Source organism: Streptomyces sp. NPDC023838, assembly GCF_040639555.1.
Classification (GTDB): Bacteria; Actinomycetota; Actinomycetes; order Streptomycetales; family Streptomycetaceae; genus Streptomyces.
On sequence record NZ_JBFAAD010000021.1, the window covers coordinates 1 to 57,671 of the forward strand.

A 57,671-nucleotide genomic window follows, 5' to 3' on the forward strand; every position below is an offset into this window, starting at 1 on the left:
AACCGCCGACGTTCCCGCGCGCCGTCGATCCGCTCGAACACCCCGAAGCGCACGAAGCAGCTGCCGATGTGCAGCACATCGTGTGTCAGTTCCCCGCGCCCCTAACTACCCAGGGGCGCGGGGAACTGCGCGCTCAGCCCACCACCGGCCCGCACACAAAGACCGGGCCAAACCGTCAGCGGCCGTTGAACGCGTCCTTCAAACGGGAAAACAACCCCTGCTGCCCCGGCTGACTGTGCCCACCCGGGGGACAACCCCCGGCCCCCCGGCCGAGCCGTCCGTCAGCGGCCGTTGAACGCGTCCTTCAGACGGGAGAACAACCCCTGCTGCCCCGGCTGGAACTGGCCCAGGGGGCGTTCCTCGCCGCGCAGCTTGGCCAGCTGGCGGAGCAGGTCCTCCTGCTGCGGGTCCAGCTTGGTCGGGGTGGTGACCTCGACGTGGACGATCAGGTCGCCCCGGCCGCCGCCGCGCAGATGCGTCACACCGCGCCCGTGCAGCGGGATGGACTGGCCCGACTGCGTGCCCGGGCGGATGTCCACCTCCTCCATGCCGTCCAGCGTCTGCAGCGGCACCTTGGTGCCGAGCGAGGCCGCCGTCATGGGGAGGGTCACCGTGCAGTGCAGATCGTCGCCACGGCGCTGGAAGACATCGTGGTTGAGCTCGTGGATCTCCACGTACAGATCACCGGCGGGGCCGCCGCCGGGGCCGACCTCGCCCTCGCCCGCGAGCTGGATCCGGGTGCCGTTGTCGACACCGGCCGGGATCTTCACCGTGAGCGTGCGGCGCGAGCGGATGCGGCCGTCGCCGGCGCACTCCGGGCACGGGGTGGGCACGACGGTCCCGAAGCCCTGGCACTGAGGGCAGGGGCGGGAGGTCATGACCTGGCCGAGGAAGGAGCGGGTCACCTGGGAGACCTCGCCACGGCCGCGGCACATGTCACACGTCTGCGCCGAGGTGCCGGGGGCGGCGCCCTCGCCGGAGCAGGTCGTACAGACGACCGCCGTGTCGACCTGGATCTCCTTGGTCGTACCGAAGGCCGCCTCGTTGAGGTCGATCTCCAGGCGGATCATGGCGTCCTGGCCCCGGCGGGTGCGCGAGCGCGGGCCGCGCTGCGCCGCGTTGCCGAAGAACGCGTCCATGATGTCCGAGAAGTTCCCGAAGCCGCCCGCGCCGAAGCCGCCCGCGCCACCGCCGCCGGAGGACGACAGGGGGTCGCCGCCGAGGTCGTAGACCTGCTTCTTCTGCGGGTCCGAGAGGACTTCGTAGGCGGCGTTGATCTCCTTGAAGCGCTCCTGCGTCTTCGGGTCCGGATTCACGTCCGGGTGGAGTTCACGCGCCAGGCGCCGGAACGCCTTCTTGATCTCGTCCTGCGATGCGTCGCGGCGTACGCCCAGTACGGCGTAGTAGTCCGTGGCCACTTACGACTCCGCCAGGATCTGTCCGACGTAACGTGCCACTGCGCGTACCGCTCCCATCGTTCCGGGGTAATCCATGCGGGTCGGTCCGACCACGCCGAGTTTTGCGACGGCTTCGCCGCCCGAACCGTAGCCGACCGAGACGACGGACGTGGAGTTCAGCCCTTCATGGGCGTTCTCATGCCCGATTCGTACGGTCATGCCCGATTCCTTGGCCTCGCCGAGCAGCTTGAGGAGCACCACTTGCTCCTCCAGCGCCTCCAGCACCGGCCTGATGGTCAGGGGGAAGTCGTGTCCGAAGCGGGTGAGATTGGCGGTGCCGCCGATCATCAGCCGCTCCTCGGTCTCCTCGACCAGGGTTTCGAGCAGGGTGGCGAGCACCGTCGAAACGGTTCCTCGGTCTTCCGGCTCGAAGGACTCCGGCAGGTCCTGCACCAGCTGCGGGACGTCCGCGAAGCGGCGCCCCACCACCCGGCTGTTGAGCCGGGCCCGCAGGTCCGCCAGCGAGGTCTCGCCGAACGGCGCCGGGCAGTCCACCAGGCGCTGCTCGACCCGCCCGGTGTCCGTGATGAGCACCAGCATCAGCCTGGCCGGGGCCAGCGACAGCAGCTCCACGTGCCGCACGGTGGACCGCGTCAGCGACGGGTACTGCACGACCGCGACCTGCCGCGTCAGCTGCGCGAGCAGCCGCACGGTGCGCGCCACGACGTCGTCGAGGTCGACGGCCCCGTCCAGGAAGTTCTGGATGGCCCGCCGCTCCGGCGACGACAGCGGCTTGACGCCCGCGAGCCGGTCGACGAACAGCCGGTAGCCCTTGTCCGTGGGAATGCGCCCGGCGCTGGTGTGGGGCTGGGCGATGAACCCTTCCTCCTCCAGCACCGCCATGTCGTTGCGCACGGTCGCCGGGGAGACACCCAGCGCGTGGCGCTCGGTCAGGGCCTTCGAGCCCACCGGCTCCTCGGTCCCGACGTAGTCCTGGACGATGGCGCGCAGGACCTCAAGTCTGCGTTCACTGAGCACCGCGCACACCTCCAGCTGTCGTCCCTAGGCGCTCTGCCTGGCACTCTGTGCGTTCGAGTGCCAGCAATCCCCCGGCCAGTGTACGGCCGACCGGTACACCCCTAGCAAGGGCGGCCGCCCGTGACGCTCGCCGCGCGGTGGAGCGGCGCGGTGCGGCGGCGCGGCCGGGCGCCGTCCCCGACCGCCCGGGATAGCGTCACGGCATGGACGTCAGATGGGAAGAGTTCGGCTGGGAGCGGCTCGGCGACGGCGTGGGCCGCCGCAGGCTCCCGGGGTGGGACGCCACGGCCGGCCTGGTCGCCGGCGAGGACGCCGTCCTGCTGTACGACACGGGCTCCACCCTGCGCGAGGGCGCCGAGCTGCGCGCCCAGGCGCAGGCGCTGCTGGGTCGCCGGGTGACGCACATCGCACTCAGCCATCCGCACTTCGACCACGTGCTCGGCACGGCCGCGTTCTCGGGGGCGGAGGTGTACGGGGCGGTGGGCATCGACCGGATCCTGGACGGCGACGCGCTGCGGACCGACGCCGTCACGCACGGGGTGCCGGCCGAGCAGGCCGCCGAGGCGGCGGACCTGCTGGTGCGCCCGCACCACTTCGTGACGGGCGAGTGGACGCTGGAGCTGGGCGGGCGGCAGGTGCTGCTGGCGAACGTGGGCCCCGGCCACACGGGCCACGACCTGGCGCTCCTGGTCCCGGCCACCTCGTCCTCCCCCGAGATCGTCTTCTGCGGCGACCTGGTCGAGGAGTCCGGCGAGCCGCAGGCGGGCCCGGACGCGGTCCGCACCCGCTGGCCCGCCGCGCTCGACCGGCTGCTCGATCTCGGCGGCGAGGACGCGGTGTACGTGCCGGGGCACGGGGCGGTGGTGGACGCGGCGTTCGTACGGGCGCAGCGGGCCCAACTCGCGGCGGAATTCGGCGTGTCGTAATGGCGTACACCCATATGGGCACATGGGCCGCCCGTATTCTCATCTGAATGCGCAGCTACAGCCCGGACCTGACCCCGCCCTGGAAGAAGGGGACCCCGGCCCCCGAGGTGCCCGCCGAGCTCGACCTGGTCGTCGAGGAGGTGACGACGGGGTTCTGCGGGGCGGTGCTCCGCTGTGAGGCGGGGACGGTGACGCTGGAGGACCGCTTCGGCAAACAGCGTGTGTTCCCGCTGGAGGCGCGGGGCTTCCTGCTGGAGGGGAAGGTGGTCACGCTGGTACGCCCGCCGGCGCCCACGCCTTCGCGCCCGGCGCGCACGGCCTCGGGCTCCGTGGCGGTGCCGGGGGCACGGGCGCGGGTCGCACGCGCGGGGCGCATCTACGTCGAGGGCCGCCACGACGCGGAGCTGGTGGAGAAGGTGTGGGGCGACGACCTGCGGATCGAGGGGGTCGTCGTCGAGTACCTCTCGGGCATCGACGACCTCCCCGCGATCGTCGCGGACTTCGCACCCGGCCCCGACGCGCGCCTGGGCGTCCTGGTCGACCACCTGGTGCCCGGCTCCAAGGAGTCCCGGATCGCGGCGGCGGTCACGGGCGAGCACGTGCTGGTGGCGGGGCATCCGTACATCGACGTGTGGGAGGCGGTGAAGCCGGCGTCGGTGGGGATTGCCGGGTGGCCGGTGGTGCGGCGGGGCGAGGACTGGAAGACGGGGGTGTGCCGGGCGCTCGGGTGGCCGCCCAACACGGGGGCGGCGTGGCAGCGGATCCTGTCCCGGGTCCGCTCCTACCGGGATCTGGAGCCGGAGCTGCTGGGCCGGGTGGAGGAGCTGATCGACTTCGTGACGGCCCCGGTCGCGGGCCCCACCCCGCCCCTTCCCTGAACCCCCCGGGGGCGGGGGTGGGCGAGGGGAAGGGGGTTTTCCCGGGGCTGCGCCCCCGGCCCCCCCAGCGGGGGCTTCGGCCCTTGCACCCCCAGCGGGGCTACGCCCCCGCACCCCGGATGCAGAACCCGCACCCGCTGCCCCGCTCAAGGAGACGGATCCCGTGACCCCAGGTGTCGCCGCGCGCGAGAGCTGCCGCGAGAGCTACTACGAGCGGACGGGCGCGTGCTCCTACAAGCCCACCGCCCACGCGGGCGGCGCCTGGAACGCCGACGAGCAGCACTTCGCCCCGCTCGCGGGGCTCGTCGTGCACGCCGTCGAGCGGCACCTCGCGGCGCGGCCGGGGCGTCTCGTCCTCGCGCGGATCAGCTACGACATCCTCGGCCGGATCGCGCTGGACGAGTGCGAGATCACCGTCGAGACCGTGCGGCCCGGCCGGACCATCGAGCTGCTCGAAGCGACCGTGACCATCGCCGGCCGCCCCGTCGTCCGCGCCCGCGCCTGGCTGCTGGCGTCGCTCGACACCTCGGCCGTCGCCGACAGCCCCCACGAGCGGCTCCCCGCCCCCGAGGAGCTCACCGCCTGGGCGATGGACGAACAGTGGAGCGGAGGGTACGTCTCGTCCCTCGACGTCCGCCGGGTGCCTCCGGCCCGCAAGGGGCGCACCGCGGCCTGGATGTCCTCGCCCCACGACCTGGTCGCGGGCGAGCCGAGCAGCGCCCTCGCCTCGTACATCGCGCGCGTGGACACCGCGAACGGCATCGCCGTCCAGCAGGACCCCACCGCGTGGATGTTCCCGAACCTCGACCTGACGATCCATCTGCACCGGCAGCCGGAAGGGCCGTGGACGGGGCTGGACACCACCGTCTCCTTCGGCCCGTCCGGACAGGGGCTCACCAGCACCGTCCTGCACGACCTGCGCGGACCCGTCGGCCACGCCGAACAGATCCTCACGGTCCGCCCGCTGGCCGGTGGCTGAAGCAGGAGGCCCGCGGCTCAGTCCACCAGGTCCCGGACGACCCCGTCCGCCAGCAGCCTGCCCCGCAGCGTCAGCACCGCCTGCCCCTCGTCGTACGGACCCGGCTCCAGCAGGCCGTCCGCCAGGGCGCGGCGGGACGCCGCCAGGCCCGCGGGGCGCAGCAGGGACAGGGCGCAGCCGTCGCGGAGGCGGAGCTCCAGGAGGATGCGTTCGACCCTGCGGTCCTCGGGAGCGAGCACCTCACGGCCCGCCCCCGGCGTGCGCCCGTCCGCCAGCGCCGCCGCGTACACCCCGGGGTGCTTCACGTTCCACCACCGCACGCCCCCGACGTGGCTGTGCGCCCCGGGCCCCGCGCCCCACCAGTCCGCGCCCCGCCAGTACAGCTCGTTGTGGAGGCAGCGGCCCGCCTCCGTGGTGGCCCAGTTGGACACCTCGTACCAGTGGAAGCCCGCCGCCGCCAGCACCGAGTCCGCGATCAGATAGCGGTCCGCGTGGACGTCGTCGTCCGTCATCGGGACCTCGCCCCGGCGGATCCGGCGCGCCAGCTGGGTGCCCTCCTCGACGATCAGTGCGTACGCGGAGATGTGGTCCGGGCCCGCCCCCACCGCCGCAGCCAGCGACTCCCGCCAGTCCTCGTCCGTCTCCCCGGGCGTCCCGTAGATCAAGTCCAGGTTGACGTGGTCGAAGCCCGCCGCCCGCGCCTCCGCGACACACGCCTCGGGCCTGCCCGGCGTGTGCGTGCGGTCCAGGATCTTCAGGACGTGCTGCTTGGCGCTCTGCATGCCGAAGGAGACCCGGTTGAAGCCCCCGGCGCGCAGCTCCTCCAGATAGGCCCGGTCCACCGACTCCGGGTTCGCCTCCGTCGTCACCTCGGCGTCGTCCGCCAGGCCGAATTCGTCGCGTACGGCGGCCAGCATGCGCACCAGGTCGGCCGCCGGGAGCAGCGTCGGGGTGCCGCCGCCGACGAAGACCGTACGGACCGGGCGGGGGTCGTCCCCGAGCACCTTCCGGGCGAGGCGGATCTCGTCGGTCAGCGTGGAGGCGTAGTTGTCGCGGGACGCCAGGACGCCGCCGGAGCCGCGCAGCTCGGTGGCGGTGTACGTGTTGAAGTCGCAGTACCCGCAGCGCGTGGCGCAGTAGGGAACGTGCAGGTAGAAGCCGAGCGGCCGCTCCCCCGCGCCCTCCAGGGCGGAACCGGGCAGCGCCCCGTCCTCGGGCATGGGCTCACCATCGGGCAGTACGGAAGGCATGACCCCATTGTCCGCCACCGGGGAGCGCCCCCTCACCGCACGCCCGCGCCGACGCCCCCGAGCCCCCCGCGACCCACGCCCCCCGGGTCCCGCCGACCCGCACGCCCACGCCGGCGTGCGAGCGCCCCGCGACCCGCCCCCCGGGGCCCCGCCGACCGCCCGAGGTCACCGCGCCTGGAGCACCAGCAGCGCCAGGTCGTCCTCCGGCGGCGTCGTCCCGAACGCGTACACCGCCCGTTTGACGCTCGCCGCGACGCCCGTCGCCGTCATCCCCACGCACCCCGCGAGCACCGCCGCGAGCCCGTCGCCGTCGTCGAACATATGCCGCCCGGAGCGGCGCTCGGTCACCCCGTCCGTGACGCACAGCAGGGTGTCCCCGGGCAACAGCCGGAAGCTCTCGCTCTCGTACGCCGCGCCCTCCACCACGCCGATCAGTACCTGCGGCACCGCCGCCGCCCGCACCGATCCATCGGGCCGCAGCAGCAGCGGCAGCGGGTGCCCGGCGCTGGCCAGGGTGCACAGGACGCCGCCGCCCTGCTCCTGCGGGACCGGCACCAGCTCGCCGTAGAGGAGGGAGAGGAAGCGTGCCTGCGGGCCCTCGGTCACCTCGCGGCCGCCCGCCGCCGCGACCATCCGGGCGGCCGCCTCCGCCGCCTCGACCCCGTCGTCGACGAGCAGCTTGTTGAGGCGGTCGAGCACGTCGTGCACCGCGTACCCCTCGCGGGCGAGCAGCCGCAGCCAGGGCCGGACCAGACCGGTGACGACCGCCGCCTCGGGGCCGCTGCCCTGGACGTCGCCGAGCGCGAAGCACCAGCGGCCGTCGGCGCCGGGGAACAGGTCGTAGAAGTCGCCGCCCGCCACCCCCTCGCCGCTGGGCTGGTAGACCAGCGCGCTGTCGACGCCGGGGATCTCCGCCACGCTCGCGGGCAGCAGTCCGCGCTGGAGCACCCGGCTGATGGTGACCTGGCGGGTGTACTGGCGGGCGGCGCCGATCGCCAGCGCCACCCTGCGTACGAAGTCCTCGACCAGACCGGTGACCTCGTCGGGGATGCGTGCCATCCCGGCCCGCCCCAGCATCAGCACGCCGACGGCCCGGCCGCCCGCCACCATCCGGTACGCGAGCGCCGCCCCGTCGCCGTCCCGCGGGCCCGGCCACGGCATCGGGACCGGGCCGCCGCGCGCCGACTCCGGCAGCCGGGGCGGCTCCTTCTCCAGGACCGCCCGCAGCTCCTCGATCCCGGACTCGCGGGCGTGCCACACCCGGGCGAGCCGGGGCTCTCCGGCCGGGCCGCCGGCCTCCGGGTCGAGCCAGATCGCGCACCAGTCGCAGAGCCGGGGCACCAGGAGCTGCCCGGCGAGCGCCGCGATCATGTCCTCGTCGAACTGGCCCGCCAGCAGGTCGGAGGCCTCCGCCAGGAAGGAGAGGGCGCCCCGGTTCACCCAGTCGCGGTCCTGCCCCAAGGGGGCGCCGCGCGGCGGGGTGGCCAGTATCCCGGCGGCGCGCAGGCCGCGCTGGAGCCGCTCGTCGGCGTCCGGGTCCCCCTCGACGCGGGAGGCGTCCTCCACGTCGAGGAGCAGCCGCGCCCACACCGTCTTCAGGCCGGTGCGGTAGGTGATCCCCCAGCACTCGGCGAGCGCGGCCACCAGGTGCAGGCCCCGCCCGTACTCCGGCGCGCCCGGCTCGCGCACCCCGCGCGGCTCGTTGCGTACGACCCGGGAGGGGTGGTGGTCGGAGACCTCGATCACCACCGCGGCCGGCTCGTCCCCGGCGGCCGGCTCCAGGCGGCAGACCAGCTCGACGGTGGTGCCGGCGTGCACCACGGCGTTGGTGACCAGCTCGTTGACGAGTGTCGCCGCGTCGTCGGCGGCCCGGTCGTCGAGCCGCGCGGCGCCGGGCGCCCCCTGCGCCGTCCAGTCGGCGAGCGCGGCCCGCACGAAGCGGCGGGCGGCGGACGGCGCGAGCGGGTTGCCGGGCAGACTGGTGCGGGCGGCGGACCCGGTCCCGCGCTCCGGCGCGTCCGGGGAAGGCGCCGGGCGGAGCGGGCGGTTCACGCTCTCCCGCTGCGTTGGAATGGACCCCACGGTGCGGCTCCCGATCGGTTCTCACATTGCGCACCTCATGACACCGACAGAGTGACAGACTGAGCGGGCCCATAAGCGCCGAGTCACTGAAGTGGGCCGAGATGAACAGAGACAGTGCCGTGCCGCCCGGGGACGGGGAGTGGATCCGCGCGCTGGAGTTGCGCCCGTTGCTGGCCGCGATGACCGCGCTGCGCGACGGCGACTTCGGCGTACGGCTGCAGGAGACCCACGAGGGCATGCCCGCCGAGCTGGCGGCGATCTTCAATCAAGTGGCCGTGCGCAACCAGCACTTCACGGACGAGCTGCTGCGGGTGCGCCGCGAGGTCGTGCGGCACGGACGCCTGGACGAGCGGCTCTCCGCGAGCCCAGGACAGGGCGCCTGGACGGCGGGGGTGGCGAGCGCGAACACGCTGATCGACGCCCTGGTCGTACCGGCGGCGAACGCGACGCGCGTGCTGGACGCGGTGGCGGGCGGCGATCTGACCCAGCGGGTCGATCTCCACGACGGGAACCGCCAGTTGCGCGGCGATCTGCGCCGGCTCGGCCGGGCCGTCAACAAGATGGTGGACCAGCTCTCCCTCTTCACCGGCGAGGTGACCCGGGTCGCCCGCGAGGTCGGCACCGAGGGGCGGCTGGGCGGTCGCGCCAAGGTGCAGCGGCTGAGCGGCAGTTGGCGGGACGTGACCGAGGCCGTCAACACCATGGCCTCCCGGCTGACCGCCCAGGTCCGCGACATCGCCGCGGTGACCACGGCGGTGGCCCGGGGCGATCTGACCCGTACGGTGACGGTCGAGGCGACCGGCGAGCTGCTCGAACTGAAGCTCACCGTGAACACGATGGTCGACCAGCTCTCCGCCTTCGCGGACGAGGTGACCCGGGTCGCCCGCGAGGTCGGCACCGAGGGCCGACTGGGCGGCCGTGCCCAGGTCCGGGGCGTCTCGGGGGTCTGGAAGGACCTCACCGACAACGTCAACTTCATGGCGTCGAACCTCACTTCGCAGGTCCGCAACATCGCCCAGGTGACGACGGCCGTCGCCAACGGCGACCTCTCGCAGAAGATCACCGTCGACGCCCAGGGCGAGATCCTGGAGCTCAAGTCGACCATCAACACCATGGTCGACCAGCTCTCCGCCTTCGCCGACGAGGTCACCCGGGTCGCCCGCGAGGTGGGAACCGAGGGGAATCTGGGCGGGCGGGCCCAGGTCCGGGGGGTCTCCGGGGTCTGGAAGGACCTCACCGAGAACGTCAACTTCATGGCCGACAACCTCACCTCCCAGGTCCGCAACATCGCGCTCGTCTCGACGGCGGTGGCCCAGGGCGACCTCGGCAAGAAGATCACGGTCGAGGCCAAGGGCGAGATCCTGGAGCTGAAGAGCACCATCAACACCATGGTCGACCAGCTCTCCGCCTTCGCCGACGAGGTCACCAGGGTCGCCCGCGAGGTCGGGACGGAAGGCAACCTCGGCGGCCAGGCGCAGGTGCGGGGCGTCTCCGGGGTCTGGAAGGACCTGACGGACAACGTCAACTTCATGGCGTCGAACCTCACTTCGCAGGTCCGCAACATCGCCCAGGTGACGACGGCCGTCGCGAACGGCGACCTCTCCAAGAAGATCACCGTCGACGCGCGCGGCGAGATCATGGAGCTCAAGGACACCGTCAACACGATGGTGGAGCAGCTGCGCGCCTTCGCGGACGAGGTGACCCGGGTCGCCCGCGAGGTCGGCACGGACGGGCGGCTCGGCGGCCGCGCCCAGGTCCTCGGCGTCTCCGGGGTCTGGAAGGACCTCACCGACAACGTCAACTACATGGCCGACAACCTGACTTCGCAGGTCCGCAACATCGCCCAGGTGGCGACGGCGGTGGCCCAGGGCGACCTCTCCAAGAAGATCGACGTGGACGCGCGCGGCGAGATCCTGGAGCTGAAGACCACCATCAACACCATGGTCGACACGCTCTCCTCGTTCTCCTCCGAGGTCACTCGGGTCGCCCGCGAGGTCGGCTCCGAGGGCCAGCTGGGCGGCCAGGCCCGGGTCGAGGGCGTGTACGGCACGTGGAAGCGCCTGACCACCAACGTCAACGAACTCGCCCTCAACCTCACCACCCAGGTCCGCGCGATCGCCGAGGTGGCCTCGGCGGTCGCCCAGGGCGACATGTCCCGCTCGATCACCGTGGAGACCCGGGGCGAGGTCTCCGAGCTGAAGGACAACATCAACCTGATGGTGTCCAACCTGCGCGAGACGACCCGCGCCAAGGACTGGCTGGAGTCCAATCTGGCCCGGCTCGCGGGCCTGATGCAGGGCCACCGCGATCTGATGGAGGTCGCGGACCTGATCCTGCGCGAGCTGACCCCGCTGGTGAACGCCCAGTACGGCGCGTTCTTCCTGGCCGACCCGGACAACGAGGGCACCCCGTCCCGTACGACGTCGACGACCAAGGGGCTCGCCTTCATCGCGGGATACGGCTCGGCGCAGGGCGCGACCGTCGACACCACCGGCATGCCGGGCCACGGGCTGGTGCGCCAGGCGGCCCTGGAGAAGAAGCGGATCCTGCTCGAAGAGGCGCCGCCGGACTACATCAAGATCAACTCGGGTCTGGGCGAGGCGTCCCCGGCCAGTGTCGTGATCATCCCGATCCTCTTCGAGGACAAGCTCCTCGGCGTGATCGAACTGGCCTCCTTCTCCCGCTTCTCCGACGTCCACCTGGCCTTCTTCGACCAGTTCGTGAACACCATCGGCGTCGCCATCAACACCATCATCGCCAACTCCCGTACGGAATCGCTGCTCAGCGAGTCCCAGCGACTCGCCATCCAGCTCCAGGAGCGCTCGGACGAACTCCAGCGCCAGCAGGCCGAGCTGCAGCGCTCCAACGCCGAGCTGGAGGAGAAGGCGGCGCTGCTCGCGACCAGCTCCCAGTACAAGTCGGAGTTCCTGGCGAACATGTCGCACGAGCTGCGCACCCCGCTCAACTCGCTGCTCATCCTGGCCCGGCTGCTCTCCGACAACCCGGACGACCGCCTCTCCGACCAGGAGGTCCAGTTCGCCGCCACGATCCACCGCTCCGGCTCCGACCTGCTCCAGCTGATCAACGACATTCTGGACCTGTCGAAGATCGAGGCCGGCCGGATGGACGTACGGCCCAAGAAGCTGCCGCTCATCAAGGTGCTCGACTACGTCCACGCCACCTTCCGCCCCATCACCCTCGACCGGGGCCTCGCCTTCGAGGTCGCGGTGGGCGAGGACGTGCCGCGCGAGATGTACTCGGACGAGCAGCGGCTCCAGCAGATCCTGCGCAACCTCCTCTCCAACGCGATCAAGTTCACCTCCTCCGGCCGCGTCGAGCTCCGCGTCAACCGGATCAAGGACCCGGACAACGGGGTGCTGGGCGGCACGGACGACCTGATCGCCTTCGCGGTCACCGACACGGGCATCGGCATCGCGCCGGAGAAACTCCCGGTGATCTTCGAGGCGTTCCAGCAGGCCGACGGCACGACCAACCGCAAGTACGGCGGCACCGGCCTCGGCCTCTCCATCAGCCGCGAGATCGCGGGCCTGCTCGGCGGCCGGATCATCGCCGAGAGCGAGCCGGGCAACGGCTCCACCTTCACCCTGTACGTGCCGGTGCGCTACCCCGGCCATGTGACGGGCGAGCCCGACCAGCCCCCGGAGCTCACCGTCGAGGCGGCCGGGCCGGTCGCCGCCGAGCACGTGCTGCTGCCCGACCAGGACGACGCCTGGCCGACCACCACCAGGCTGGAGCAGTGGAAGGAGGGCCGGGCGGGCCAGGTGCTGCCGGGGCGGCGGGTACTGATCGTCGACGACGACATCCGCAACGTCTTCGCGCTCACCCATGTGCTCGGCCGGGTCGGGATGCCCGTGCTGTACGCGGAGAACGGCCGCGAGGGCATCGAGACCCTGGAGCGCAACCCGGACGTCGAGCTGGTGCTGATGGACATCATGATGCCCGAGATGGACGGGTACGAGACGATCGAGGCCATCCGACGCAGCCCCCTGTGGACGGAGCTGCCCATCGTCGCCCTCACCGCGAAGGCGATGCCCGGCGACCGCGAGAAGTCGATCGCCCAGGGCGCCAACGAGTACGTGCCCAAGCCCGTCGACGTGGACCGGCTGCTCACCGTCGTCTGCGGCCTGCTCGACCCGGACGGCGAGGGCGGCGGGCTCCCGGAGAGCGTGCCTCCGGAGAGCGGGCCCCCGAAGAGCGTGCCTCCGGGGAGCGTCTCCGTACCGAAGCAGTCGAGCGGCCCCGGGGAGCCCGCCACGGCTCCGCCGACCACGTGAGGCGACACGATGAGGACAGCGGGATCACCCGGCTACCGGGAGAGCGAGCGGACGGACGAGCGGGCGAGCATCCTCCTGGTCGACGACATGGAGGACAACCTGGTCGCCCTGGAGGCCGTCCTCGGACCGCTCAACGAGCCCCTGGTACGGGCGCGTTCGGGCGAGGAGGCGATGAAGGCGCTGCTGCGACAGACGTTCGCGGTGGTGCTGCTCGACGTGGGCATGCCGGGCATGGACGGCTTCGAGACCGCGACCAACATCAAACGGCTCGACCAGACGAAGAACGTGCCGATCATCTTCCTGACCGGCACGGAGGGCGACAGCGGCTATGCGTTCCGGGGGTACGCCACGGGGGCGGCGGACTTCCTCACCAAGCCGTTCGACCCCTGGGTGCTGCGGGCCAAGGTCACGGTGTTCCTGGAGCTGCACCGCAAGAACCGCCAGCTGGAGCGGCTGCTCGCGCGCGAGCAGAAGCAGCTCGGCGAGATCGCCCGACGGCTGGCGGCGATCGAGAACGAGCTGGCGCGCGGGAACCCCGCCGGGGCGGGCGACCTGCGCGACCAGCTGACGTCCCTGGAGGAGATCATCCGGGAGATGAGACGGGGACGGGGCTGAGCACGCCCCGTACCGGCGCGCGGCAGCCCTCAGCCGCGCCCCGCATCCCGTACCGGCGCGCGGCCGATCTCGACCACGCCCCGCTTCCCGTACCCGCTACGCCTCCCGCGACCCCGAGTACATGTCCTCGATCAGCGCCTTGTACTCGCGCTCCACCACCGGGCGCTTCAGCTTGAGGCTCGGCGTCAGTTCGCCGTGCTCCACGTCGAGGTCACGCGGCAGCAGCCGGAACTGCTTGATGGTCTGCCAGCGCTGCAGGCCCTCGTTGAGGCGCTTCACATAGCCCTCGATGAGCGCCACCGTCTCCTGGTTGGCGACCACTTCGGCATACGACCCGGTGACCCCGTGGTCCTTCGCCCAGCCCAGGATCGCGGGCTCGTCGAGCGCGATCAGCGCGGTGCAGAAGTTCCGGTCGGCGCCGAGCACCAGGATGTTGGAGACGAACGGGCACACCGCCTTGAACTGGCCCTCGACCTCGGCCGGCGCGATGTACTTGCCGCCCGACGTCTTGATCAGGTCCTTCTTGCGGTCGGTGATCCGCAGATAGCCGTCGGGCGAGAGCTCGCCGATGTCGCCGGTGTGGAACCAGCCGTCCGACTCCAGCACCTCGGCGGTCTTCTCGGGCAGGTTGTGGTAGCCCTCCATGATGCCGGGGCCGCGCAGCAGGATCTCGCCGTCGTCGGCGATGCGCACCTCCAGGCCGGGCAGCGGCTTGCCGACCGTGCCCGTGCGGTAGGCCTCGCCCGGGTTCACGAAGGAGGCGGCGCTGGTCTCGGTGAGCCCGTACCCCTCCAGGATGTGGATCCCGGCGCCGGAGAAGAAGAAGCCGATCTCGGGCGCGAGCGCGGCCGAGCCCGAGACAGCGGCGCGCAGCCGCCCGCCGAACGCGTCACGGATCTTCGCGTACACCAGCGCGTCCGCGACCTTGTGCTTGGCGGCGAGGCCGAAGGGGGCGCTCGCCCGGCCGGTGCGCCGGAAGTTGTCCTGGGTGACCTTGGCGTACTCCCGGGCGACCTCGGCCGCCCACTGGAAGATCTTGTACTTGGCGCCGCCGGCCTCCCGCGCCTTGGCGGCGACCCCGTTGTAGACCTTCTCGAAGATGCGGGGCACGGAGGCCATGTAGGTCGGCTGGACCACCGGCAGATTCTCGATGATCTTGTCGACCCGGCCGTCGACGGCCGTGACGTGGCCGACCTCGATCTGCCCGGACGTCAGCACCTTGCCGAAGACGTGCGCGAGCGGCAGCCACAGGTACTGCACGTCGTCGCTGCTGATCAGCCCGGTCGCGGCGATGGCCTTGGCCATGTACGACCAGTTGTCCTGCGGCAGACGCACGCCCTTGGGGCGGCCGGTCGTCCCGGAGGTGTAGATCAGCGTGGCCAGCTGGGTGGAGGTGATCGCCGCGATCCGCTCCTTGACCGCGTCCGGGTTCTTCTCCAGATACGCGGCGCCGCGCGCCTCCAGCTCGGCGAGGGTGAGCACCCAGCCCTCGGGGTCGCTCTCCACGGGCTCGGCGCCCGCCGCGTCGAAGACCACCACGTGCTTGAGCTCCGGCAGCTCCGGGCGGCGCTCGCGCGCCTTGGCCAGCTGCGCCGCGTTCTCCGCGAAGAGCACCCGGCTCTGGGAGTCGCTCAGGATGTACGCCGACTCCTCTGCGTTGGTCTGCGGGTAGATGGTGGTGGTCGCGCCGCCCGCGCACATCACGCCGAGGTCCGCGAGGATCCACTCGACGCGGGTGGAGGAGGAGAGCGCCACGCGCTGCTCGGAGGTCACGCCCAGATCGGCGAGCCCGGCCGCGATCGCGTAGACCCGCTCGGCGGCCTGCCCCCAGCTCAGCGACTTCCACTCGTCCGGACCCTGGCCGTCGGCGGCCGGGACCGGATGGCGATAGGCCTCCAGGTCAGGAGTGGCCTCCACGCGCTGGACGAAGAGGGCCGCCACGGACGGTGGGCGGTTCTCGATCAAGGTCTGTGTGTCGCTCACGACGTCCTCCGGGCTGGCCTGCGGCAGGGCTGCGGCTGCTTCTTGTTTAACTGGCGAGTAACCATCGGGCCGTGATCAGAGTAGAGCGCTCCCGCCCGGCGCGTAAGGGGCAGTGGAAGCGGGTTTCATAACGAACGGACCCAAGGAACAGACCCAACGAACGGACCCCCACTCCGAAGAGCGGGGGTCCGTCGTGGCGCGGGCTACTCGCCAGTCACTTCTTCTTGCTCGCAGACTCGTCGCTGGACAGCACCGCGATGAAGGCCTCCTGCGGAACCTCCACGGAACCGACCATCTTCATCCGCTTCTTGCCCTCCTTCTGCTTCTCCAGCAGCTTCCGCTTACGGGAGATGTCACCGCCGTAACACTTGGCGAGGACGTCCTTGCGGATGGCGCGGATGGTCTCGCGGGCGATCACCCGGGAGCCGATCGCGGCCTGGATGGGCACCTCGAAGGCCTGCCGGGGGATGAGCTCGCGCAGCTTGGCGACGAGCCGTACACCGTACGCGTACGCCGCGTCCTTGTGGGTGACGGCCGAGAACGCGTCGACCTTGTCGCCGTGGAGCAGGATGTCGACCTTGACGAGGCTGGCGGACTGCTCGCCGGTGGGCTCGTAGTCGAGCGAGGCGTAGCCCCGGGTCTTGGACTTCAGCTGGTCGAAGAAGTCGAAGACGATCTCGGCCAGCGGCAGCGTGTAGCGGATCTCGACACGGTCCTCGGAGAGGTAGTCCATGCCGAGCAGGGTGCCGCGACGGGTCTGGCAGAGCTCCATGATCGAGCCGATGAACTCGCTGGGCGCGAGGATCGTGGCGCGCACGACCGGCTCGTACACGTCCGAGATCTTCCCCTCGGGGAACTCACTCGGATTGGTGACGGTGACTTCCTTGCCGTCCTCCAGGACGACCCGGTAGACCACGTTCGGCGCGGTGGCGATGAGGTCGAGCCCGAACTCGCGCTCAAGGCGCTCACGGATCACGTCGAGGTGGAGCAGCCCGAGGAAGCCGACGCGGAAACCGAAGCCCAGCGCGGCCGAGGTCTCCGGCTCGTACACCAGCGCGGCGTCGTTCAGCTGCAGCTTGTCGAGGGCCTCGCGCAGGTCCGGGTAGTCCGACCCGTCCAGCGGATACAGACCCGAGAAGACCATCGGCTTCGGGTCCTTGTACCCGCCGAGCGCCTCGGTGGCGCCCTGGTGCAGGGAGGTGATGGTGTCACCGACCTTGGACTGCCGCACGTCCTTCACACCGGTGATGAGGTATCCCACCTCACCGACGCCCAGCCCGTCGGCGGGCAGCATCTCCGGCGAGTTGGTCCCGATCTCCAGGAGCTCGTGGGTGGCGCCGGTGGACATCATCCGGATCCGCTCACGCTTGTTGAGCTGACCGTCGACGACACGGACGTACGTGACGACGCCCCGGTACGAGTCGTAGACCGAGTCGAAGATCATCGCGCGGGCGGGGGCATCGGCCACGCCGACGGGCGCGGGCACGTCGCGCACCACGCGGTTGAGCAGCGCGTCCACGCCGACACCGGTCTTGGCGGAGACCTTCAGTACGTCCTCGGGCTGGCACCCGATGAGGTTGGCCAGCTCCTCGGCGAACTTCTCCGGCTGGGCGGCGGGAAGGTCGATCTTGTTGAGCACGGGAACGATGGTGAGATCGTTCTCCATCGCCAGGTAGAGGTTGGCGAGGGTCTGCGCCTCGATGCCCTGAGCGGCGTCGACGAGGAGGACGGTCCCCTCACAGGCGGCGAGCGACCGCGACACCTCGTACGTGAAGTCCACGTGCCCCGGGGTGTCGATCATGTTCAGGATGTGCGTGCGGCCTTCGTCGGGTCCCTCGGTGGGAGCCCAGGGCAGCCGCACGGCCTGACTCTTGATCGTGATGCCGCGCTCACGCTCGATGTCCATGCGGTCGAGGTACTGAGCGCGCATCTGCCGCTGCTCGACCACACCGGTCAGCTGGAGCATCCGGTCGGCAAGCGTGGACTTGCCGTGGTCGATGTGCGCGATGATGCAGAAATTGCGGATCAGAGCCGGGTCGGTACGGCTCGGCTCGGGCACGTGGGGAGGAGTCGCGGGCACGCAGGGTCCTGATTCTTGAGACGCCGGGCGTCTCGTCTCGGGCGATGTCGGATCGATACGTAGCCCCCATCGTCCCATGGGAACGGGACTGCGCTCGGTTTGGGCCGCCAGGTGGACGGCTGGTAACCTGGGCAGCTGTGCCTCGTCTGCCCTCTCAGCGGCGAGTGTCACAACCATCTGATACATCGAACCTGAAAAGGCTCTTTCGTGGCGAACATCAAGTCCCAGATCAAGCGGAACAAGACCAACGAGAAGGCGCGCCTGCGTAACAAGGCCGTCAAGTCCGAGGTCAAGACCGCGATCCGCAAGGCCCGCGAGGCTGTCCTGGCCGGCGACGTCGAGGCGGCCGACACGGCTGTCCGCACCGCCTCCAAGAAGCTGGACAAGGCCGTCAGCAAGGGTGTCATCCACAAGAACGCCGCCGCCAACAAGAAGTCGGCGCTGGCCACCAAGGTTGCCGCCCTCAAGGCTGCCTGAGCCCGCCTGCCCATGTGACCGGCCCCCGGGCCGCTCACCTGGCCGGCCTGGCCAGTCGCCTCGTGGCTGACCACTTGATAGACCACCGGAAGGGACCCAGCGGGCCCTCTCATCCGCTCCCTCCCCGGTACCTGCACCACCGCCGCACGCGGCCTGCGTTCGCCACGCGGGTGCGGCGAACAGCTTGATCAGCTGAACAGATCGATCGGTTGAACCGCTTGATCGATTGAACCGCTTGATCGATTGAGCAACTTGATCGGTTGAACAGCTTGAACAGCTTGATCAGTTTGCGCGAGACCCCGTTTCCGTCCGGCTGGGCGGGGGCGGGGTTTTGTGTTGGGGGGGCGCGGGGGGGCCGCAGGCCCCGCTTTAGGGGGGCGCGGGGAACTGCGCGACCAGCTCCCGCCGGGCCGCAGACGAACGGGGGCCAGGGGCGGAGCCCCGTTGGTTTAAGGGGCGCGGGGAACTGCGCGACCAGCCAAGAGCGGCCCGCAGACGAACGGGGGGCGGGGGCGGAGCCCTGAAGCGGGGTGCAGGGGCCGCAGGCCCCGCGAGGGGGTCCGGGGGCGGAGCCCCCGGGAAACCACCTCCACCCCCACCCACCCCCGGAGGGTTTAGGGAAGGGGCGGGGAGGGGCTCACCGCCGAGGCGAACTCACCGCCGACGCGGGGCTCACCGCCGAGCCCGAGCCGCCCGAGCCACCGCGACCACCGCCTTCTCCAGGGCGTACTCCGGATCGTCCCCCCCGCCCTTCACCCCCGCATCCGCCTCAGCCACCGCCCGCAGGGCGAAAGCGACCCCATCCGGCGTCCACCCCCGCATCTGCTGCCGCACCCGGTCGATCTTCCACGGCGGCATCCCCAGCTCCCGCGCGAGATCGGCGGGCCGCCCGCCCCGGGCCGACGACAGCTTCCCGATCGCCCGCACCCCCTGAGCCAGCGCACTCGTGATCATCACCGGCGCCACCCCGGTCGACAGCGACCACCGCAGCGCCTCCAGCGCCTCCGCAGCCCGGCCCTCCACCGCCCGGTCCGCGACCGTGAAGCTCGACGCCTCCGCCCGCCCGGTGTAGTAGCGCCCGACGACCGCCTCGTCGATCGTCCCCGCCACGTCCGCGCACAGCTGCGACACCGCCGAGGCCAGCTCCCGCAGATCGCTGCCGATCGAGTCGACCAGCGCCTGGCACGCCTCGGGCGTGGCCGAACGCCCCAGCCCCCGGAACTCCGACCGCACGAACGTCAGCCGCTCCGCCGGCTTCGTCGTCTTGGGACACGCCACCTCCCGCGCCCCCGCCTTGCGCGCCGCGTCGAGCAGCCCCTTGCCCTTGGCGCCGCCCGCGTGCAGCAGCACGAGCGTGATCTCCTCGGCAGGCGCATCGAGATACGCCTTCACATCCTTGATCGTGTCCGCCGACAGATCCTGCGCGTTCCGTACGACCACGACCTTGCGCTCGGCGAACAGCGAAGGACTCGTCAACTCGGCCAGCGTGCCGGGCTGCAGCTGGTCGGAGGCGAGGTCGCGCACATCGGTGTCGGCGTCGGCGGCCCGTGCGGCCGCCACCACCTGCTGCACGGCGCGGTCGAGGAGCAGGTCCTCCTGGCCCACGGCGAGCGTGAGAGGAGCGAGCGGATCGTCGGTGGAATTCTTCCTGGTGGCCATCGCCGTCCAGCATCCCACGCCCCACTGACAGCCCCGGGCACACCCGACGGCGGCCGTTCCCCCTCACCCCTCCCCGTACCGGAGAATGTCCAGGTGAGCGATGTGACCCGACACGTACTCGTGCTGCCCGACCGCGACGCCGCCGACGAGGTGGCCGAGGAACTCCCCGCCCGCTTCGGCGTGGCCCACGAACCCCAGCTCGTACGCGACGCCCTGGCCGGCGAGGACGACGCCGAGGACGCCCAGTGGCTGGTCGTGATCGAGGACCCGGACCACCGCCTCGACCCGGCGGCACTGAACGACCTCGCCGAGGAGTACGAGGGCTGGCTGGAGGCACCATAGACGGGCGGCGCGGGCCGGACCGGGGCCGAGCCGGGGCCGGGGCCGGGCCGTGGCCGAGGCCGAGGGGGGCGCGGCTGAGCGCGGGAGCGGGACGGCACGGCGCGGGACGACACGGCACAGCGCGGCACAGCGCGGCACAGCGCGGCGCGGCACGGCGCGGGACGGCGCGGCGCGGCACGGCGACCGGGCAGAGCCTGATCCAGGGCGGGATCATCCCGCCATGGGCACCTCGTTCGGCAGGACCTTGGGCACGACCTGGATGTCCATGTCGATGGAGATCGACGACCCGATCTCCGCGATCCCCCGCGCCAGCATGGTCTGCGGACTGCCACGGGCGACGCCGGTGCGATGCCCTGGGCGACCACCGGATCCCTCCGAGAGGGGGCCGCGCGCCATGCCGGTTCGCGCCCACCGCCCCCTCCACGCGGCCCGGCCCCGCCGCACCCGCCCGCACCCGTCAGCGCCCGCCCTCATGGCCCACGCCCCAGCGGCACCGCCGTCAACCCGCCCTCCGCCCCGCTCCCCCTCCCGGTCACCGCGATCGCGCCGTCCGTGTCCGTACGCAGCACCCGCGCCCCGAACCCCGCGAGCAGGGCCACTGTGGTGGCCGCCGGGTGGCCGTACGGGTTGCCCCTCCCCGCCGAGATCAGCGCCAGTCGGGGGCGGATCGCGCGCAGCAGAGCCGGGTCCTGGTGCGCCGAGCCATGGTGGGCGACCTTGAGGACGTCCACCGGCGGCAGCTCGGGGTGCGCCCGCAACAGGGCCTGCTGGGCGGGTGGTTCGAGGTCCCCGGGGAGCAGCAAGGTCAGCCCTCCGGTCCGGACGAGCAGGGTGACACTCGCGTCGTTCGGCCCGTCCGGCGTGACCGTCGGCGGAGGCAGCGGCCACAGCGCCTGCCAGGAGAGGCCGCCCACCGCACGCCGCTCCCCCGGCTCCACCGGGACGACCGGCACCCCCGCCCGCGCGGCGGTCCTCCGCACGAACCGGGCCTGTTCCGGCGGTTCTTCGAACGTCGTCGTCTCGATCACCCCGACGGCCCGGCCCCGCAGCACCCCCGCCAGTCCGGCCACATGGTCGGCATGGAAGTGGGTGAGCAGGAGCAGCGGAATCCTGCTGACCCCCAGCGCCCTGAGGCACCGGTCGGCCGGAACGGGGTCGGGCCCCGTGTCGACCACCACCGCCGTCCCCTCACCCGCCGCCAGCACCGTGGCGTCCCCCTGCCCGACGTCGCACATCGCGAACGCCCAGCCCGGCGGCGGCCAGCCGGTGATGATCCTGGTCAGCGGCGCGGGCCGCACCACGGCGAGCAGCAGGAGCACCGCACACCCGGCGGCAACCCATGGATGGCGGGGCAGCCGTCTGGCCAGGAACACCGCGCCCACAGTGACCCCGGCGAGCAGGGCTCCGCCGCCCCACCCGCCCGGCCACCCCGACTGCGCCCCCGGCAGCGCCGCCCCGGTCCGGGCGATGTCCGCGATCCACCCCGTCGGCCACCCCGCACACCGGGCCAGCGACTCCGCGACCGGCATCGCGACCGGCGCCACCGCCAGAGTCGCGAACCCCAGCACCGTGGCCGGGCCCACCGCCAGCTCCGCCAGCAGGTTGCACGGGACGGCCACCAGGCTCACCCGGGCCGCGAACACCGCCACCACCGGCGCGCACACCGCCTGCGCCGCACCCGCCGCCGCCAGCACCTCCGCGAGCCTGCCCGGCACGCCGCGCCGCCGCAGCGCCTCGCTCCACCCCGGGGCGATCGTGAGCAGCGCCCCCGTGGCCAGGACGGAGAGGAGGAACCCGTAACTCCCCGCCAGCTCCGGTGCGTACAGCACCAGGACCAGGACGGCGGCGGCCAGCGCCGGGATCAGCGATCTGCGGCGGCCCGTGGCGACGGCGAGCAGCGTGACGAGCCCGCAGGCCGCCGCGCGCAGCACGCTCGGCTCCGGCCGGCACACCACCACGAACGCGACCGTGAGCACCCCGCCGAGCAGCGCCGTCATCCGCAGCGAGATGCCGATGCGCGGAGCCAGACCGCCCCGCTCGGCCAGCGAGGCCCGGCCGGGCGGTCCGATCAGCAGCACGAGGACGATCACCAGGTTGCTGCCCGAGACGGCCATCAGATGCGTGAGGTCGGTCGCCTCGAAGGCGTCCCGCAGCTCGGGCGTGACCCGTGAGGTGTCCCCGACGACCAGCCCCGGCAGCAGCGCCCGGGCGTCCGGGCTCAGCCCGTCGGTCGCTTTCCGCAACCCGGCCCGCAGCCCACCCGCCGTACGCTGCAGGGCGGTTGGCTCGCCCACGACCTGCGGCGCCGCCCGGGCGGGCACCCGCACCACGGCGGCCGACCATGTGTCATCCGGTCTCGGTGGCGCGAGCCGGGCGGACACCCGCAGCCGTGTCGAGGGCAGCAGCCGCTGCCACGATTCGGGGGCGATCACCAGAACCGGCGTCCGCACCCGGCTGCCGCCGCCACCCGTTCCGCCGAGCCGGGTGACCACCGCCTGGATCACCACCGACCCCCCGCCCCACGCCGCCCGCGCGGCGCGGACCGGCCTCGGGTCGGAGGCCAGGGTCAACTCGACCTCGGCGTGCGCGTATTGCCGCGCGAGGCCGGGAACCGGTCCCTGCCGCGCCTCCGCCACGTGCAGCGCGCTCGCGGTGGCTCCGGCGGCCGCGCACAAAAGTACAGCGGCGACGGCGACCCGGTTGGCCCACCAGGGCCCGGCTCGATGATCCGGGGGCGCGGGCAATGCGGTACCGGGCCTGGCTCTGGCCCCGGCAAGGACGCCGCCACCTGCGGCACGACCGGGCCCAGCCCCGGCCCCGGCACCAGCCCCGGCACCAGCCCCGGCACCAGCAAGGCCGTTGCCGCGTCCGGCACGGCCGGGCCGAACGCCGCTCCCCCAGTGCCGAATCGACGGCCCCAGCAACACCCCCGCCACCACCAGGAACGCCACGGTCCCCCAAACCACCCACCCCACAGGAGCGTTGAGCGCCACTGCGGCAGCAGCCCAGGCACCGATTGCGGGTGGGACCAGGCGGAAGTCCGGCGGGCCCTCCTGGTGGGGGTTCGCGGCACCGAGCGCGCTGCCGGACGCGGCGTGGACCACGGGGCGGTTCATGGCCGCACCAGGGGGCGGAGGTCTTCGAACCGGCGGTCACCGATCCCATTGACCTCCCGCAACTCGTCGACGGACCGGAAACCGCCGTGCTGGGCGCGGTAGTCGACGATGTGCTGGGCGAGCACGGGCCCCACCCCCGGCAGTGCGTCCAGCTGATCCACCGTGGCGGAGCTCAGACTGACCGGCGTCCCCGCCGCCGCGCCCGCCCCGGCGCTCCCGCCGCCGGCCATCGGCGCGGCCCCGCCCGGCACCGCGCCGGGGACGCCCACGACCACCTGCTCGCCGTCCATGAGCACCCGCGCCCGGTTGAGCCCGGTGAGGTCCACCCCGTCCCGCGCCCCGCCCGCCGCAGCCAGCGCGTCCGCGACCCGGGACCCCGGCGGCAGCCGGTGAATCCCCGGTCGCCGCACCTTGCCGCTGACGTCGACCACGATGCCCCCGCTCGGAGAAGCCCCGGGCGCCCCGCCCACCCCGTTCGCCATGACCGGGCTCTGACCAGGGCTCGGACCAGGGTTTGGACCAGGGTTGGGACCAGGACTCGGCCCGGGGCTGACCGCCCGCACCGGGGGCGCCGGTGCCGTCACCCTCTCCGGGGCGCGCACGGGCTCGGGCCGCCCCGCCCAGAAGTGCTGCACGGCGAACCCCACCGCCACAATCAGCACCACGCTCAGCGCGGCCAGACTCCTCGGCGTGAGCCCGCACCGCGCCTGCACCCACACGGGCAGCCGCTCCCGCAGCGCCGCCCAGGCCCGCTCCCGTACACCTGGAAACCCAGCCCCAGCGGCCACAGTTGACGACCTCGGCGCTGGGGCAAGGTCAACACCGCGGGCGAAGCCAGGGTCGGCATCAGGGATCGGATCGCGGAACAGGCGCCCGGGCGGTGCCGCCGAAGGCGGGCCCAGCGCGGGCGGATCTGTCAGCGCGGGCGGCTCAATCGACGGGCGCGGATCTGTCGACGAGGGCGGATTTGTCGACGAGGACGGATCTGTCGACGAAGGCGCCGGGAGCAGCGCCTCCGCCCGCCGTCGCGCGGCCGTTCCGGCGGAGGCACGGACCTGGGCGCCGCGTGGGCGACGACCGTGACCATGGCGGGCACGGCCGTCCGAACCCGGAGCGCGGCCCGGCCCGCTCGTTGCGATGCGTGGTGATCGGATAGCCATGCCACGACGGTAGGCAGCTTCGGTCGACCCCGCTGAGCAGGCCCAATTCCCGTGGATAACCCAGCGGTTGTGGATATCTCCGTCACCCGTACGGGTAGCTCACGCCGTCGCGGCGGACGTCCTCAGCACCCGTAAGCAGATCGCTGCTCTCGACGCACGGCCCCGGCGCCAGCCAGCGGATCCTGGTCCTCGACGTACGGCCCCGGCGCCAGCCAGCGGCTCCCGGTCCCCGACGCACGGCCCGGGTCGGCAGACCACGACACACAGCCGGCGCCCAGCCAGCCACCAGCCCGCCACACGTCCCGCCGCACCTCCCACCACCAGCCTCAGCGCGGCGAAACCACCGCTCCCAGCAACCCGGGCCCCGTGTGCGCCCCGATCACGGCGCCGACCTCGCTGACATGGAGGTCCGCCAAGCCCGGCACGCGCTCCCGCAGCCGTTCCGCGAGCGTCGCCGCGCGTTCGGGCGCGGCGAGGTGGTGCACGGCGATGTCCACGCTGCTCGTCCCGGCCCGGTCGACGACGATCTCCTCCAGCCGGGCGATGGCCCTTGAGGCCGTGCGCACCTTCTCCAGCATCTCGATGCGGCCACCGTCCAGCTGGAGCAGCGGCTTGACCGCGAGCGCCGAGCCCAGCAGCGCCTGCGCCGCCCCGATCCGGCCGCCCCGGCGCAGATAGTCGAGCGTGTCCACGTAGAAGAAGGCGGAGGTGCCCGCCGCGCGCTTCTCGGCCGCCGCCACCGCCTCGTCGAGCGACCCGGCCGCCTCGGCCACCTCCGCGGCCGCCAGCGCGCAGAAGCCCAGGGCCATCGCGACCATCCCGGTGTCCACCACCCGGACCGGCACCGGCGCGCCCTTCGCCGCCAGCACGGCGGCGTCGTAGGTACCCGAGAACTCGGCCGACAGGTGCAGTGAGACGATCCCGGTGGCACCGGCTTCGGCCGCGGCCCGGTAGGCGGCGGCGAACACGTCGGGGCTGGGCCGCGAGGTGGTCACGGAGCGGCGTTTCTGCAGGGCCAGGGCGAGCGAGCGGGCCGAGATCTCGGTGCCCTCCTCCAGCGCCTGATTGCCGAGGACGACGGTCAGCGGCACCGCGGTGATGCCGTGCCGCTCCATCGTCTGCGGCGGCAGGTAGGCCGTTGAATCGGTGACGATCGCGACATGGCGGGACATGAGCGGGAGGTTACCCGCCGGGGCCGCCACACGGCAGCCCGGCCCCGGTCCGGCCCCGGTCCGGCCCCGCTCCGACCCCGCTCCGCCCCCGGTCCAATGATCGGTTCGGACCTGCCTTGACCGGTTCGGACGTGCGCCCGCGCTCGGGCGGCGGCGGCCGTCACCGACCCTCAGGCCCCGTTCCCACCCTGCCCCTGCCCCTGCCCCTGCCCTGCCCCTCAGGACCCGTTTCCACACTTCAGCCGCTTCAGGCGCTTCAGCCGCTTCAGTTCGTCGTCTCCGGCTTGGCCGTCTTCTGCCAGGGATAGGCGGGCGCGGGCCTGGCCGCGGCGAGCGCCTGCGCGGTCGGGGTGTCGGCCGCCGTCCCGGCCGGTGCGGCGGGGGCCGGATCGGCTATCCCGCCCGGCACCCCCGTGGTCGGCCCCTTGGTCGCCCAGTCCCGCAGCGCCCCCGACTCGACCTCGATCTCCGCGCTCAGCGCCGCCAGGTCGTCGTCGGCGAACTGCCGGGCCCGGTCGCGGGCCGCCCAGCGCAGCGAGTCCGCCGCGTGCGTGATCCGCTCCGTACGCTCGCGCAGGTCCGCCATCCGCTCGCCCACGCGCCCCTTGTCGGGCTCGCGCTCCAGGCGCTTGAGTTCGTCGTCCAGCTCGTGGCCATGGCCGCTGAGCCGCTCGAAGAGGCTCAGCGACTCCTTCAGGGACTCGTCCTGCTCCACGCGTGCGTGCAGCGAGTCCTGGGTGGCCCGCATCGAGGTGCGCAGCGAGAGCCTCAGCTGTGCGAGCTCTCCGGCCACACCGACCTGGCCCATGCTCTTGGCGCGGAGTGTCGTGTCCTCGACGGCCTTGCGGGCCTGCGTGACCGTGCGTTCCACTCCGCGCTTGGCGGCGCCGACCGCCTTCACCGCCAGGTATACGCCCAGCACGACGAAGGCGACCAACGACAGTGCCAGGATCGCGATCGCGGCTTCCATGAACGTCCCCTCGGTGTCGTTCGGCTTCCCTCCACCGTAAACGGAGCGGGCAGGCTGGTGGTTCCCTCGGAACCCCCAACCTGCCCGTAGGGGAAACCCCCCACTGCCGCCCGGCCGCTCAGCCGGTCACTCGGTCACCGGCGCCCCTGCGGGTCACGCGGGTCACGCGGGTCACGCGGGTCACGCGGGAACGATGTTCACCAACTTCGGCGCCCGCACGATGACCTTGCGGATCCCGGCGCCGCCCAGCGCCGCGACGACCGCCTCGTCGGCCAGGGCCAGCTTCTCCAGCTCCTCGTCGGAGATGGCCGGCGGGATCTCCAGGCGCGCCTTGACCTTGCCCTTGATCTGCACGACGCAGGTCACGGTCTCGTCCACGACGTACGCGGGGTCGGCGACCGGGAAGTCCTGGTGGACGACCGAGTCCTGGTGGCCCAGCTTGCGCCACAGCTCCTCGGCGATGTGCGGGGCCAGCGGCGCCACCAGCAGTACCAGCGGCTCCGCGACCGAGCGCGGCAGCGCGCCGCCCGCCTTGGTCAGGTGGTTGTTCAGCTCGGTGATCTTGGCGATGGCGGTGTTGAAGCGCATCTCCGCCAGGTCGCCGCCGGCGCCGTCGATCGCCTTGTGCAGGGCCCGCAGGGTCGCCTCGTCCGGCTCGGCGTCGGTGACGGTGACCTCGCCGGTCGTCTCGTCGACGATGTTGCGCCACAGCCGCTGCAGCAGGCGGTACTGCCCGACCACCGCGCGCGTGTCCCACGGCCGCGACACGTCCAGCGGGCCCATCGCCATCTCGTACAGGCGCAGGGTGTCCGCGCCGTACTCGGCGCAGATCTCGTCCGGAGTGACCGCGTTCTTCAGGGACTTGCCCATCTTGCCCAGCTCGCGCTTGACCGGCTCGCCCTCGAAGAAGAACTTCCCGTCGCGCTCCTCGACCTCGGCGGCCGGCACCGGGAAGCCGCGGGCGTCCCGGTAGACGTACGCCTGGATCATGCCCTGGTTGTACAGCTTGTGGAACGGCTCGGCCGACGAGACGTGCCCCAGGTCGAACAGGACCTTGGACCAGAAGCGCGCGTACAGCAGGTGCAGCACGGCGTGCTCGGCGCCGCCGACGTACAGGTCGACGCCGCCGTGCGGCTGGCCCTCGCGCGGGCCCATCCAGTACTGCTCGATCGCCGGGTCGACCAGCTTCTCGCTGTTGTGCGGGTCCAGGTAGCGCAGCTCGTACCAGCAGGAACCGGCCCAGTTGGGCATGGTGTTGGTCTCGCGGCGGTACGGGCGCGGACCGCGGCCGTCGCCCAGGTCCAGGGTGACGTTGACCCAGTCCTCGTTGCGCGACAGCGGCGTCTCCGGCGAGGTGTCCGCGTCGTCCGGGTCGAACGTGCGCGGCGAGTAGTCCTCGACCTCGGGCAGCTCCAGCGGCAGCATCGACTCGGGCAGCGCGTGGGCGACGCCGTCCTCGTCGTAGACGATCGGGAAGGGCTCGCCCCAGTAGCGCTGGCGGCTGAACAGCCAGTCGCGCAGACGGAAGTTGACGGTGCCCTCGCCGATGCCGCGCTCGGCCAGCCAGTCGGTGATCTTCGCCTTGGCGTCGGTGACGCCCAGGCCGTCCAGGGAGATCTCCTCGTTGGCGGAGTTGACCAGCTTCGCCTCGTACGAGGCGAAGGCGTCGTCCCAGGTCGTGGTGTCGGTGCCGCGGTCGTCGGACGGCTCGACGACACAGCGCATCGGCAGCTCGAAGGCGCGCGCGAAGGCGAAGTCGCGGGTGTCGTGCGCCGGGACGGCCATGATCGCGCCGGTGCCGTAGCCCATCAGGACGTAGTCCGCGATGAAGACGGGGACCTTGTCGCCGCTGACCGGGTTGACCGCGTACGCGCCGGTGAAGACGCCGGTCTTCTCCTTGGCGTCGGCCTGGCGCTCCACGTCGGACTTGGACGCGGCGAAGGCGCGGTACTTCTCGACGGCCTCGGCGGGCGTGGCGTGCCCGCCCGTCCACACCTCGTGGGTGCCCTCGGGCCAGGCGGCCGGGACGATCGCGTCGACCAGCTCGTGCTCGGGCGCCAGCACCATGTAGGTGGCGCCGAACAGGGTGTCCTGGCGGGTGGTGAAGACCGTGATCGCGTCGCCTTCGGAGCCCACCGCGAAGTCCACGCGCGCGCCCTCGGAGCGGCCGATCCAGTTGCGCTGCTGCAGCTTGATGGCCTCGGGCCAGTCCAGCGCGTCCAGGTCGTCCAGCAGGCGGTCCGCGTAGGCGGTGATGCGCATGTTCCACTGGCGCAGCTTGGCCTTGAAGACGGGGAAGTTGCCGCGCTCGGAGCGACCGTCGGCGGTGACCTCCTCGTTGGCCAGCACGGTGCCCAGGCCCGGGCACCAGTTGACCGGCGCGTCCGAGGCGTACGCCAGGCGGTAGCCGCCCAGGACCTCGGCGCGCTCGACGGCGCTCAGCTCGCTCCACGCGCGCGTACCGGGAGCCTGTCGCTCACCGTTCTCGAACTGGGCGACCAGCTCGGAGATGGGACGGGCCTTCTGGGCGTCGGCGTCGTACCAGGAGTTGAAGATCTGCAGGAAGATCCACTGGGTCCACTTGTAGTACTCCGGGTCGATCGTGGCGATCGACCGGCGCTTGTCGTGGCCCAGGCCCAGCCGGCGCAGCTGGCGCTTCATGTTGTCCATGGCGGCCTCGGTCGACACCCGGGGGTGCGTGCCGGTGGCGACCGCGTGCTGCTCGGCCGGCAGGCCGAAGGCGTCGAAGCCCAGCGTGTGCAGCACGTTGTGGCCGGTCATGCGCTGGTGGCGGGCGAAGACGTCCGTGGCGATGTAGCCCAGCGGGTGGCCGACGTGCAGTCCCGCGCCCGAGGGGTACGGGAACATGTCCATGATGAACTTCTTGGGCCGCGCGACGACCGCCGGGTCCCCGGCCAGGTCACCGCTGGGGTTCGGCGCCGCGTAGGTGCCGTCGGCGTCCCAGAAGTCCTGCCAGCGTGCCTCGATGTCGGCGGCCATGGCGGCCGTGTAGCGGTGCGGCGCCACCGGCTCTGCGGCAGCGGAATTCGTCTCGCTCATGATCCTTAAAGCTCCATCGATCGTCTCTGCCAGCGGCTGCGACATTCACCAAACGAAAAAGCCCCTCGCACAGGAGGGGACGCCGCGCCGATTCCGACCAGCTCTCTTCTTCGGTCGGGACTGATCAGCGCGGCTCGCTAAGCAGAAGGCGTACGGCACGCATGGCGTCAGGGTACCGCAGGCCCCACAGGGCCCGCACTGAGCGTCCACGGGGCGCCCCAACGAGCGCGACCGACAGAGGTTACTCCGCGTACCGACCTCTTCTGGGGCAACCACTCAAACGCCGTACTGCTTGGTATGAGGCGACCTAGCATGCGGCCACGGGACCACTTTGCTGAACGTTTCGGAGTTGCCCCATGAACCCTCCCAGTCCCCGCTCCACCCCGACACTGAAAATCCCGTCCCTGAAGGGACGGGTGAAAGGAGGATCGTCCGGCGCGCTCCTGGTCGCCTCGGCGGTGCTCATACCGGTGCTGGCCGCCACGACCGGCGGCGGTTTCCGTGCCGCGCTGGACTTCACCACCGGCGTCCTCTCGCTGGTGTGCCTGACCGCCTCGGTCGCCTGGGGTCTGCTCGCCACCGACCGGCTGCTGATGACGACGCGCCACCGGCTCGTCGCCCAGGCCGTGCACCGCGCGACCGCCGTGTCCTCGATCGGCTTCCTGCTGGTGCACATCACCGTCAAGATCGCCGTCGGTCATGTGGGCCTGCTCGGCGCCCTGGTGCCCTTCGGGCTCGGCGTCACCGGCTCGGACGGCCTGATCGGCCTCGGCTCGCTCGCCGCCGTCCTCATGGTCGTCACGGCCGCCACCGGCGCCCTGCGCAGCGCCTTCGCCAACCCCGACCGCGTCGCGGGCCACTGGCGCTCGGTGCACATGCTGGCCTACCCGGCCTGGTGCTTCGCGCTGGTCCACGGCCTGTACGCGGGCCGTCAGGCGGCCGGCTGGGTCGTCACGCTCTACAGCCTCTCGCTGGCCGGTGTGGCCGGCGCCCTGGTCGTCCGCTCGCTGCCGCGCCCGGTGAAGCGCCGCATCACGCGGCGGCTCGCGCCGCTCCTCGCGCGCGTGGAGACCGCCCAGGCCATCGCCCCGGACGCCTCGACTCCCCAGCCGCACCCGGCCGACCCCGCCTCGCCCCGCTACGAGGCGCCCGCGCCGCACCCGTACCCGACGGACGCGTTCGCGACCGACCGCTTCACCGCCGAGCGCGAGCCGGCCGACCCGCTCACGGCCGACCCGTACGAGCCGCAGGAGCTCTACGGGGGCGAGCAGTCGCGTGCCGTGCCCGGCCCGGCGCCGGCGCCCGGCATCTCGGCCGCCTACCGCGCGGTCTCCCTGGCCCCCGCCCCGCCCCAGTACGCCCCGAGCTGGCCGACGCCCACCCCGCGTCCGCCCGAGAACATGCCGCTCCAGGAGAACGGCTTCACGGATCTGGGCGACAGCGGCCTCGGCAACACCGGGTTCGGCGACACCGGCCTCAGCGGCTCGGACTACAGCGGTACGGACTACAGCAGCACGGCCTACAGCGGTGCCGACTCCGCCCGTACCGACTTCGGCGGCGGAGACTTCGGCGGCACAAGCGTCAACGGCCCGGACCTCGGCGGCCCGGACCTCGGCGGCGCGAACTTCAGCGGGTCGGCCTTCGGCGGTTTCGACGAGACCGCTCCGCTGCCCACCGTCCCCTACGGGGACAACGGCGCCGCCTTCGAGGCGCCGGCACCGCCCTCCGGGCCCGCCGCGCCGCAGCCCGAACCCTCCCCCCAGCCCAGCCCGTTCCACCAGCCCGTCGCCGGTGAGCCCTGGCACACCCCCGCAGGAGACCGCCCGTGAACGCGCCACTGCCCGACGTCCCCGAAGTGCGGGTCGTCGGACTCCCGCAACTGACCGCGGGGTTCGACCTCGTCGAGCGGCTCGGCCTCGACATGCACCTGAAGGTGCACGGCCCGCTGGAGCCGGTGCCGGGTGAGCAGCTGGCCCAGCTCGCCGAGGACATCTCGCTCAACGGGCGCGGCGGCGCCGGGTTCCCGTTCGCCCGCAAGCTGCGGGCGGTCGCCAAATCGGCGATACGCCGGGGAGTGCGGCCGGTCGTGGTGGTCAACGCGAGCGAAGGAGAGCCCGCCTGCCGCAAGGACACGGTCCTGGTGAACCGCGCCCCCCATCTGGTCCTGGACGGCGCTCTGCTGGCCGCTGAGGCCCTCGGCGCCCGCACCCTGGTCGTCGCCGTGACCCGGGATTCCACGGAGGCCTCGATCCGCGCGGCCCTCGCCGAGCGGGGCCTGGCCGACCGGCGCGGAACCGCGCTCCGCGCGCGCGTGGTGCGCACTCCGGAGCGCATGGTCTCCGGCGAGGCCTCGTCCGTGATCAGGGCGGCGGGCGGCGGCCCGGCGATGCCACCGGGCCGCAAGGTACGCGCCTCGGACACCGGCATCGGGGGCGCGCCGACGCTGCTGTCCAACGCGGAGACGTACGCGCAGCTCGCCGTCGCCGCCCGGGTCGGCCCGCGCCGCTACAGCCACTCCGGGCTGCCCACCGAGCCCGGCACGGTCCTGCTGACGCTCTCCGGGGCGGTGGCCCGCCCGATGGTGGTGGAGGTGCCGACGGGCGTGCCGCTGCGGTACGTGCTCCAGCTGGCCGGGGCTCCGCCGGTGCCGCAGGGCGTGCTGACCGGCGGCTACCACGGCAGCTGGCTGGACGCGGCCGCCGCGCACGACGCGGTCATCTCTCGGGACTCGCTCGCCGCGCTCGGCGGCGCGCTCGGCGCGGGCGCGATCCTGCCGATCGGGCCGGAGACCTGTCCGCTGGGCGAGGCGCTGCGGATCGCCAACTGGCTGGCGGCCGAGACGTCGGGCCAGTGCGGCCCGTGCCGGCTCGGTCTGCCGGCCGCCGCGGGCGGCCTCGCGGACGTGCTGAACGGCGGCGGCCCGGCCGCCCTGGAGGCGCTGCGCGAGGTGACGGGGGCGGTCAAGGGCCGCGGTGCCTGCAAGCACCCGGACGGCTCGGCCCGCTTCCTGGCGTCCACCGTCAACGCGTTCACCGACGACCTGGCGGCGCACGTCCTGGGCGGCGGCTGCGGCCGCCCCACGCTGGGCCTGCTGCCGCTGCCGGGCGACGGCTACCAGGAGGAGGGCATCCCCAGCGGCGAGAAGGTGCTGGTCGACTGGACGCTGTGCGAGGGGCACGGGCTGTGCGCGGATCTCATCCCGGAGCTGATCCGGCTGGGCGCCGACGGCTACCCGGCGGTGGCCGACGCGACCGTCCCGATGCATCTGCGGGGGCGCGCGCAGCGGGCGGTGCGCCGGTGCCCCGCGCTGGCGCTGCGGATCGAGGGGGCACCCGCGGAACTGCCCGCGCTGACCGCCCCGGCCCGCAAGGCCCTGGGCAGCGGCCGCAGTTGACCCGCTGAGCGGTGACGACAAGAAGGCGGCCACCCGGATCGGGTGGCCGCCTTCTTCACTGTGGAGCTAAGGAGAATTGAACTCCTGACCTCCTGCATGCCATGCAGGCGCTCTACCAACTGAGCTATAGCCCCTTGCTTTGTTCGCCGCCCGGTTTCCCCCGGCGACATCGAGAACATTACACGGTCCCCCCGGCACTCCACCAAATCGATTGCCGTTCTGTACGGACAGGGCCGGTAACGTCCCCTTTCGTGACCGTGAACGTGCTCGCGCACACCGCCGCCCGTCTCACCCCCGTCCGCCGCCCCGTGGCGCTCGCCGCCGCGGCCTGCCTGCTCTCCTTCTGCGCCTTCTGGGTCGCCCAGCGGGCCGCCGGGGTCTCGATGATCGACCTGATGGTCTACCGGGCGGAGGGAGGGACCGTACGGGCCGGCGCGGACCTGTACGCGATGCGCGCCACGCGCGCGCGGCTGCCCACCACCTACCCGCCGTTCGCCGCGCTGCTGTTCACACCGCTGACGCTGCTCGGCGTGCCCGAGATGCGTACGCTCGCCACGGCCGCGAACCTCGCCCTCCTTGTCGCGCTCGCCCACCTTTCGCTGCGGCTCGCGGGGCGGGAGCGGCCGGGGGCGGCGCTGTGGGTGGCGGCACTCGCGGTGTGGTGCGAGCCGGTGTGGACGACCCTGCGCTACGGCCAGATCAATCTGCTGCTCGCGGTCGCCGTCCTGTGGGACCTGACCCGGCGGGCCGGCCACCGGGGGGCGGGCGCGGGCATCGGCCTGGCGGCCGCGGTGAAGCTCACCCCCGCCCTGTTCGCGCTCTTCCTGCTGCTCACCGGTCTCGTACGCGCGCGTGGAGCGGGCTGGAACCCGTGGCTGCGGCAGGCGGCGACGGCGCTGGCGGTGTTCGCCGGGGCGACGCTGGCGGCCGCCGCCGTGCTGCCCGCCGACTCGCGCCGCTTCTGGACGTCGACGCTCTTCGAGACGAGCCGGGTCGGCCACGCCGAGGACACCGCCAACCAGTCCCTGCGCGGAGTGCTGGCCCGGCTGCTGCACACCGGCGACCCGGGGATGTGGTGGACGGCCGCCGCGGCCCTCACGGCGGGGCTGGGGCTGTGCGCGGCGGTCCGGGCCGAGCTGCGCGGGGAGCGGGCCCGGGCGGTGCTGTGCTGCGCGGCCACGGCGCTCCTGGTGAGCCCGGTCTCCTGGTCGCACCACTGGGTGTGGTGCGTGCCGGGGCTCGTCCTGATCGGCGCCCACCGGGTCGGCGCGGCCGCCGCCGCCCTGGTCTTCGGCTCGTACGCCCTGTGGTGGGTGCCACACGGGGCGGGCCGCCCGGAACTCGCCCAGAGCGGACTGCAGATGGTGCTCTCGGCGCTCTATCCGCTGGCCGGAGCCGCCTTCGTGGCGGCGGTGACGCTCGGGCCGCGGAGCGGGGCGCCGCTCAGGCCGTGGCGAACGAGTAGAACCTCTTGAGGGTGCAGTGCGCCTCCAGGAGGCGGCCGTAGATCGGCTCCCCCTCCAGCTCCCGGTAGGTCTCGATGGGGTCGCCTTTTATGATCAGCGCCCGCGCGCACTCCTCGCACCAGTACTGGTAGTCGGCGTTGACCGGTTCCATGTCCCGGACGATCGGCGTACCGCTGCCGCACCAGTCGCACTTCCGCCTGTGTGCACCCATCTCAGCTCCAGCTGTGGCCGCAGGCCGTGCACACGTAGGAGACGCCGCAGCTGTCGCCGAGCACCTGCGCGACGCACAAGGAGTCGCGGGAAGGGCAGCTGATCCGGGTCGCTGTCCGCGGCGCACCGGACAGGTACGGGACGTCTTCGCGGCTCGCAGGCATCGCGGTCTCCCTCCCGTTCGGTCCGTCGTCCCCCTCCGGCCGTCACGATTCTGCCATGGTCGCGCAAGAGGGTCAGCGGCCTCGTGATAGGAGACCCGTCAGCGCCCCCACCAGTGCGGCTCCTGCCAGCGCGAGAGAGCACGCCCACAGCGCGCCGCCGGAGGTGTGCGCCCCCGCCGTGAGCCGGTTCAGGAAGAGCGTGCCGAAGGCGGCGACACCGATCAGCTGGCCCAGCTGGTTCACGGTGGCGAGCAGTCCGCTGGCGTCGGCCGCGTCCTCGGGCCGTACGCGCGCGAGCGCGCCCGCGAAGGTGGGGCTGAAGGCCAGCGCCAGACCGGCGCCGACACCCGCGTACGTCACGTAGATGACGAGTCCGCCCGTACCGCCGCCGCGCTGCAGCGCGCCGGTCGCCAGGGTGGACACCGCGGTCAGTGCGAACCCGCCCGGCACCAGCGCCCGTTGCCACCGCGCGGGCCAGCGCCGCCAGGTCAGCCCGACCGTGCCGAAGACCACGGCGGTCGGCGCGAACGTCAGTCCCGCGCGCAGCGCGCTGTAGCCGAGGCCGCCCTGGATGTGGAGGGTGAGGGTGAACAGGAAGCCCGCGTTGATGGCCATCACCACGGCGATCCGGACGACCGCGAGGCCCATGCCGGGCAGGCGCAGCACCCGGGGCGCGATCAGCGGCGCGCCGCCGCGCCGGGCCAGCCGGGACTCGTACGTCCAGAACGCGGCGAAGAGCACCGCGCTCGACGCCAGCGACAGCCAGGCCCACAGCGGCCAGTCCTCCTCCTGGCCGAGCACCAGGGGCACCGTGAGCAGCGAGACGGAGGCGCCGAGGAGCACCAGGCCGGGCAGGTCGAGGTCGCGCGCCCAGCGGGCCGCGCCGCGGTGCTCGTGCGGCTCCTTGGGCAGATGGCGCACGCCGAGCGCCAGCAGGACGACCCCGATGGGCACGTTGACCAGGAACACCGGCCGCCAGCTGGTGCCGAAGAGATCGGCGCTGACCAGGATGCCGCCCAGGACCTGCCCGGCGGCGGCGCCGGTGGCGAGCACGGCGGAGTAGACCCCGAGGGCACGCACGCGTGCCTCTCCGGTGAAGTTGCGCTGGATGAGGCTGAGCACCTGCGGGATCATCAGCGCCGATCCGGCGCCCTGCACCAGCCGGAAGGCGATCAGCTGGCCGGCCGTCGCGGCCAGGCCGCAGGCAAGGGAGGCGGCCGTGAAGACGGCGAGGCCCACCAGGTAGAGCCGGCGCTGCCCGAGCAGGTCGCCGAGGCGCGCCCCGGTGATCAGCAGCACGGCGTACGCGATGGTGTAACCGGCGACGACCAGTTGCAACGCGGCGCCGGACGCGTTCAGTTCGGTGCGGATGGTGGGGGCGGCGACGTTGACGATGAAGACGTCGAGGAGCGCCATGAACTGCGCCGCGAGGACGATCGCGAGCAGCAGCGGGGGCCGGTTGTCAGTGGCACGGTCTTTACTGAGTAAGGGACTTGGGCCCGTGGGAAGTGCGGTGGTCATGGCGGCCAGCCTGACCGCGCTCGGATACGGGTAACGAGAGCCCGCTGATGCTGGTACTGACAGCACCTGGCAGCGGCGGGCGACGGGATCGACGATGGGGGACGTGACGACTGTGGCAGCACCGAACGGACGCCGGAGACCGGAACTCGCAGCATTCCTGCGCGGCAGACGGGCGCGGGTCACGCCGGCCGACGTCGGCATGCCGCCGGGCCTGCGGCGGCGCACGCCCGGGCTGCGCCGGGAGGAGGTCGCCCAGCTCTCCGGGGTCGGCGTGACCTGGTACACCTGGCTGGAGCAGGGCCGCCCGATCAACGCCTCTCCGCAGGTTCTGGACGCGGTGGCGCGCACCCTGCGCCTGGACGAACCCGAGCGCGCGCACCTCTACCACCTGGCGGACGTGCCCTGCGAGCTGGACCGGGAGGCTCTGGTGGCGGAGGTGGGCCCGGAGATCCAGGGCATCATCGACGCCCTGGACCCGCATCCGGCGGTGGTCTACAACGGGCGCTACGACATCCTGGCGACCAACCCCGCCTACCGGGACCTGTTCGACATCCCGGAGATAAGGGCGACGGGCGTGCGCAATGTGCTGTGGACCCTGTTCACCGTGCCGGAGCCCGCCTGTCCGGTCCTGTTCCGGGAGAAGGAGCTGCCGGTGATGGTGGCGACCCTGCGCTCGGAGTACGGCCGCCATGCCGGGGAGCCCGCCTGGGAGTCGTTCATCGAGAGGCTCTCCGATGCGAGCCCCTACTTCGCGGAGCTGTGGAAGAACGGCGACGTGGTGCCGCCGGGCCCGCGGGTGAAGACCTTCCGGCATCCGGCGGTCGGCGAGATACGGATGACCTCGGTGTCGTTGTCCATCAACGGGATGCCGGAGTGCCGGATCGTCACGTACACGCCGAACGACGAGGAGAGCGGCGCGCGTACGGCGACGCTGCGGGAGATGCGGGAGAAGATCTGGGCGTGAGGCGGCCGCGCGGGCACGGGGCTGGGCGGCCGCCTCACACCCGCGGGCAGCGGGCCCGGCCGGGCCGCGGGGCCTGCGGGCAGCGGGGCCTGCGGGCAGCGGGGCCTGCGGGCAGCGGGGCCTGCGGGCAGCGAGCGTGGGGGTGGAGCGTGCGCCCCACGCCCGCCCCCGTACCCACGCCCGACTTCCCGCGCCCGGGAAACGCGAAATCCCGCCCGGTCGAACCGACCGGACGGGATCCCGTACCTGTGGAGCTAAGGAGAATTGAACTCCTGACCTCCTGCATGCCATGCAGGCGCTCTACCAACTGAGCTATAGCCCCGCTGTTCGCTTTGTTTCCCGCGCTCCCGCGCCGCGAACAAGAAGAACTTTAGCCTGTGACCTGCCGGAAAGTGAAATCCGGTGGTCGCACCGCCCGGGCGGGCACCCGGCGCGCCTCGGCGGCCGTACCGGGGCCGCCCCGATGGCGGCCCGACGACTCCCCGAGGGCGGCCCGACGGCTGCCTCAGTCGTCGTCGCCGAGGACCGGCTCAGGGAGCGTCCCGGCGTTGTGCTCCAGCAGGCGCCAGCCGCGCGCGCCCTCGCCGAGGACGGACCAGCAGCAGTTGGAGAGCCCGCCCAGGCCCTCCCAGTGGTGCGCCTCGAGGCCCAGCAGGCGGCCGATGGTCGTACGGATCGTCCCGCCGTGGCTGACCACGACCAGGGTGCCGTCGTCGGGCAGCTTGTCGGCGTGGGCGAGCACCACCGGGGCGGCCCGGTCGGCCACCTCGGTCTCCAGCTCGCCGCCGCCCCGGCGCACCGGCTCGCCGCGCTTCCACGCCGCGTACTGCTCGCCGTAGCGCTCCACGATCTCCTCGTGGGTCAGGCCCTGCCAGGCGCCCGCGTACGTCTCCCGAAGGGCCGCGTCATGGGTCACCGCCAGCCCGGAGACCGCGGCCAGCTCGCCGGCGGTCGCCGCGGCCCGCTTGAGGTCGGAGGCGACGATCGCGTCCGGCTTCAGGGCCGCCAGCAGGCGCGCCGCGCGGCGCGCCTGGCCGAGACCGGCCTCGGTCAGCTCGATGTCCGTGGAGCCCTGGAAGCGGCGCTCCAGGTTCCACGCGGTCTGGCCGTGCCGCCACAGGACGACCCGGCGGCCCCGGCCCGGCTTCGCGTCGCTGCCGTTCAGCTCAGCTCACCGTCCTCCGTCCCACCGTGCAGCTGAGCGTGCTCGGCGGCCTTGCCGCGGGTCTTGATCGCGTCCTCGGGAAGCGGCAGCTCGGGGCAGTCCTTCCAGAGCCGCTCCAGGGCGTAGAAGACCCGCTCCTCGCTGTGCTGGACGTGCACGACGATGTCTACGTAGTCGAGCAGGATCCAGCGGGCGTCGCGGTCGCCCTCGCGGCGCACCGGCTTGGCGCCGAGCTCCTTGTTCAGGCGCTCCTCGACCTCCTCCGCGATCGACTTGACCTGGCGGTCGTTGGGGGCGGAGGCGAGCAGGAAGGCGTCGGTGATCGACAGCACGTCGCTGACGTCGTACGCGATGATGTCGTGCGCGAGCCGGTCGGCGGCCGCCTGAGCGGCGGCGGTGATGAGCTCGATGGAACGGTCCGTGGCGGTCACAAGCTGGCTTTCGTCGGCGGTCAGATCGATTCAGATCGTTCTCCAGGATCTCACGGACCGCCGACAGCCCCGAAAGGATTACTTGATCTTGTAGTCCTTGCCGAGCACCACGGTGACATCCGCGTTCGCCGCGGCCTTGCCCTGCTTGACCGCACCGGCCGGAAGCCCCAGCGTCTTGGCGACGTCTTCGGCCTTCGCCTTCTGCGATGCGTCACCGTAGGTGACGGAGGACGACGCCGTCGTACCCGCGCTGCCCGCGTCGATGTAGGCGTAGCCGCCGTTGACCAGGTCGACCCTGGCCTTGTCGGCCGCCTTCGGGCTGCCGCTTCCGTTGCTGACGCCGACGCGGACCGCCGAGCCCTTGTCGGGAGCCGTGACCGAGCCGCCCAGGATGTCCTTGACCACGCTGTCGCTGGCCTGCGCGCTGAGCGTGCCGTCCTGCTGGACCGGCAGCACCGCCGTCTTGTAGGCGCCGACCTTGGCGTGCTCGGCGAGCTTGGCCAGCGAGGCGCCGAGGTCCGACTCGGGCAGCGAGGGGTCGAGGATCTGCGCCAGCGTCTGCACGGTGATCGTCGCGGCCTTCGGGTCGTCCGAGATCTTGCGCAGCACCCCGTACATCACCTGCCCGAACCGCTGCAGCTGCTGGGTCTCGGCCTCACCGGGTGCCTTGTACGTGGCGTACGCCACAGCCATCTGCCCGGTCAGCGTCTGGTCGTCGCCCTTCTTCACCACGGGCGCCGCACCCGCCTTGGCGCTCGGCACATCGGCATCCGTACTGATGTCGACGTTGCCGACCAGGTCGACCAGGTTCTCCAAGAAGGGCGTGTCCAGCCGCCACGTTCCGGTGATCTTGGTGCCGAGCAGGGTGCCGAGCGCCTCGCGGGTGCCCTGCGAGCCGTCGCCGTCGACGGACTTGCCGAGCGTGGTGCGGGTGCCGTCGTCGTTGGAGACGGCGAGGGAGTTGGGCAGCAGGACGGTGGTGCCCTGCTTGGTGGTCGCGTTGTTCACGAGCAGCGCCGTGGAGGTGCCGCCCTTGGCGGTGTTGTGCAGATGGACGACGATCACGTCCCGCTTCTGCGCCCCGACGGCGACCGCCGGCTTCTTGGAGTCCGAGGACGAGGACACACCGGGCAGCTTGCCCACCGACCACAGGTAGCCGACGCCGCCGACCGCCGCGAGGGCGAGGACCACGACGAGCGCGACCACCCGGTTGCGGCCGCGGCGCCGCGCCTCCTCGCGCCGCTCGGTGCGGCTCTCGGTGAACTTCAGCCAGTCGATGACGTCTTCGGAGTCCTCGTCGGGCTCCTCGATGAACGAGAACTGCTCGGTGCGGTAGTCGCGTTCGTCCTTGCGCTGCTGCGGCAGCACCGGGATCTGCTCGGCCACCGGCTCGGGCTCGGACTCCTCCTGGACGTGAGCCTGGGCCGGGACCTGGGGCGGCGCCTGGACGGGCGCGGCCTGCTGCGTCGGGGCCTGCCGCTGGTCCCACTGCTGCGGGGAGCCGTAGCCGTAGCCCTGCTGCGGGCCGGCCTGGCCGTACGAGTCGTAGTCGTAGTCGTACGAGGGCTGCTGCTGCGGCTGCTGGGCGTACGGGTCGTAGCCGTAACCGCCCTGCGGCTGGGCCTGCTGAGACTGCTGAGACTGCTGTGACTGCTGGGTCTGCTGCGGCTGTGCCTGTGCGTACGGGTCGTACGAACCCTGCTGGGGCACCTGCTGGTACACCGGCTGGCCGTACTCGTCATAACCGACAAGTTGCACCTGAGGCGCATAGGGGTCGTACGGGTCCTGTCGGTCGTTCACCGGGTGCCCTTCTCTCACTCGCCGCGGTAGAGCTGGCGCTTGTCGATGTAGCGCACCACACCGTCCGGAACCAGATACCAGACCGGATCGCCCTGCGCGACCCTCGCCCGGCAGTCCGTCGACGAGATCGCCAGCGCGGGCACCTCCACCAGCGACACCCCGCCCTCGGGCAGGCCGTCGTCCGTCAGTATGTGGCCGGGCCGGGTCACGCCGATGAAGTGGGCGAGCGAGAACAGCTCGTCCACGTCACGCCAGGTGGTGAGGATCTGCGAGAGTGCGTCGGCGCCGGTGATGAAGAACAGGTCCGCGTCGCTGTTGAGGGCGCGCAGGTCCCGCAGCGTGTCCACGGTGTACGTGGCGCCGCCGCGGTCGATGTCGATCCGGCTCACCGAGAACTGCGGGTTCGACGCGGTCGCGATGACCGTCATCAGATACCGGTCCTCGGCCGCGGAAACGTTCTTGTGGCTCTTCTGCCACGGCTGCCCCGTCGGTACGAACACGACCTCGTCCAGATGGAACTGAGAAGCCACCTCACTGGCGGCCACCAGGTGTCCGTGGTGGATCGGGTCGAACGTTCCGCCCATCACGCCGATGCGCCGCTTGACCGGACCGGTAGGCACTTCCTGCTCTCCCATGCGTGCAGAGCCTACTGGCCCGGTGGAAACGCCCCGACTCAGCGGTCGCGGTTGAAGCGCGTGGTGATCCACAGCAGGAGCAGCAGCGCGAAGAGGGCGCCGCCGCCGGTGACGTACGGGCTGAGGCTTTCGTGGTTGCCGCCGTGCTCGGTGCCCTCGGCGAGGGTGACCAGGTGCGTGGCGGCGGTGCTGGTGAGGCTCATCGTCAGCAGGACCTATCCGGGAGTCGGAGCGGAGACTTCGCACATCGTATGCGGGCCGCCCGGGCACTCTCACGCCGACTCAGCCGTTCAGTCCTTGACGGCACCCTCCGCGTCGGGGCTCGCGCCCCGGCTCGCTCCGCCGTCCGGCTCGGCCGCGGCCGCGTCGCCGCCGTTCGATCGGTAGCCGCGCAGCAGCAGCCAGGCGAGGCCGCCCGCACCGAGGATCGACACCAGCAGCACGATCCGCAGCACATTGCCGGGTCCCTGCTGGTCCGAGGCGGCGGCGAGAAGCGTGACGGCGTCCGTCATGGCAGGTGTCTCCTTGGTTATCCACAGGCCCCCGCCCCACGGTAGCCCCACCGCCTAGGGTGGATGTCGTCAGGGGGACGAGCCGAGACTCTCAGACAGGGGGACACCATGACCGATGACATCCAGGACAGCGTGCCGAGCAGGCAGCGCCGACGCTTCCCCGGGATCTCCTCCCGGGCCTACGAACACCCCGCGGACCGGTCGGCGCTGGTGGCGCTGCGCAAGCTCAGCGGCTTCGACACGGTCTTCAAGGCGCTCAGCGGGCTGCTGCCGGAGCGCAGCCTGCGCCTGCTGTTCCTCTCCGACTCCGTGCGCGTGAGCGACGCCCAGTTCGCGCACCTCAACGCCATGCTGCGGGACGCCTGTTACATCCTGGACCTGGAGAAGGTCCCCCCGATGTACGTGACACAGGACCCCAAGCCGAACGCGATGTGCATCGGCCTCGACGAGCCGATCATCGTCGTCACCACCGGCCTGGTGGAGCTGCTCGACGAGGAGGAGATGCGCGCGGTCGTCGGCCACGAGGTGGGCCACGCCCTGTCCGGCCACTCCGTCTACCGCACGATCCTGCTCTTCCTCACCAACCTGGCGCTGAAGATCGCCTGGATCCCGCTGGGCAACGTGGCGGTGATGGCGATCGTGACGGCGCTGCGCGAGTGGTTCCGCAAGTCGGAGCTCTCCGCCGACCGGGCCGGACTGCTCGTCGGCCAGGACTTGCAGGCCTCGATGCGGGGCCTGATGAAGATAGCCGGCGGCAACCACCTCCACGAGATGAACGTGGACGCGTTCCTGGAGCAGGCCGAGGAGTACGAGGCGGCCGGCGACCTGCGCGACTCGGTCCTGAAGATCCTGAACGTGCTGCCCCGTTCGCACCCGTTCACCACCGTGCGCGCGGCCGAGCTGAAGAAGTGGGCCGCGAGCCGTGAGTACCAGCGCCTGATGGACGGCCACTACCCCCGTCGTGAGGAGGACAAGGACACCTCGGTCTCCGACTCGTTCCGCGAGTCCGCCGCCTCGTACGCCGAGACGGTACGGACGAGCAAGGACCCGCTGATGAAGCTGGTCGGCGACATAGCCGGCGGCACGGCGGACCTGGGCGGCAAGCTGTACGGCAAGTTCACGGGCGCGGGCTCCGCCTCGTCCCGCACCTCGGACCGGCCGAGGGACGGCCGCCCTGGGGAGGGGGCGAACAGCGGGTCGAAGGACGGGCCGAACGGCGGGTCGAACGACCGGCCTTCGGGTCCGGCGGCGGACGACGACGGGCCGCGGGACGAGCCGGGCCACGACGCCTGACGTCCAGGCAGGCCTCCCCGGTTTCGGTTGGTCGCAGGGCTCAACGACCTCGTTTGCATGGTGGTAATCAACTTGCTGCCCGCCCCGGCGGGCGGGCAGGGTCTGGATCATGCTTGAACTACGCGCTTTGGAATCAGACGACTGGCCCCTCTGGCGGGAGTTGCGACTCGCCGCGCTTGCGGAGGCGCCCTACGCGTTCGGATCGACGCTGGCCCAGTGGCAGGGCTCCGGCGACCGAGAGGAACGCTGGCGTGCCCGTCTGTCGATTCCTGGCGCGCACGATCTCGTCGCGCTCCTCGACGGCCTTCCGGTGGGCATAGCCAGCGGAGTGCCGGGCGAGGGAGCGGAGAACGTGGAGTTGATCTCGATGTGGGTCAGCCCCACGGCTCGGGGCAAGGGCGTGGGTGACGGCCTGATCCAGGCGGTCGAGCGGTGGGCGGTGGAGCGCGGTGCCACGACGCTGCGGTTGTCCGTCATGCCGGACAACCGCAAGGCGACCACGCTCTATGAGCGGCACGGCTTCACGGACACGGGTGAGCCCGGCGATCTTCTGCCGGATGGCGTTGGCAGGGAGCGGGTCATGGCGAAGAGCCTGGCCGCTGTCTGATCTCCACATCCGGACACGGCGGCATCCTCGTGCGGTGCGGTCACAGCACCAGGGAGTCACAGCACTAGTGCTGCTCCGCGCAAGTTCGTGGAGGGGTGCTGCGGTTGGAAGCTCCTGTAGATCGTCAAGCGGTCTGAAGGAGCGGTTTCGGTGTGGTCGATGGACGGCTGTGGCGATCAGTCGGGAAACGGTCGGAGGCCACCTCGCTGATCACCTGCCGGGCCTGCTTCATGAAAGCGCGCGGCTGGCGTCCCACTCGTACGACAAAGGCTTCAACACGCCATCGACCGGGTGAGATGCGGCGGCACGTGGATGGGTGCTGGCTATGTTGCGTCCACCGAGGGCAATGTGTAAGGGCTGCCCGGGGCAGGGAGCAGGAGTGGGTCGATGGGGCAAAAGTATCTTCAGCGTTTCGTCTACAGCGAGGGTGTCACCAAGCCTGCACTCGATGAGGCGTGGGGCAACGCCTTCAAGGCGTTCGCCCGGTCGGGCAACTGGGGTGATGTCGACAGCGGCGTCGTGCACCACCAGACGTACGGCACTGGGTGGGGTGGGTACGCCCTGATCGAAGTGGAGGACCCCGAGGCCTTCGGGCGCTACCAGATGTTCCACAACCAGACCTACGGCCACGTCGTCCACGTCACCTTCGAACCCCTGTGGGACATGGACCGGGCGTTCGAGGCGACCGTCCGTGACCTGAAGTGACTGTGTGACGCGCATGGCGGCCCCTCGCCCGGGCTCGGGCGAGGGGCCCCTGTGGTGCTGTCAGGCGGGGGGTGTCGAGGGAGAGGCCGCCGGCGCAGTCGAGGCAGTCTTCGGGACTGCCGGAGGGCAGTCCCGTGGGGAGGAAGTTGTCCTGGTAGCCGCCCCGGCTTGCGAGGTAAAGGGCGAAGCCCCAGGTATGCAGGACTCCGGTGAAGCGCAGGCGGCACAACGGGAGTTCCTCCCCGCCCTTCAGTTCGGCTGTCACGTAGGCGAATCCGGCGCGGAAGCGGACGTCGACCCGGGCCTGTTGCGGCCAGCGTGCCTGAGCGTGGGTGTTCAGACGCTGGCGCAGGTGATGCTGCATGGATTCCGGGGGGGCTTCGGCACGGGGCCCATCCTGCCGGGTCTGGTACCCGGTCCGCCGTGATCGTCTGCCGTGCATGGTGAAGGACGGGCGGGGACGGCGGTCGCGGTGGTGCTCGAGCGGGAGGTCCGCGAGCGGCTGGCACGAACGGTCTGCTCGCCTAAGTCCCAGGTGCGGGCGGTATTGCGAGCCCGGATCGTGCTCGCGGCGGCGGAGGGGCGGGCCAACGGCGCGATAGCCCGGGAACTGGAGGTCAGCGTGAACACGGTGCGCAAGTGGCGGGGCCGGTTCGCCGTCGGCGGCCCGGAAGTACTGCGGGACGCCGAGCGGTCGGGACGGCCGAGGACCTACGGGTCCCATGTGCGGGTGGCGATCGTGGCCACGGCCACCAGCGCACCGCCGCATCCGGAAGCGATCTGGTCGCACCGGACCATCACCGCGCGGGTCGCGCAGACCTGCTTCGCGCCGGTCTCAGCCTCGCAAGCCGGGCGGATCCTGGCGGACCCGGGGCGCGAGGAGCGGTCGGTCATGCCTGCCTCACCGAGGGTTCGGTAGCGGGCGGCCCACCGCTGGGCCGTGGTCGGTGAGACCTGGAAGCGTTCGGCTGCCCGGCGCAGTGGCCAGCCGTCGTCGACCACGCAGCGGGCCAGGCGCAGGCGGCCGGTCTCGGTCAGGGGTGCATTACGGTGGGGCATGAGGGCCTTCTGCTGGTTGGTGTAGACGTCGCAATCCACACCGAACCCGGAAGGCCCTCACCCGTTCAAGACGCCTCAGCCGAGACCTCCATCACTCGTCCACAACCTCCCGGGGCAATACACCTAGTCCGTCGGCTGGGCGCTGGTGGCGAGGGTGCCGCAGAGGGCCGCGGTGGCGGGGCCGGTCGCGTACGGATCGGTGCCCGCCGGGCCGGTCGCGCTGGTCCGCTCGCCCGCGAGCAGGGGCCGCAGCTGTGCGGAGACGTCGGCCGAACAGGCCTGCGGCCCGGCCTCCACATAGCTGAACTGCAGCTCGACCCGGTGCAGCCGCAGGTCATCGCGGTCGAACCGGAAGTGCAGCTCACGGCGGACGGTGAAGAGCGAGGCCGCCTTGTCCGGGCCGGACGCGGCCGGGCGCAGGGCGTACGTGAAGGTGTGGTCGGACGTCACGTCGAGGGTGTCCCGGCCGGACTCGGCGTAGTGGAACGTGCCCTGCACCCGCACCTGGGGGTCGGCGAGTGCCACTTTGGCCGGATCGAAGCGCACCAGCCAGCCGGTGGCGGCGTGGCGGCCGTCGTCGGCCGGGTTGTCGACGCTCTGGTCGAACTGGGCGAACAGCTCCGGATCGAGCAGCGCCCGCACCTGGTGCACGGACTTGCCGGTCAGCACCTGCGGGTCGAGGGACGACTGGACCAGATACTCCCTGGCGGTGGTCACACCGGCGATGATCTGGCTCTCGGAGAAGTGGGCGGTCCTGCGGACGGCCGGGAGGTTGATGCCGTCGGCGCCGGTGCGGAACTGGGCGGCCGGACTGTGGTCGAACAGGCGGGCCACGTCGATGCCGGGGACGACGGTCTGCGGGGCCAGGGGTATCACGGTCATCCGCAGGGGCTCGGCGGCGACGCTGCCGCCGCCGGGCTGGTAGGGGTGGCGCAGGCCCATGTACACGGCGGTACCGAACGCGATGAAGAGGAGGACCACCAGCGCGACTATCTGCTTGGTGAAGGGCCGGAAGGACCAGCCGGGACGGCTGCGCACCGCACGCGCGTGCTCACGCATCCGTTCCTGGGCGGAGAACTCCTGGAGGCGGGCAGCACGAACGAACGACTCGTCGAAGACGACGGATCGGTACTCGTCCTCACCTCCGCCGGGGAGGCCCTCCGGGGTCCCCTCGGGTGGCTCTCCACGCCCTGCCATACCTTCAGGGTAGGTCGCGGGAGGGGCCGGTAAACGCGCTGCTACGCGACAAGTTCTGACGAGTTCCCACGCGGTTGTGCAGGGCGGGGTCAGAGCATGGTCAGGACAGGGTCAGAGCATCGTCAGGGCAGGGTCAGAAGATGGTCGGAGCGCTGTCAGGACGGGGGAAAGTCCTGGTCAGGGGTGGGGTGGGTGGGGGGCGTGGGTTGGGTGGGGAGCGGGCGGGGGGAGGCCCCCTCCCCCTGCCGGACCCCGATCAACGCCGCCTCCAGCCCCGCTCAGGCCCCGCTCAAGCCCCCTCCAGCCCCCTCAAGGCCGACGTGGCACAGCCGATACCGCAGGTGCCGAGTAGTCCGCCGAGGCGGTCGGGCCGACGGTGGCTGGAATGGGCAGCCCGGACCTGTCCACATTGCTCGGCGGCCCGGACCCGTCCATGCTGCTCGGCAGCCCGGGCTTGTCCACGTTGCTCGGCAGCCCGGACCGGTCCACGTTGCTCGGTAGCCCGGGCTTGTCCACGTTGCTGGTGGCCGGGAGCGGGGCGGGGTCGCCACGGCTGCTGGAGGCGCCCCGGTAGACGGCCGCGAAGGCCAGGGCGACCATGCCGATGCCCATGATCAGGGCGAGCAGCCAGGCGACGGGGCGGTGCCAGCGGGCCCGGCCGCGGTAGGGGCGCAGGGCACCGCCGTGGGGGCCGTAGGGGCCGGTTTCGGCCCCGCCGGGGAAGGCGGAGCCGTAGGGGTCGGGGCCGTGGGCGGGGTAGGTGAAGTCGTCGTCGGTTCCCGCGCCCGCGCGGGCTCTGGCCGCTTCGGCCTCGGCGCGCGCCTGGGCGGCGGCCAACAGCCGTTCCACGGCGCTCGGTTCGTGGATTTCGGCGGCTCGTACGAAGTCCTCGTCGAAGACCACGGAGGCGAATGCGTCGTCCGCGCCCCCGCGGTCGTCGTCGGGCTCCCAGCCGTCCGGGAACGGCCTGCCCCCCACGTCGTCCGGCACGGGTTCAGCGTAGCCCCGGCGCGGTCGTTTTGGGCAGGGAGTGTCCGAATCTCCCCCTCGGATCCCCCTCGGATCCCCCTCGGATCCCTCCTCGATCGCCCCTTCGGGCCCCCTGGGACCTCGGGCGAGCCCCGGGCGGGCGCCCAACCGGGCGACCCGGCTACCGCACGTGCCCGTCCCCCGTGACGATGTACTTGGTGGAGGTGAGCTCCGGCAGGCCCATCGGGCCTCGGGCGTGGAGCTTCTGGGTGGAGATGCCGATCTCGGCGCCGAAGCCGAACTGGCCGCCGTCGGTGAACCGGGTGGAGGCGTTCACGGCGACGGTGGTGGAGTCGACCAGTTGGGTGAAGCGGCGGGCCGCGGCCTGGGAGGTGGTGACGATCGCCTCGGTGTGGCCGGAGGTCCACTGCCGGATGTGGGCGACGGCCGCGTCCAGGGAGTCGACGACGGCGGCGGCGATGTCGTACGAGAGGTACTCGGTCTCCCAGTCCTCGGCGGTGGCCGCGACGACGGTCGCCTTGGCGGCGTCGGCGTAGGACTGGACGCGCTCGTCGGCGTGGACGGTGACGCCGGCCTGGGCGAGCGCGTCGAGGGCGCGGGGCAGGAAGGCGTCGGCGATGTCCCGGTGGACGAGGAGGGTCTCGGCGGCGTTGCACACGGACGGGCGCGAGGCCTTGGAGTTGATGAGGATGTCGACGGCCATGTCGAGGTCGGCCTGGGCGTCCACGTAGACGTGGCAGTTGCCGGTGCCGGTCTCGATGACGGGGACGGTGGACTCCTCGACGACGGTGCGGATGAGGGAGGCGCCGCCGCGCGGGATGAGGACGTCGACGAGGCCGCGGGCGCGCATCAACTCGCGTACGGAGTCGCGGGATTCGCCGGGGACGAGCTGGACGGCGTCGGCGGGGAGTCCGGCGCCGCTGACGGCGTCGCGCAGCACCTGGACGAGCGCGGTGTTGGACTCGTACGCGGAGGACGAGCCGCGCAGCAGGACGGCGTTGCCGGACTTGAGGCAGAGGGCGGCGGCGTCGACGGTCACATTCGGCCGGGCTTCGTAGATGATCCCGACGACGCCGAGGGGCACTCTGACCTGGCGCAGGTCGATGCCGTTGGGGAGGGTGGAGCCGCGGACGACTTCGCCGACGGGGTCGGGCAGCGCGGCGACGTCGCGTACGTCGGAGGCGATGGCGCGGACCCGTTCGGGGGTGAGGGTGAGGCGGTCGACGACGGTCTCGCTGGTCCCGGCCTCGCGAGCCTTGGCGATGTCGAGGGCGTTGGCCTCGACGATCTCCTGGGTGCGTACTTCGAGCGCGTCGGCGATCGCGAGGAGCGCGTCGTCCTTGGCCGAGCGCGGCAATGGCGCGATATCGGCGGCGGCGGTGCGGGCCCGGTGGGCGGCCTGGGTGACCGGGGACAGGTTCTCGTACGGGGAAAACGCGCTCATGTCCGCAGGGTAGTGCTCCGGGCGTCGGCGTTCCGCACGGATTCCACTCCCCGAGACGACGCTCTCACGTTCCGGTCGGCTGCGCGCCCGGGTCACCGTGGTCTCGGCAACGGCCTGGGCGTCGGCAATGGTCTGGGCGTCGGCAATGACCTGGGCATCGGTACAGGCCGGGGCGCCGTCAAAAGCCTGGGCGCCGCCACATGCCGTGGCCCCGACAGAAGCCGGGCCGTCGGCCAGAACCGAGGCGTCGGCGAGCACCGGGTCATCCGCGGGAACCGGGACGTCGGCAAGCACCGGACCCTCGGCGAGAGCCGGGACGTCAAAAGGGATGGACCCCGACGGGCGCGGCCGGTGGTGGTCCGTAGCCCTCGGCGAGGCGCTGGTGGTAGGTCTCGCGGTCGATGACTTCCAGGCCGACGATCTCCCAGGGCGGGAGTTTGGCGGTGGAGCGGTGTTCGCCCCAGAGCCGGAGGGCGACGGCGGCCGCGTCGTGCAGGTCGCGGGCCTCTTCCCAGTAGCGGATCTCGGCGTGGTCGTTGGCGTATCTGCTGGTCAGTAAGAAGGGGTGGTCGTGGGCGAGCTGTTCGAGGCCGCGCCGGACCTCTTTGAGCGGGGCTTCGGCGCCGGAGACGCTGAGGGTGATGTGCCAGAGCCTGGGGGTGTCCCCGGGCTGCTCGCGCTCCTCGGTCTCCGCTATGGCGGCCCCTGTTCCCACGCTGGTCAGGGCCCGCCCTTCTTCTCCCACGGCCCTGCGGGCGTGGGTTCCCCCGACTCGGGGCGCCGCCCCCGGGCGTGCTCGTCTCACCGGCGGCCTCCTGTGATGCTGTGATGCGGTGCAGTACCCCCCGCGGGTCGCCCCCGCGAGTACCCCGCAACAAAGTTGACCAGTCCGGGCAGGGTCGCGGGGCGGTTTTCGTGAAGGTGTCTGTCCGAGGGCTGGACTTTCAGCCGTTTCAGGGGTGGAGAACGACCAGATCGTCCCTGTGTACGACTTCGCGCTCGTACTCCGGGCCGAGTTCGCGCGCGAGTTCGCGGGTGGAGCGGCCGAGGAGCTGCGGGATCTCCTTGGCGTCGAAGTTGACGAGGCCGCGGGCTACGGCGCGGCCGCTGGTGTCGCGCAGTTCGACGGGGTCGCCGGCGCTGAACTCGCCTTCGACGGCGGCGATTCCGGCGGGCAGCAGGGAGGAGTGGCGTTCGACGACCGCGCGTACGGCTCCGTCGTCGAGGACGAGGTGGCCCTGGGGGGTGGAGGCGTGGGCGAGCCACAGGAGGCGGTCGGCGGAGCGGCGGCCGGTGCGGTGGAAGTAGGTGCCGGTGTCGCGTCCGGCGAGGGCGTCGGCGGCGTGGCTGGCGGAGGTGAGGACGACGGGGACGCCGGCGGCGGCGGCGATGCGGGCGGCTTCGACCTTGGTGACCATGCCGCCGGTGCCGACGCCGGCTTTGCCGGCGCTGCCGATCTGTACGTGGGCGATGTCGTCGGGGCCGTGTACTTCGCCGATGCGGGTGGTGCCGGGGGTGCTGGGGTCGCCGTCGTAGAGGCCGTCGACGTCGGAGAGGAGGACGAGGAGGTCGGCGCGGACGAGGTGGGCGACGAGGGCGGCGAGCCGGTCGTTGTCGCCGAAGCGGATCTCGTCGGTGGCGACGGTGTCGTTCTCGTTGACGACGGGCAGGGCGCCCATGGCGAGGAGCTGGTCGAGGGTGCGGTAGGCGTTGCGGTAGTGGGCGCGGCGGCTGGTGTCGTCGCTGGTGAGCAGGACTTGTCCGACGCGTACGCCGTAGCGGGCGAAGGAGGCGGTGTAGCGGGCGACGAGCAGGCCCTGGCCGACGCTGGCGGCGGCCTGCTGGCGGGCGAGGTCCTTGGGGCGGCGGCGCAGGCCGAGAGGGGCGAGTCCGGCGGCGATGGCGCCGGAGGAGACCAGCACTATTTCCTTCTCGCCGCCGCTGCGGGCCTTGGCGAGGACGTCGACGAGGGCGTCGACGCGGTCGGCGTCGAGGCCGCCGGAGGCGGTGGTGAGGGAGGACGAGCCCACCTTGACGACGATCCTGCGGGCCTGGGTCACGTACTGCCTTGCCACTGTCACACCGGGGAATCTATGCCAGGCCGGGGCCTGGGCGCACGGCCGTTTCGAGCGTTGGACGGGCCTGGGACGGGCCTGCGCCGGGCGTGGGACGGGCCCCGGACGAACGTGGGACGGGCCCCGGACGAACGTGGGACAGGCCCCCGCGCGGGCGTGGGACGGCCCCGCACGGCCGTGGGACGGCCCCCCGCCGTACGTGGACGAGCCCCCGCCCGGCTGGGGCAGGGACCGTCCGGGGTCCCGCGCAGGGGGCTCAGCCGCGCAGGGGACTCAGCCGCGCGGGTGGCGCAGCTGCCAGCCCTCCCAAGCCGAGGTGACCATGGCGCGGATGTCGTGGCGGGCGCTCCAGTCGAGTTCCTTGGTGATGAGCTCGGCGGAGGCGACGACGCGGGCCGGGTCGCCGGGGCGGCGCGGGGCGACCTCGGGGGCGGGCTCGGTGATGCCGGTGACCTCGCGGATGATGTCGACCATTTCGGCGACGGAGGCGCCTTCGCCGCGGCCGATGTTGAGGATGAGCGCGGCGCCGGGGTCGGTGGCGAGCCGGTGGGCGGCGGCGACATGGGCGGCGGCGATGTCCTCGACGTGGATGTAGTCGCGGACGCAGGTGCCGTCGGGGGTGGCGTAGTCGTCGCCGAAGATCAGCGGCGGCTTGCCCTCGGTGAGGCGCTCGAAGACCATCGGGACGAGGTTGAAGATCCCGGGGTCGCCGAGTTCGGGGGAGGCGGCGCCGGCCACGTTGAAGTAGCGCAGTGAGGCGGTGGCCATGCCGTGGGCCTTGCCGACGGCGCTGACGAGCCATTCGCCGGCGAGCTTGGTCTCGCCGTACGGGCTCATGGGCAGGCATTCGGTCTGCTCGGTGACGAGGTCGACGTCGGGCATGCCGTAGACGGCGGCGGAGGAGGAGAACAGGAAGCGGCGCACGCCGGCTTCGGCGGCGGCTTCCAGGACGGTGCGCAGTCCTTCGACGTTCTCGCGGTAGTAGTGGAGGGGGCGTTCGACGGATTCGCCGACCTGCTTCTTGGCGGCGATGTGGATGACGCCGTCGACGTCGTTCTCGCGCAGGACGCGGTCGAGGACGTCGCGGTCGAGGACGGTGCCGCGCTCCAGGCGGACGCCTTCGGGCAGCCGGGCCGCGTCTCCGGTGCTGAGGTCGTCGAGGACGACGACCTGCTCACCGCCGTCGACGAGGGCCTTCACCACGTGAGATCCGATGTAACCGGCACCGCCTGTGATCATCCAAGTCATGCGGACAGTCTAGGAGGCGGCCCGCGCCCGGTGGCCGGGCCCGGCGCCCGTACTCCTGTGACTTTTCGTACGAAGGTGAGGGCGCTGTAAGGACGGGGCGCGCGGGCCGGGAGTGGCCGGTGTCACGAGGCGTACGGGAGGGATGCGCACGCCCCCGTTCGCCCCCGGTCCGCCCCGGCCGGGTCGGGGCGGACCGGTGTGTCGGTCAGACGGTGCCCGCGCGTGGCGGGACCCTGGTGACCGCGGGGGTGGTGTTGAGGCCGAGCGTGACCAGGGCGACGCCTTCGCCGGCGCCCTGGACGACGGCGGGGGCGCCGACCATGAAGCCGGAGGACGCGTCGCCGTGGAGGGTGACTTGCTTGCCGCTGTCGACCATCTCGATGGAGCCGGTGCCGCTGCGCGAGGTGAGCATGGCGCCGCCGGTGGCGAGGTCCTGGCCGTCGACGAGGGCGACCAGGCCGTAGCCGGTGACCTTCTGGTCGGGCAGTTCGGTCCAGCGGCCGGCCTGGCCGCCGCGCAGCTGGGCGATGTTGACCTGGTCGCTGGAGGGCTTGTGGTAGGCGAGCAGGATGGAGCCGTCCTTGGCGGTGACCGCGTCGGGGGCGTCGCCGGGGCGGGTCTTGAGGCCGCGGGCGGCGCGCACCATGGCGCCTCCGGCGTCCTTCTGGGCCCAGTGTTCGACCCAGCCGAAGGCGGAGCCGAAGACGTGGACGCGGCCGTCGCCGTCGACGGCGGCGGCGAGGCCTTCCTGGATCTGGCCGCCGCCGGGCAGCTTCTGCCACGGCGACCAGGTGCCCTGCTTGTCGCGGATGCGGGTGCTGATGCCCTTGGCGGCGTTGCGTACGAAGACGTGGACGGTGCCGTCGGGGGCGGCGACCGCGGTGGGCGGGCCGGTCAGGCGGCTGCGGCGGGGGTCGGTCTCGGGGTTGCCGAGGCTGGTCCAGCGCTCCTCGAAGTCGCCGCCGGCGCTCTTCTGCTGGAGCACCACTATCTCGCGGGTGTCGTCCTTGTCGGTGGCGCCCAGGTTGGTGAAGCGCAGGCCGACGACGAGGTGGCGTCCGTCGGCGGCGGCGACCGCGCTGAGGGCGGGGGCGAGCGGGCCGCCGCCGAGGTCCTCGGCCGCGCCCCAGCCGCCGCTGAAGGGGCCGGACTCGCGCCAGCGGGCGGCGCGGGTACCGAGCACGGCGTACGCGCTCATCCGGCCGTCCTTGTCCACGACGACCTTGGGGCCGGCGGTCGGGTAGCGGCGGTGGGTGGAGCGGACCCAGCCCTTCTTGGACTTGAGGACGCCGTTGAGGCCGACGGAGTAGTCGCCGCAGCCGGAGGCGTTGCCGCAGTTCCAGCTGGAGGCACCGCCGTAGGCGTTGAGGTAGTCGGTCTTCTGGTGGACGGTGTCATTGGGCAGGTTGTAGGGCCAGCGCTGGTTGTAGTAGCCGCGGAAGGCCTCGGTGAGGAAGCCGGGGGTGCGCGAGCCCTCGGTGCTGCCCTGGCCCCACTGGGCGAGCGCGCGCCAGGTGAACAGGGCGACGGCGGTGTGGTCGGGGTGGTCGGAGTAGCCGACCTGGTCGCTGCCGCGCGGGTGGAGCTTGTCGTGGACCTGGGCGTCGGGGTCCGGGTCGAGCGTGCGCACCAGCGTGGGCCGGTACTTGCGCATCAGGAACACCAGCGCTTCGGTGAGCTCGTCGCGGCTGTAGGTGTACTTCTCGCGAACCGGGGACTCGGGGGTGGGCTGGGTGCGCAGCACCACGCCGGGGGTGTTCCACAGCTGCGTCATGCCGACCCAGCCGCGGCCGGTCTTCTCGTGCATCCGCACGCCGAGGAAGATCAGTTCGGCGCGGCGGCCGTTGTACTCCAGGACGTTGAGCTCGGCCTCGCGCCCGCCGGGCAGCTTGAGGGCGGTGCGCGTCCAGGGGGTGAACAGGGTCGCGCCGAGCATCCGGGCGTACGCCTGGCGCAGGCCCTGCTGACGCGCGGAGACGTAGGCGGGCACGTCGGGGCGGGCCTTGGGCTCGCCGGGTGCCTGGTTGACGCCGAAGGAGCCGCCGCCGGTGACGTACACGGAGACGACCGGGACGCCCCGCTCGATCGTGTGGAGCGTGTCCGGGTTCATGAAGAACAGGTCGTCGTCCGGGTGCGCCACGATCGCCATGGCGAGCGGGCGGCCCGGGGTGTCGAAGCTGCTGCGGCGGTCGACCGGCAGCAGTGCCACGGGCTTCGGTGGTTCACTTGTGACGGCAGCGCCTCTGGCCGACGGGTGCTTGCTGTCGCACCCGGCGATCGCGCCGGCTGCCACTACCCCCGCCATCGAAGCCAGCACGGCACGCCGGGAGGCCACCTGGCGTCCCATCATCGGCCAGCGTCCCATGTCCTTCTCCCACTCCCCGCTCCACGTTCATCTGCGATCAAGCAGACCGCCACCCGAGGAGAGGGCGGAAACTTCGTTTGGGTTCCACTCGATGAAGCAATCGTGATGCATCGATAGAATTACGAAGCAACTTGCCGATCTTACGCATTATTGGCAGCATGCAACGCTGACCATTAGCCCAGACGAGAGCTAGGTTCACCGTGAGTGACTCACTGCTGCCCTATGCGGTGGGCGCCGCCAAGCGGGCGCGCCGCGCGGCAGTACGTATGCGCCGACGTGTCGAGCAGATGCATACCGTACCGGCCATCGACGGAGTCAAGCCGCGGCCGCTGCTGCGGCCGGTGCACTTCTCGGTCTCCGGTGGGCGCACCCTCAACTTCGCGGTGAGCTTCCCGCGCCGCCCGGAGGCGGTCGGCGCGGCCCATCTGGAGATGTCGCGCGGGCGCAAGGTCGTCCGTGTGGAGCTGGAGCAGGAGCCGCAGAGTGACGGAAGTCTCCTTCTGACGGCCACCGCGCCGCTGCGTCATGACGACCCGTCGGAGACCGGCACCCGCGGTCCGGTGCTCTCGTCCGGTATGTGGCGGATGGAGGTCGTGGTCACCGAAAGCGATGGCCACGAGCTGCGGGCGAAGATCGCGTCGGCTCCCGTGGAGTCGTCCGACGGCCCGACCCTGTCCACCTCGCCGTCCCCCACGAGCGGCGCGGTCTTCCGTCCGGTCCGCTCGGTCGACGGCCGCTCGATGCTGAACGTGCGCGGCCCGCGCCACCAGGCCGAGCTCACCTCGTTCGAGCTGCGCTGGGACCGGATCGTGGTGCACGGCCGGCTCATCGCGCCCAAGGCGCCCCTTCAGGAGTACGTCGCGGAGGCGGTGCTGCGGCGCGGCAGCAAGGCGGCCGCGGTCACCCCCGAGTGGGACGGCGACCGTTTCACCTTCGACGTGCCGCTCGCCGAGATGGCGGTCGGCCGCGCCACCCGCACCTGGGACATGCATCTGAAGGCCGGTGGAAACCGGATCAAGATCGCCCGGCGGCTGACCGACGTACGTCACCCCAAGCAGGTCTACCGGACACCGTTCCGTATCGTCGCTCTCGACAACGGTTCGCTGGCGCGGGTGCACGCCTATGTGACCCCGGCCGGCGTGCTCGCCGTGTCCTGTACCGGATTCGGAACCGCCCCCCGTGGCGCAGAGGAAGTTGCATGAAGATCACGTTTCTGCTCACCTGGGGCGACGAGATGGGCGGCACCGAGATGGCCGCCTACACCCAGGCGATCCATCTCGCTCCCCGGCACGACGTCGAGGTGCTGAGCGTCTTCAAGACCCGCCCGGAGCCGTTCTTCGCCGCGGCCCAGCAGGTCAAGCGGCGTTACCTGGTGGACAGGACCGGATCCTACGGACGCCCGGTGCGCACCAGCGCCCTGGACGAGAACGCCTGCCGGACGCTGGAGTCGCTGCCGAGCGAACTGATCAAGCCGTCCTGGGAGTCCACGTTCGACCGGCTCTCCGACATCGAGATGACGGCCGCCCTCGGCTCCCTCGACTCCGACGTGCTGGTGACCACCACCCCGGCGCTGCTCGCGGCGGCCGCCGAGCTCGCCCCGTCCCGGGTCGTCACCGTGCACCAGGAGCACCGCGCCTCCCAGCTGCGCGGCGTCTCCGGTGAGCCGCTGCTGGTCTACGGCCCGCGCGTCGACGCGCTGGTGTCGCTGACCGAGCGCACCAACGACTGGTTCTCGGACTCGCTGCGCGAGGCGGCGCCCGAGCTCGCGGCGATCCCCAACGCGGTGCCCGACGGCTACCGTCCGCGCGCCGACCTGGAGTCCAAGACGATCGTCCTGGCTGCCCGGATGACCCCGGAGAAGCAGCTGGACCACGCCATCCACGCCTTCCAGCGGATCGCCACGGACTTCCCCGACTGGCAGCTGCGGATCTTCGGCGACGGCCCGCAGGAGGTGCGGCTGCGCCGCCTCGTCGAGGGCCTGGGCATGCACTCGCGCATCGAACTGGTCGGCCGCTCCTCGCAGATGGAGCAGGAGTGGGCCAAGGCCAGCGTCTGTCTGCTGCCCTCGCGCAACGAGGCCTTCCCGCTGGTGCTCCTGGAGATGTTCGCGGCCGGCGTGCCGGTCATCGCGTACGACATCGTCACCGGGCCCGCCGAGATCATCCGCCACGACGTGGACGGGCTGCTCGTGCCGCCCGGCGACATCGACTCGCTGTCCGCCGCGATGGCCCGCCTGATGGGCGAGGACGAGACGCGGCACGCGTTCGGCAAGGCCGCCCGCAAGGGCGTGTACGAGCGGTTCGGCGGCGAGGACATCACCGCCCGCTGGGAGCAGCTCTTCACCAAGCTGGTCGCCCGCCGCGACACCCCCGAGCGCCTCGCCCAGCGCGCCGACCGCACCGCGCTGCGCATCGCGGCCGGCGGCACCCGCAGCTTCAGCGTCGCCGCCCCCGTCTCGGCCCTGTCGAACTCGGCGGACGAGCAGAAGGCCCGCGAGGTGATGATCCAGGCGCAGGACCGCACCGGGACGCTGATCCGGTCGGCCGGCCGCCTCGCCGAGCAGCGCGACGACGTCACCGGTCCGCGCATGGCCCAGCTGAACCTGGAGATCACCGCGAAGGTCCTGGAGGACGCGGGGATCCCGTACATCGTGCTGCGTCACGACGCGGGCGTCGCCTACCGGGTGGCCGTGCCGGTGGAGATGCGCCGCCGGGTGATGGAGGCGATGTCGAGCGCCCTGCACGGCAAGCCCGTCTACGCGGAGCTCGTCACGCCGCGCGGCGCGGCGCCCGGCGCGGTGCTCGCCGAGCGCCTCGGCGACGTGGGCGAGGTCGCGGGTCTGCGCGTCTTCAAGCCGATCACCTCCGAGAGCCGCACCCTGCGGTACGGGCCGGCCTACGGGTGCAGCCTGGAGTTCTGGACGGAGTCGGAGGAGGACGGCTGGCGC

General features: G+C 72.1%; 45 protein-coding genes, 2 tRNA genes and 2 pseudogenes (1 of these 49 running past the window's edge). 18 read left to right on the forward strand and 31 right to left on the reverse strand.

Translation table 11 applies throughout. The features are described 5' to 3' along the window. The coding region (locus AB0G17_RS23965) for a hypothetical protein (RefSeq protein WP_361386348.1) at nucleotides 1–233 on the forward strand (233 nt) is incomplete at its 5' end. Between the two features lie 48 nt (nucleotides 234–281). Here AB0G17_RS23965 and dnaJ read toward each other — a convergent pair. Beyond that, on the reverse strand, nucleotides 282–1,418 hold the full coding sequence (gene dnaJ / locus AB0G17_RS23970) for a molecular chaperone DnaJ (protein ID WP_361386351.1): 1,137 nt from the start codon (nucleotides 1,416–1,418) through the stop codon (nucleotides 282–284). Next, nucleotides 1,419–2,435: a heat-inducible transcriptional repressor HrcA gene (hrcA, locus tag AB0G17_RS23975; protein WP_101388258.1), complete on the reverse strand. Its 1,017-nt coding sequence runs from the start codon at nucleotides 2,433–2,435 to the stop codon at nucleotides 1,419–1,421. It abuts the gene before it with no gap. A 203-nt stretch (nucleotides 2,436–2,638) separates the two neighbouring features. Between hrcA and AB0G17_RS23980 the strand changes: the two genes are divergently transcribed. The 3 genes from AB0G17_RS23980 (at nucleotide 2,639) to AB0G17_RS23990 (ending at nucleotide 5,218) form a co-directional block, all read left to right on the forward strand. Then, complete coding sequence (locus tag AB0G17_RS23980) at nucleotides 2,639–3,361, forward strand: MBL fold metallo-hydrolase (protein ID WP_361386355.1); 723 nt, start codon at nucleotides 2,639–2,641, stop codon at nucleotides 3,359–3,361. Between the two features lie 47 nt (nucleotides 3,362–3,408). Next, the gene (locus AB0G17_RS23985; protein WP_361386357.1) at nucleotides 3,409–4,239 is read left to right on the forward strand and encodes a DUF3097 domain-containing protein; all 831 of its coding nucleotides are present in this window, start codon (nucleotides 3,409–3,411) and stop codon (nucleotides 4,237–4,239) included. Nucleotides 4,240–4,402: 163 nt separating this feature from the next. After that, a complete protein-coding gene (locus tag AB0G17_RS23990; RefSeq protein WP_361386360.1) occupies nucleotides 4,403–5,218 on the forward strand; it encodes a thioesterase family protein in 816 nt (271 codons plus the stop codon). Between the two features lie 17 nt (nucleotides 5,219–5,235). On the opposite strand, the gene hemW is transcribed toward AB0G17_RS23990, so the two are convergent. Both hemW and AB0G17_RS24000 read right to left on the reverse strand, forming a co-directional pair. After that, nucleotides 5,236–6,468 carry a radical SAM family heme chaperone HemW gene (hemW, locus tag AB0G17_RS23995; RefSeq protein WP_361386363.1) on the reverse strand — a complete coding sequence of 411 codons (1,233 nt, stop codon included), beginning with the start codon at nucleotides 6,466–6,468 and terminating at the stop codon, nucleotides 5,236–5,238. 165 nt (nucleotides 6,469–6,633) lie between these two features. Beyond that, on the reverse strand, nucleotides 6,634–8,520 hold the full coding sequence (locus AB0G17_RS24000) for a SpoIIE family protein phosphatase (protein WP_361386366.1): 1,887 nt from the start codon (nucleotides 8,518–8,520) through the stop codon (nucleotides 6,634–6,636). Between the two features lie 131 nt (nucleotides 8,521–8,651). Between AB0G17_RS24000 and AB0G17_RS24005 the strand changes: the two genes are divergently transcribed. Beyond that, the gene (locus AB0G17_RS24005; protein WP_361386369.1) at nucleotides 8,652–12,845 is read left to right on the forward strand and encodes a HAMP domain-containing protein; all 4,194 of its coding nucleotides are present in this window, start codon (nucleotides 8,652–8,654) and stop codon (nucleotides 12,843–12,845) included. A gap of 9 nt (nucleotides 12,846–12,854) precedes the next feature. Continuing rightward, nucleotides 12,855–13,460, forward strand: a complete 606-nt coding sequence (locus AB0G17_RS24010) for a response regulator (RefSeq protein WP_361386372.1) — start codon at nucleotides 12,855–12,857, stop codon at nucleotides 13,458–13,460. Between the two features lie 96 nt (nucleotides 13,461–13,556). On the opposite strand, the gene AB0G17_RS24015 is transcribed toward AB0G17_RS24010, so the two are convergent. Next, nucleotides 13,557–15,443, reverse strand: coding sequence for a long-chain fatty acid--CoA ligase (locus AB0G17_RS24015; RefSeq protein ID WP_361386375.1), 1,887 nt, complete (start codon nucleotides 15,441–15,443; stop codon nucleotides 13,557–13,559). 214 nt (nucleotides 15,444–15,657) lie between these two features. Then, on the reverse strand, nucleotides 15,658–17,523 hold the full coding sequence (gene lepA, locus AB0G17_RS24020; protein ID WP_361386378.1) for a translation elongation factor 4: 1,866 nt from the start codon (nucleotides 17,521–17,523) through the stop codon (nucleotides 15,658–15,660). 207 nt (nucleotides 17,524–17,730) lie between these two features. Between lepA and rpsT the strand changes: the two genes are divergently transcribed. Continuing rightward, a complete protein-coding gene (gene rpsT / locus AB0G17_RS24025) occupies nucleotides 17,731–18,000 on the forward strand; it encodes a 30S ribosomal protein S20 (RefSeq protein WP_101388267.1) in 270 nt (89 codons plus the stop codon). A gap of 672 nt (nucleotides 18,001–18,672) precedes the next feature. Here the strand turns inward: rpsT and holA are convergent. Beyond that, a complete protein-coding gene (gene holA / locus AB0G17_RS24030; RefSeq protein WP_361386381.1) occupies nucleotides 18,673–19,659 on the reverse strand; it encodes a DNA polymerase III subunit delta in 987 nt (328 codons plus the stop codon). A 93-nt stretch (nucleotides 19,660–19,752) separates the two neighbouring features. Here holA and AB0G17_RS24035 point away from each other — a divergent pair, with 93 nt between their 5' ends. After that, nucleotides 19,753–20,001 carry a hypothetical protein gene (locus tag AB0G17_RS24035; RefSeq protein ID WP_361386384.1) on the forward strand — a complete coding sequence of 83 codons (249 nt, stop codon included), beginning with the start codon at nucleotides 19,753–19,755 and terminating at the stop codon, nucleotides 19,999–20,001. A gap of 470 nt (nucleotides 20,002–20,471) precedes the next feature. Here the strand turns inward: AB0G17_RS24035 and AB0G17_RS24040 are convergent, their stop codons facing one another. The 5 genes from AB0G17_RS24040 to leuS form a co-directional block, all read right to left on the reverse strand. Then, nucleotides 20,472–23,117: a ComEC/Rec2 family competence protein gene (locus AB0G17_RS24040; RefSeq protein WP_361386387.1), complete on the reverse strand. Its 2,646-nt coding sequence runs from the start codon at nucleotides 23,115–23,117 to the stop codon at nucleotides 20,472–20,474. Next, entirely contained in the window at nucleotides 23,114–23,599 is a 486-nt protein-coding gene (locus AB0G17_RS24045; protein ID WP_361386390.1) for a helix-hairpin-helix domain-containing protein, read from the reverse strand. Before AB0G17_RS24045 ends, AB0G17_RS24040 begins: the two co-directional genes overlap by 4 nt. Nucleotides 23,600–24,603: 1,004 nt before the next feature. Next, nucleotides 24,604–25,449 carry a DegV family protein gene (locus tag AB0G17_RS24050; RefSeq protein ID WP_361386393.1) on the reverse strand — a complete coding sequence of 282 codons (846 nt, stop codon included), beginning with the start codon at nucleotides 25,447–25,449 and terminating at the stop codon, nucleotides 24,604–24,606. A 265-nt stretch (nucleotides 25,450–25,714) separates the two neighbouring features. After that, on the reverse strand, nucleotides 25,715–26,419 hold the full coding sequence (locus AB0G17_RS24055) for a hypothetical protein (RefSeq protein WP_361386396.1): 705 nt from the start codon (nucleotides 26,417–26,419) through the stop codon (nucleotides 25,715–25,717). A 180-nt stretch (nucleotides 26,420–26,599) separates the two neighbouring features. Then, a complete protein-coding gene (leuS, locus tag AB0G17_RS24060) occupies nucleotides 26,600–29,479 on the reverse strand; it encodes a leucine--tRNA ligase (RefSeq protein WP_361386399.1) in 2,880 nt (959 codons plus the stop codon). 416 nt (nucleotides 29,480–29,895) lie between these two features. Here leuS and AB0G17_RS24065 point away from each other — a divergent pair, with 416 nt between their 5' ends. After that, entirely contained in the window at nucleotides 29,896–31,308 is a 1,413-nt protein-coding gene (locus tag AB0G17_RS24065) for a hypothetical protein (protein WP_361386402.1), read from the forward strand. Continuing rightward, on the forward strand, nucleotides 31,305–32,873 hold the full coding sequence (locus tag AB0G17_RS24070) for a ferredoxin (protein ID WP_361386405.1): 1,569 nt from the start codon (nucleotides 31,305–31,307) through the stop codon (nucleotides 32,871–32,873). Before AB0G17_RS24065 ends, AB0G17_RS24070 begins: the two co-directional genes overlap by 4 nt. 61 nt (nucleotides 32,874–32,934) lie before the next feature. Here the strand turns inward: AB0G17_RS24070 and AB0G17_RS24075 are convergent. After that, nucleotides 32,935–33,007: transfer RNA gene (locus tag AB0G17_RS24075), tRNA-Ala, on the reverse strand. Nucleotides 33,008–33,124: 117 nt separating this feature from the next. Between AB0G17_RS24075 and AB0G17_RS24080 the strand changes: the two genes are divergently transcribed. Then, on the forward strand, nucleotides 33,125–34,348 hold the full coding sequence (locus AB0G17_RS24080) for a glycosyltransferase 87 family protein (RefSeq protein WP_361386408.1): 1,224 nt from the start codon (nucleotides 33,125–33,127) through the stop codon (nucleotides 34,346–34,348). On the opposite strand, the gene AB0G17_RS24085 is transcribed toward AB0G17_RS24080, so the two are convergent. The 3 genes from AB0G17_RS24085 to AB0G17_RS24095 form a co-directional block, all read right to left on the reverse strand. Beyond that, nucleotides 34,317–34,550 carry a hypothetical protein gene (locus tag AB0G17_RS24085; protein ID WP_067158879.1) on the reverse strand — a complete coding sequence of 78 codons (234 nt, stop codon included), beginning with the start codon at nucleotides 34,548–34,550 and terminating at the stop codon, nucleotides 34,317–34,319. The two genes, AB0G17_RS24080 and AB0G17_RS24085, sit on opposite strands and share 32 nt — an antisense overlap. A gap of 1 nt (nucleotide 34,551) precedes the next feature. Then, the gene (locus AB0G17_RS24090; RefSeq protein ID WP_361386411.1) at nucleotides 34,552–34,713 is read right to left on the reverse strand and encodes a hypothetical protein; all 162 of its coding nucleotides are present in this window, start codon (nucleotides 34,711–34,713) and stop codon (nucleotides 34,552–34,554) included. A gap of 72 nt (nucleotides 34,714–34,785) precedes the next feature. After that, nucleotides 34,786–36,234 (reverse strand): MFS transporter, encoded by a 1,449-nt coding sequence (locus AB0G17_RS24095; protein WP_361386414.1) that lies wholly within the window; start codon nucleotides 36,232–36,234, stop codon nucleotides 34,786–34,788. A gap of 94 nt (nucleotides 36,235–36,328) precedes the next feature. Here AB0G17_RS24095 and AB0G17_RS24100 point away from each other — a divergent pair, with 94 nt between their 5' ends. Next, nucleotides 36,329–37,198, forward strand: coding sequence for a helix-turn-helix transcriptional regulator (locus tag AB0G17_RS24100; RefSeq protein WP_361386417.1), 870 nt, complete (start codon nucleotides 36,329–36,331; stop codon nucleotides 37,196–37,198). A 249-nt stretch (nucleotides 37,199–37,447) separates the two neighbouring features. On the opposite strand, the gene AB0G17_RS24105 is transcribed toward AB0G17_RS24100, so the two are convergent. The 7 genes from AB0G17_RS24105 to AB0G17_RS24135 all read right to left on the reverse strand — a co-directional run bounded on the left by AB0G17_RS24105 (nucleotide 37,448) and on the right by AB0G17_RS24135 (nucleotide 41,741). Then, nucleotides 37,448–37,520: transfer RNA gene (locus tag AB0G17_RS24105), tRNA-Ala, on the reverse strand. 183 nt (nucleotides 37,521–37,703) lie between these two features. Then, nucleotides 37,704–38,363 carry a histidine phosphatase family protein gene (locus AB0G17_RS24110; RefSeq protein WP_361386608.1) on the reverse strand — a complete coding sequence of 220 codons (660 nt, stop codon included), beginning with the start codon at nucleotides 38,361–38,363 and terminating at the stop codon, nucleotides 37,704–37,706. Then, entirely contained in the window at nucleotides 38,360–38,794 is a 435-nt protein-coding gene (rsfS, locus tag AB0G17_RS24115) for a ribosome silencing factor (protein ID WP_361386420.1), read from the reverse strand. Before rsfS ends, AB0G17_RS24110 begins: the two co-directional genes overlap by 4 nt. Before the next feature lie 78 nt (nucleotides 38,795–38,872). Continuing rightward, a complete protein-coding gene (locus AB0G17_RS24120) occupies nucleotides 38,873–40,594 on the reverse strand; it encodes an LCP family protein (RefSeq protein ID WP_361386423.1) in 1,722 nt (573 codons plus the stop codon). A 14-nt stretch (nucleotides 40,595–40,608) separates the two neighbouring features. Continuing rightward, nucleotides 40,609–41,229, reverse strand: coding sequence for a nicotinate-nucleotide adenylyltransferase (gene nadD / locus AB0G17_RS24125; RefSeq protein ID WP_361386426.1), 621 nt, complete (start codon nucleotides 41,227–41,229; stop codon nucleotides 40,609–40,611). Between the two features lie 38 nt (nucleotides 41,230–41,267). Beyond that, on the reverse strand, nucleotides 41,268–41,432 hold the full coding sequence (locus tag AB0G17_RS24130) for a hypothetical protein (protein WP_180357169.1): 165 nt from the start codon (nucleotides 41,430–41,432) through the stop codon (nucleotides 41,268–41,270). A gap of 87 nt (nucleotides 41,433–41,519) precedes the next feature. Next, entirely contained in the window at nucleotides 41,520–41,741 is a 222-nt protein-coding gene (locus tag AB0G17_RS24135; RefSeq protein WP_361386617.1) for a hypothetical protein, read from the reverse strand. Nucleotides 41,742–41,849: 108 nt separating this feature from the next. Here AB0G17_RS24135 and AB0G17_RS24140 point away from each other — a divergent pair, with 108 nt between their 5' ends. The 4 genes and pseudogenes from AB0G17_RS24140 to AB0G17_RS24155 all read left to right on the forward strand — a co-directional run. Next, the gene (locus AB0G17_RS24140; protein WP_361386430.1) at nucleotides 41,850–43,034 is read left to right on the forward strand and encodes a M48 family metallopeptidase; all 1,185 of its coding nucleotides are present in this window, start codon (nucleotides 41,850–41,852) and stop codon (nucleotides 43,032–43,034) included. A 109-nt stretch (nucleotides 43,035–43,143) separates the two neighbouring features. Further along, on the forward strand, nucleotides 43,144–43,641 hold the full coding sequence (locus tag AB0G17_RS24145; RefSeq protein ID WP_361386432.1) for a GNAT family N-acetyltransferase: 498 nt from the start codon (nucleotides 43,144–43,146) through the stop codon (nucleotides 43,639–43,641). A 387-nt stretch (nucleotides 43,642–44,028) separates the two neighbouring features. Further along, entirely contained in the window at nucleotides 44,029–44,346 is a 318-nt protein-coding gene (locus AB0G17_RS24150) for a hypothetical protein (protein ID WP_361386435.1), read from the forward strand. A 547-nt stretch (nucleotides 44,347–44,893) separates the two neighbouring features. Continuing rightward, nucleotides 44,894–45,265 (forward strand): annotated as a pseudogene (locus AB0G17_RS24155) (helix-turn-helix domain-containing protein); the annotation flags it as partial. On the opposite strand, the pseudogene AB0G17_RS24160 reads toward AB0G17_RS24155, so the two are convergent. From AB0G17_RS24160 to AB0G17_RS24195, 8 genes and pseudogenes are all read right to left on the reverse strand, one after another. Continuing rightward, nucleotides 45,217–45,405 (reverse strand): annotated as a pseudogene (locus AB0G17_RS24160) (leucine zipper domain-containing protein); the annotation flags it as partial. The pseudogenes AB0G17_RS24155 and AB0G17_RS24160 overlap by 49 nt on opposite strands. Before the next feature lie 123 nt (nucleotides 45,406–45,528). Next, nucleotides 45,529–46,602, reverse strand: coding sequence for a hypothetical protein (locus tag AB0G17_RS24165; RefSeq protein WP_361386438.1), 1,074 nt, complete (start codon nucleotides 46,600–46,602; stop codon nucleotides 45,529–45,531). A 309-nt stretch (nucleotides 46,603–46,911) separates the two neighbouring features. Next, nucleotides 46,912–47,592 (reverse strand): hypothetical protein, encoded by a 681-nt coding sequence (locus AB0G17_RS24170; RefSeq protein ID WP_361386441.1) that lies wholly within the window; start codon nucleotides 47,590–47,592, stop codon nucleotides 46,912–46,914. 160 nt (nucleotides 47,593–47,752) lie between these two features. After that, nucleotides 47,753–49,036: a glutamate-5-semialdehyde dehydrogenase gene (locus AB0G17_RS24175; protein ID WP_361386444.1), complete on the reverse strand. Its 1,284-nt coding sequence runs from the start codon at nucleotides 49,034–49,036 to the stop codon at nucleotides 47,753–47,755. 319 nt (nucleotides 49,037–49,355) lie between these two features. Further along, nucleotides 49,356–49,841: a hypothetical protein gene (locus AB0G17_RS24180; protein ID WP_361386447.1), complete on the reverse strand. Its 486-nt coding sequence runs from the start codon at nucleotides 49,839–49,841 to the stop codon at nucleotides 49,356–49,358. Between the two features lie 148 nt (nucleotides 49,842–49,989). Beyond that, entirely contained in the window at nucleotides 49,990–51,117 is a 1,128-nt protein-coding gene (gene proB, locus AB0G17_RS24185) for a glutamate 5-kinase (RefSeq protein WP_361386450.1), read from the reverse strand. A 267-nt stretch (nucleotides 51,118–51,384) separates the two neighbouring features. After that, a complete protein-coding gene (gene galE, locus AB0G17_RS24190; protein ID WP_361386453.1) occupies nucleotides 51,385–52,359 on the reverse strand; it encodes a UDP-glucose 4-epimerase GalE in 975 nt (324 codons plus the stop codon). Between the two features lie 205 nt (nucleotides 52,360–52,564). After that, complete coding sequence (locus AB0G17_RS24195; protein WP_361386456.1) at nucleotides 52,565–54,568, reverse strand: PIG-L family deacetylase; 2,004 nt, start codon at nucleotides 54,566–54,568, stop codon at nucleotides 52,565–52,567. Between the two features lie 356 nt (nucleotides 54,569–54,924). On the opposite strand from AB0G17_RS24195, the gene AB0G17_RS24200 reads away from it, so the two are divergent. Together AB0G17_RS24200 and AB0G17_RS24205 are read left to right on the forward strand one after the other, a co-directional pair. After that, entirely contained in the window at nucleotides 54,925–55,926 is a 1,002-nt protein-coding gene (locus tag AB0G17_RS24200; protein ID WP_361386459.1) for a hypothetical protein, read from the forward strand. Continuing rightward, nucleotides 55,923–57,671 carry the 5' portion of a stealth conserved region 3 domain-containing protein gene (locus AB0G17_RS24205; protein ID WP_361386462.1) on the forward strand. Its footprint extends 1,074 nt past the window's final position, so only the first 1,749 of its 2,823 coding nucleotides appear in the window; the start codon lies at nucleotides 55,923–55,925; the stop codon falls past the right edge of the window. The genes AB0G17_RS24200 and AB0G17_RS24205 overlap by 4 nt, the downstream gene beginning before the upstream one ends.

Excerpts from the sequence above, each read along its gene's own strand:
- AB0G17_RS24040 (WP_361386387.1), bottom strand. The coding sequence starts at position 23,117 with ATGAACCGCCCCGTGGTCCACGCCGCGTCCGGCAGCGCGCTCGGTGCC.
- hemW (WP_361386363.1), bottom strand. The coding sequence starts at position 6,468 with ATGCCTTCCGTACTGCCCGATGGTGAGCCCATGCCCGAGGACGGGGCG.
- leuS (WP_361386399.1), bottom strand. The coding sequence starts at position 29,479 with ATGAGCGAGACGAATTCCGCTGCCGCAGAGCCGGTGGCGCCGCACCGC.
- AB0G17_RS24005 (WP_361386369.1), top strand. The coding sequence starts at position 8,652 with ATGAACAGAGACAGTGCCGTGCCGCCCGGGGACGGGGAGTGGATCCGC.
- nadD (WP_361386426.1), bottom strand. The coding sequence starts at position 41,229 with ATGGGAGAGCAGGAAGTGCCTACCGGTCCGGTCAAGCGGCGCATCGGC.
- AB0G17_RS24095 (WP_361386414.1), bottom strand. The coding sequence starts at position 36,234 with ATGACCACCGCACTTCCCACGGGCCCAAGTCCCTTACTCAGTAAAGAC.
- AB0G17_RS24135 (WP_361386617.1), bottom strand. The coding sequence starts at position 41,741 with ATGACGGACGCCGTCACGCTTCTCGCCGCCGCCTCGGACCAGCAGGGA.
- AB0G17_RS24175 (WP_361386444.1), bottom strand. The coding sequence starts at position 49,036 with ATGAGCGCGTTTTCCCCGTACGAGAACCTGTCCCCGGTCACCCAGGCC.
- AB0G17_RS24045 (WP_361386390.1), bottom strand. The coding sequence starts at position 23,599 with ATGGCGAACGGGGTGGGCGGGGCGCCCGGGGCTTCTCCGAGCGGGGGC.
- holA (WP_361386381.1), bottom strand. The coding sequence starts at position 19,659 with ATGGCCACCAGGAAGAATTCCACCGACGATCCGCTCGCTCCTCTCACG.
- AB0G17_RS24085 (WP_067158879.1), bottom strand. The coding sequence starts at position 34,550 with ATGGGTGCACACAGGCGGAAGTGCGACTGGTGCGGCAGCGGTACGCCG.
- AB0G17_RS23980 (WP_361386355.1), top strand. The coding sequence starts at position 2,639 with ATGGACGTCAGATGGGAAGAGTTCGGCTGGGAGCGGCTCGGCGACGGC.
- AB0G17_RS24010 (WP_361386372.1), top strand. The coding sequence starts at position 12,855 with ATGAGGACAGCGGGATCACCCGGCTACCGGGAGAGCGAGCGGACGGAC.
- AB0G17_RS24140 (WP_361386430.1), top strand. The coding sequence starts at position 41,850 with ATGACCGATGACATCCAGGACAGCGTGCCGAGCAGGCAGCGCCGACGC.
- AB0G17_RS24165 (WP_361386438.1), bottom strand. The coding sequence starts at position 46,602 with ATGGCAGGGCGTGGAGAGCCACCCGAGGGGACCCCGGAGGGCCTCCCC.
- AB0G17_RS24100 (WP_361386417.1), top strand. The coding sequence starts at position 36,329 with ATGGGGGACGTGACGACTGTGGCAGCACCGAACGGACGCCGGAGACCG.
- AB0G17_RS24145 (WP_361386432.1), top strand. The coding sequence starts at position 43,144 with ATGCTTGAACTACGCGCTTTGGAATCAGACGACTGGCCCCTCTGGCGG.
- AB0G17_RS24130 (WP_180357169.1), bottom strand. The coding sequence starts at position 41,432 with ATGAGCCTCACCAGCACCGCCGCCACGCACCTGGTCACCCTCGCCGAG.
- AB0G17_RS24055 (WP_361386396.1), bottom strand. The coding sequence starts at position 26,419 with ATGGAAGCCGCGATCGCGATCCTGGCACTGTCGTTGGTCGCCTTCGTC.
- galE (WP_361386453.1), bottom strand. The coding sequence starts at position 52,359 with ATGACTTGGATGATCACAGGCGGTGCCGGTTACATCGGATCTCACGTG.
- AB0G17_RS23985 (WP_361386357.1), top strand. The coding sequence starts at position 3,409 with ATGCGCAGCTACAGCCCGGACCTGACCCCGCCCTGGAAGAAGGGGACC.
- AB0G17_RS24050 (WP_361386393.1), bottom strand. The coding sequence starts at position 25,449 with ATGTCCCGCCATGTCGCGATCGTCACCGATTCAACGGCCTACCTGCCG.
- AB0G17_RS24150 (WP_361386435.1), top strand. The coding sequence starts at position 44,029 with ATGGGGCAAAAGTATCTTCAGCGTTTCGTCTACAGCGAGGGTGTCACC.
- AB0G17_RS24090 (WP_361386411.1), bottom strand. The coding sequence starts at position 34,713 with ATGCCTGCGAGCCGCGAAGACGTCCCGTACCTGTCCGGTGCGCCGCGG.